This window comes from Natronorubrum sediminis (assembly GCF_900108095.1).
Taxonomy (GTDB): domain Archaea; phylum Halobacteriota; class Halobacteria; order Halobacteriales; family Natrialbaceae; genus Natronorubrum; species Natronorubrum sediminis.
In genome coordinates this window covers 336,115-393,785 of the sequence record NZ_FNWL01000002.1, presented here as the reverse complement: position 1 = coordinate 393,785, position 57,671 = coordinate 336,115, and the positions used below count along the sequence as shown (strand labels likewise).

47 protein-coding genes and 3 tRNA genes (2 of these 50 only partly in view) are annotated in these 57,671 nt (G+C 58.2%); 17 read left to right on the top strand and 33 right to left on the bottom strand.

Features of this window, described 5'->3' with window-relative positions:
• Nucleotides 1–206, top strand: partial view of an AAA family ATPase gene (locus BLW62_RS09225; protein WP_090506789.1) — the 3' portion only. It extends 1,732 nt beyond the left edge of the window; the window shows 206 of its 1,938 coding nt (coding positions 1,733–1,938); the start codon falls outside the window, past its left edge; the stop codon is at nucleotides 204–206.
• A gap of 663 nt (nucleotides 207–869) precedes the next feature.
• Here BLW62_RS09225 and BLW62_RS18985 read toward each other — a convergent pair.
• Nucleotides 870–1,226 carry a recombinase family protein gene (locus BLW62_RS18985; RefSeq protein ID WP_245726699.1) on the bottom strand — a complete coding sequence of 119 codons (357 nt, stop codon included), beginning with the start codon at nucleotides 1,224–1,226 and terminating at the stop codon, nucleotides 870–872.
• 704 nt (nucleotides 1,227–1,930) lie between these two features.
• Nucleotides 1,931–4,180, bottom strand: a complete 2,250-nt coding sequence (locus BLW62_RS09210) for a DNA cytosine methyltransferase (RefSeq protein WP_175459724.1) — start codon at nucleotides 4,178–4,180, stop codon at nucleotides 1,931–1,933.
• A gap of 171 nt (nucleotides 4,181–4,351) precedes the next feature.
• Here BLW62_RS09210 and BLW62_RS09205 point away from each other — a divergent pair, with 171 nt between their 5' ends.
• Nucleotides 4,352–5,125 carry an HhH-GPD family protein gene (locus BLW62_RS09205; protein WP_090506787.1) on the top strand — a complete coding sequence of 258 codons (774 nt, stop codon included), beginning with the start codon at nucleotides 4,352–4,354 and terminating at the stop codon, nucleotides 5,123–5,125.
• A gap of 14 nt (nucleotides 5,126–5,139) precedes the next feature.
• Here the strand turns inward: BLW62_RS09205 and BLW62_RS09200 are convergent, their stop codons facing one another.
• From BLW62_RS09200 to BLW62_RS09170, 7 genes are all read right to left on the bottom strand, one after another.
• Nucleotides 5,140–5,997 carry a phospholipase D-like domain-containing protein gene (locus tag BLW62_RS09200; protein ID WP_090506786.1) on the bottom strand — a complete coding sequence of 286 codons (858 nt, stop codon included), beginning with the start codon at nucleotides 5,995–5,997 and terminating at the stop codon, nucleotides 5,140–5,142.
• 9 nt (nucleotides 5,998–6,006) lie between these two features.
• Nucleotides 6,007–7,824 (bottom strand): DUF1998 domain-containing protein, encoded by a 1,818-nt coding sequence (locus BLW62_RS09195; protein ID WP_090506785.1) that lies wholly within the window; start codon nucleotides 7,822–7,824, stop codon nucleotides 6,007–6,009.
• Nucleotides 7,821–11,426: a helicase-related protein gene (locus tag BLW62_RS09190; protein WP_090506784.1), complete on the bottom strand. Its 3,606-nt coding sequence runs from the start codon at nucleotides 11,424–11,426 to the stop codon at nucleotides 7,821–7,823. The genes BLW62_RS09195 and BLW62_RS09190 overlap by 4 nt, the downstream gene beginning before the upstream one ends.
• A 52-nt stretch (nucleotides 11,427–11,478) precedes the next feature.
• Nucleotides 11,479–15,465: a hypothetical protein gene (locus tag BLW62_RS09185; protein ID WP_090506783.1), complete on the bottom strand. Its 3,987-nt coding sequence runs from the start codon at nucleotides 15,463–15,465 to the stop codon at nucleotides 11,479–11,481.
• A gap of 161 nt (nucleotides 15,466–15,626) precedes the next feature.
• A complete protein-coding gene (locus BLW62_RS09180) occupies nucleotides 15,627–15,992 on the bottom strand; it encodes a hypothetical protein (protein WP_090506782.1) in 366 nt (121 codons plus the stop codon).
• A gap of 786 nt (nucleotides 15,993–16,778) precedes the next feature.
• Nucleotides 16,779–16,853 (bottom strand) — tRNA-Val (locus BLW62_RS09175).
• Nucleotides 16,854–16,952: 99 nt separating this feature from the next.
• The gene (locus tag BLW62_RS09170) at nucleotides 16,953–17,486 is read right to left on the bottom strand and encodes a cob(I)yrinic acid a,c-diamide adenosyltransferase (protein ID WP_090506781.1); all 534 of its coding nucleotides are present in this window, start codon (nucleotides 17,484–17,486) and stop codon (nucleotides 16,953–16,955) included.
• Nucleotides 17,487–17,644: 158 nt separating this feature from the next.
• Between BLW62_RS09170 and BLW62_RS18675 the strand changes: the two genes are divergently transcribed.
• On the top strand, nucleotides 17,645–17,821 hold the full coding sequence (locus BLW62_RS18675; protein ID WP_175459723.1) for a DUF7838 family putative zinc beta-ribbon protein: 177 nt from the start codon (nucleotides 17,645–17,647) through the stop codon (nucleotides 17,819–17,821).
• Nucleotides 17,822–17,930: 109 nt separating this feature from the next.
• Nucleotides 17,931–19,730, top strand: a complete 1,800-nt coding sequence (locus BLW62_RS09165; protein WP_090506780.1) for an NAD(+)/NADH kinase — start codon at nucleotides 17,931–17,933, stop codon at nucleotides 19,728–19,730.
• 71 nt (nucleotides 19,731–19,801) lie between these two features.
• Here the strand turns inward: BLW62_RS09165 and gcvPB are convergent, their stop codons facing one another.
• The 8 genes from gcvPB to BLW62_RS09125 form a co-directional block, all read right to left on the bottom strand.
• Entirely contained in the window at nucleotides 19,802–21,355 is a 1,554-nt protein-coding gene (gcvPB, locus tag BLW62_RS09160; RefSeq protein WP_090506779.1) for an aminomethyl-transferring glycine dehydrogenase subunit GcvPB, read from the bottom strand.
• The gene (gcvPA, locus tag BLW62_RS09155) at nucleotides 21,352–22,689 is read right to left on the bottom strand and encodes an aminomethyl-transferring glycine dehydrogenase subunit GcvPA (RefSeq protein WP_090506778.1); all 1,338 of its coding nucleotides are present in this window, start codon (nucleotides 22,687–22,689) and stop codon (nucleotides 21,352–21,354) included. Before gcvPA ends, gcvPB begins: the two co-directional genes overlap by 4 nt.
• Before the next feature lie 276 nt (nucleotides 22,690–22,965).
• Complete coding sequence (locus tag BLW62_RS09150; protein ID WP_090506777.1) at nucleotides 22,966–24,294, bottom strand: AI-2E family transporter; 1,329 nt, start codon at nucleotides 24,292–24,294, stop codon at nucleotides 22,966–22,968.
• A 60-nt stretch (nucleotides 24,295–24,354) separates the two neighbouring features.
• A complete protein-coding gene (locus tag BLW62_RS09145; protein ID WP_090506776.1) occupies nucleotides 24,355–26,820 on the bottom strand; it encodes a heavy metal translocating P-type ATPase in 2,466 nt (821 codons plus the stop codon).
• Between the two features lie 45 nt (nucleotides 26,821–26,865).
• Nucleotides 26,866–27,675 carry a sulfite exporter TauE/SafE family protein gene (locus BLW62_RS09140; protein WP_090506775.1) on the bottom strand — a complete coding sequence of 270 codons (810 nt, stop codon included), beginning with the start codon at nucleotides 27,673–27,675 and terminating at the stop codon, nucleotides 26,866–26,868.
• A 168-nt stretch (nucleotides 27,676–27,843) separates the two neighbouring features.
• Nucleotides 27,844–27,978: a transporter gene (locus BLW62_RS09135; RefSeq protein WP_090506774.1), complete on the bottom strand. Its 135-nt coding sequence runs from the start codon at nucleotides 27,976–27,978 to the stop codon at nucleotides 27,844–27,846.
• A 430-nt stretch (nucleotides 27,979–28,408) separates the two neighbouring features.
• Nucleotides 28,409–28,493, bottom strand: a tRNA-Ser gene (locus BLW62_RS09130).
• Between the two features lie 128 nt (nucleotides 28,494–28,621).
• A complete protein-coding gene (locus BLW62_RS09125) occupies nucleotides 28,622–28,819 on the bottom strand; it encodes a DUF5800 family protein (RefSeq protein ID WP_090506773.1) in 198 nt (65 codons plus the stop codon).
• Between the two features lie 126 nt (nucleotides 28,820–28,945).
• On the opposite strand from BLW62_RS09125, the gene BLW62_RS09120 reads away from it, so the two are divergent.
• The 9 genes from BLW62_RS09120 (at nucleotide 28,946) to BLW62_RS09080 (ending at nucleotide 38,615) form a co-directional block, all read left to right on the top strand.
• The gene (locus tag BLW62_RS09120; protein WP_076582246.1) at nucleotides 28,946–29,806 is read left to right on the top strand and encodes a polymer-forming cytoskeletal protein; all 861 of its coding nucleotides are present in this window, start codon (nucleotides 28,946–28,948) and stop codon (nucleotides 29,804–29,806) included.
• 219 nt (nucleotides 29,807–30,025) lie between these two features.
• Nucleotides 30,026–30,895, top strand: coding sequence for an electron transfer flavoprotein subunit beta/FixA family protein (locus BLW62_RS09115; RefSeq protein ID WP_090506772.1), 870 nt, complete (start codon nucleotides 30,026–30,028; stop codon nucleotides 30,893–30,895).
• A gap of 2 nt (nucleotides 30,896–30,897) precedes the next feature.
• Nucleotides 30,898–32,469, top strand: a complete 1,572-nt coding sequence (locus tag BLW62_RS09110; protein WP_090506771.1) for an electron transfer flavoprotein subunit alpha/FixB family protein — start codon at nucleotides 30,898–30,900, stop codon at nucleotides 32,467–32,469.
• Nucleotides 32,469–34,172: an FAD-dependent monooxygenase gene (locus BLW62_RS09105; protein ID WP_090506770.1), complete on the top strand. Its 1,704-nt coding sequence runs from the start codon at nucleotides 32,469–32,471 to the stop codon at nucleotides 34,170–34,172. The genes BLW62_RS09110 and BLW62_RS09105 overlap by 1 nt, the downstream gene beginning before the upstream one ends.
• A 2-nt stretch (nucleotides 34,173–34,174) precedes the next feature.
• Nucleotides 34,175–34,555, top strand: a complete 381-nt coding sequence (locus BLW62_RS09100) for a DUF8055 family protein (protein ID WP_090506769.1) — start codon at nucleotides 34,175–34,177, stop codon at nucleotides 34,553–34,555.
• Between the two features lie 265 nt (nucleotides 34,556–34,820).
• Nucleotides 34,821–35,900, top strand: a complete 1,080-nt coding sequence (locus tag BLW62_RS09095) for an ABC transporter substrate-binding protein (protein ID WP_090506768.1) — start codon at nucleotides 34,821–34,823, stop codon at nucleotides 35,898–35,900.
• A gap of 26 nt (nucleotides 35,901–35,926) precedes the next feature.
• Nucleotides 35,927–37,006: an ABC transporter ATP-binding protein gene (locus BLW62_RS09090; RefSeq protein ID WP_090506767.1), complete on the top strand. Its 1,080-nt coding sequence runs from the start codon at nucleotides 35,927–35,929 to the stop codon at nucleotides 37,004–37,006.
• Nucleotides 37,003–37,848 (top strand): ABC transporter permease, encoded by an 846-nt coding sequence (locus tag BLW62_RS09085; protein ID WP_090506766.1) that lies wholly within the window; start codon nucleotides 37,003–37,005, stop codon nucleotides 37,846–37,848. The genes BLW62_RS09090 and BLW62_RS09085 overlap by 4 nt, the downstream gene beginning before the upstream one ends.
• Nucleotides 37,845–38,615, top strand: coding sequence for an ABC transporter permease (locus BLW62_RS09080; RefSeq protein WP_090506765.1), 771 nt, complete (start codon nucleotides 37,845–37,847; stop codon nucleotides 38,613–38,615). The genes BLW62_RS09085 and BLW62_RS09080 overlap by 4 nt, the downstream gene beginning before the upstream one ends.
• Before the next feature lie 77 nt (nucleotides 38,616–38,692).
• Here the strand turns inward: BLW62_RS09080 and phoU are convergent, their stop codons facing one another.
• Nucleotides 38,693–39,364, bottom strand: a complete 672-nt coding sequence (phoU, locus tag BLW62_RS09075; protein ID WP_090506764.1) for a phosphate signaling complex protein PhoU — start codon at nucleotides 39,362–39,364, stop codon at nucleotides 38,693–38,695.
• A gap of 141 nt (nucleotides 39,365–39,505) precedes the next feature.
• Complete coding sequence (gene hmgB / locus BLW62_RS09070; protein WP_090506763.1) at nucleotides 39,506–40,843, bottom strand: hydroxymethylglutaryl-CoA synthase; 1,338 nt, start codon at nucleotides 40,841–40,843, stop codon at nucleotides 39,506–39,508.
• Nucleotides 40,844–41,230: 387 nt separating this feature from the next.
• Between hmgB and BLW62_RS09060 the strand changes: the two genes are divergently transcribed.
• Complete coding sequence (locus BLW62_RS09060; protein WP_090506761.1) at nucleotides 41,231–41,986, top strand: hypothetical protein; 756 nt, start codon at nucleotides 41,231–41,233, stop codon at nucleotides 41,984–41,986.
• A gap of 168 nt (nucleotides 41,987–42,154) precedes the next feature.
• Here the strand turns inward: BLW62_RS09060 and BLW62_RS09055 are convergent, their stop codons facing one another.
• The gene (locus BLW62_RS09055; RefSeq protein WP_090506760.1) at nucleotides 42,155–43,576 is read right to left on the bottom strand and encodes an ATP-binding protein; all 1,422 of its coding nucleotides are present in this window, start codon (nucleotides 43,574–43,576) and stop codon (nucleotides 42,155–42,157) included.
• A 96-nt stretch (nucleotides 43,577–43,672) separates the two neighbouring features.
• Between BLW62_RS09055 and BLW62_RS09050 the strand changes: the two genes are divergently transcribed.
• Complete coding sequence (locus tag BLW62_RS09050; protein WP_090506759.1) at nucleotides 43,673–44,104, top strand: hypothetical protein; 432 nt, start codon at nucleotides 43,673–43,675, stop codon at nucleotides 44,102–44,104.
• 133 nt (nucleotides 44,105–44,237) lie between these two features.
• On the opposite strand, the gene BLW62_RS09045 is transcribed toward BLW62_RS09050, so the two are convergent.
• From BLW62_RS09045 to BLW62_RS09005, 8 genes are all read right to left on the bottom strand, one after another.
• Complete coding sequence (locus tag BLW62_RS09045) at nucleotides 44,238–44,819, bottom strand: DUF7110 family protein (RefSeq protein WP_076582226.1); 582 nt, start codon at nucleotides 44,817–44,819, stop codon at nucleotides 44,238–44,240.
• Between the two features lie 122 nt (nucleotides 44,820–44,941).
• Nucleotides 44,942–45,286, bottom strand: a complete 345-nt coding sequence (locus tag BLW62_RS09040; protein ID WP_076582224.1) for a glutaredoxin family protein — start codon at nucleotides 45,284–45,286, stop codon at nucleotides 44,942–44,944.
• Nucleotides 45,287–45,402: 116 nt separating this feature from the next.
• Complete coding sequence (locus tag BLW62_RS09035; RefSeq protein WP_090506758.1) at nucleotides 45,403–45,870, bottom strand: DUF6691 family protein; 468 nt, start codon at nucleotides 45,868–45,870, stop codon at nucleotides 45,403–45,405.
• On the bottom strand, nucleotides 45,870–46,424 hold the full coding sequence (locus tag BLW62_RS09030) for a YeeE/YedE family protein (protein WP_090506757.1): 555 nt from the start codon (nucleotides 46,422–46,424) through the stop codon (nucleotides 45,870–45,872). Before BLW62_RS09030 ends, BLW62_RS09035 begins: the two co-directional genes overlap by 1 nt.
• A 92-nt stretch (nucleotides 46,425–46,516) precedes the next feature.
• The gene (locus tag BLW62_RS09025; RefSeq protein ID WP_090506756.1) at nucleotides 46,517–47,314 is read right to left on the bottom strand and encodes a M14 family metallopeptidase; all 798 of its coding nucleotides are present in this window, start codon (nucleotides 47,312–47,314) and stop codon (nucleotides 46,517–46,519) included.
• Nucleotides 47,315–47,450: 136 nt separating this feature from the next.
• On the bottom strand, nucleotides 47,451–47,942 hold the full coding sequence (locus tag BLW62_RS09020; protein WP_090506755.1) for a DUF309 domain-containing protein: 492 nt from the start codon (nucleotides 47,940–47,942) through the stop codon (nucleotides 47,451–47,453).
• Between the two features lie 668 nt (nucleotides 47,943–48,610).
• Nucleotides 48,611–49,930, bottom strand: coding sequence for a type IV pilin N-terminal domain-containing protein (locus tag BLW62_RS18670; protein ID WP_090506754.1), 1,320 nt, complete (start codon nucleotides 49,928–49,930; stop codon nucleotides 48,611–48,613).
• Nucleotides 49,931–50,199: 269 nt separating this feature from the next.
• Nucleotides 50,200–50,274: transfer RNA gene (locus BLW62_RS09005), tRNA-Glu, on the bottom strand.
• A 224-nt stretch (nucleotides 50,275–50,498) separates the two neighbouring features.
• On the opposite strand from BLW62_RS09005, the gene BLW62_RS09000 reads away from it, so the two are divergent.
• Nucleotides 50,499–51,236, top strand: a complete 738-nt coding sequence (locus BLW62_RS09000; RefSeq protein WP_090506753.1) for a fumarylacetoacetate hydrolase family protein — start codon at nucleotides 50,499–50,501, stop codon at nucleotides 51,234–51,236.
• Nucleotides 51,237–51,310: 74 nt separating this feature from the next.
• The gene (locus BLW62_RS08995; RefSeq protein ID WP_090506752.1) at nucleotides 51,311–52,027 is read left to right on the top strand and encodes an MBL fold metallo-hydrolase; all 717 of its coding nucleotides are present in this window, start codon (nucleotides 51,311–51,313) and stop codon (nucleotides 52,025–52,027) included.
• A 46-nt stretch (nucleotides 52,028–52,073) separates the two neighbouring features.
• Here BLW62_RS08995 and BLW62_RS08990 read toward each other — a convergent pair whose 3' ends face one another.
• The 5 genes from BLW62_RS08990 to BLW62_RS08970 all read right to left on the bottom strand — a co-directional run.
• Nucleotides 52,074–53,165: a DNA topoisomerase IV subunit A gene (locus BLW62_RS08990; protein ID WP_090506751.1), complete on the bottom strand. Its 1,092-nt coding sequence runs from the start codon at nucleotides 53,163–53,165 to the stop codon at nucleotides 52,074–52,076.
• On the bottom strand, nucleotides 53,162–55,633 hold the full coding sequence (locus BLW62_RS08985; RefSeq protein WP_090506750.1) for a DNA topoisomerase VI subunit B: 2,472 nt from the start codon (nucleotides 55,631–55,633) through the stop codon (nucleotides 53,162–53,164). Before BLW62_RS08985 ends, BLW62_RS08990 begins: the two co-directional genes overlap by 4 nt.
• 98 nt (nucleotides 55,634–55,731) lie before the next feature.
• The gene (locus BLW62_RS08980; RefSeq protein ID WP_090506749.1) at nucleotides 55,732–56,739 is read right to left on the bottom strand and encodes an ion channel; all 1,008 of its coding nucleotides are present in this window, start codon (nucleotides 56,737–56,739) and stop codon (nucleotides 55,732–55,734) included.
• 194 nt (nucleotides 56,740–56,933) lie between these two features.
• The gene (locus tag BLW62_RS08975; protein WP_449289554.1) at nucleotides 56,934–57,299 is read right to left on the bottom strand and encodes a DUF7344 domain-containing protein; all 366 of its coding nucleotides are present in this window, start codon (nucleotides 57,297–57,299) and stop codon (nucleotides 56,934–56,936) included.
• Nucleotides 57,300–57,387: 88 nt separating this feature from the next.
• Nucleotides 57,388–57,671, bottom strand: partial view of a helix-turn-helix domain-containing protein gene (locus tag BLW62_RS08970; protein WP_090507553.1) — the 3' end only. The gene runs 373 nt beyond the window's last position; 284 of the gene's 657 nt are visible here — the last part of the coding sequence; its start codon lies beyond the right edge, outside the window — the gene reads right to left on this strand; the stop codon is at nucleotides 57,388–57,390.

The window sequence follows — 57,671 nt, the reverse complement described above, 5'->3', positions numbered from 1 at the left end:
CTCCTGACAATTTGCCGGATCATGGTCGGGATAATGCGGTGCAGGAATGGTGTGAAGAACAGGGGTATGCGCCTGTTCAAAAGACCACTCTTGCTCAGAGGCTTGCTGATAAAGCAGGGAGTGGTGAAGACATCGTGAACCCAGCTCGATGTGAGATATTGGTCGAAATTGATCGGCAGGCAAGAGAGTACTTCGACATAGAGTAGGGAGGGTTTTGCTGGCTTGGTCAAATCGGTTGTTGAGGGGTTTTACCGAGGTATAGTCGTGTCTGTGCGTGTTGATTCGTGAGTTGCCTTCTGGGTTAACTTGTGAGTTAACCTGTGAGTTAACATTTAAGTTAACAAGTTAACTACGCCGGAACAATCGACATGACCCACCCCTCGTACCGAGTGAGATACCCGTGCTCCGGGGTTGACAGTCTCGCCTGCCTCGGTGGTGTGCACACCACACCTGCCTGCCGGGCGCCGCTGCCGCCTGCAGTTACGGTGTGGTACTATTTTGTAGGAACGACGGTCAGCGCTTCCTCGACCCGCTCGTCGTCTGCGGTCGCATCGAGATACCACGATCGCCGTTCCTCGTCCTGATGGATGCGGCTGAGGGTTTGGTGCATCGTGTTGACCCTTCGCGCTCCCGCGCGGTAGCTGCTCCCGGTCTCGATCGCTTCGAACGCGTTCCGGACTTCAGGTATCCGTCTTCGCCTTCGCTGGGGGAGAGGTTCGGTCGAAGGTATCCCTCTTCATTTCGTGTGAATTCGATCGGTTCCTCGCCAAGCCACTTCCCTTCCGACCGGGCACGCCGAACACCGGACTCTACTCGCAAAATCAGTTGTCGTCGTTCTTCCTCTGCGACTGCAACTGAGATGTCGGCGATTAGTTTCCCGCTCCCACCGGGACGGACTTCATCGACCCATCCGTCTGCGATTGGACGATCGTCTCTGACTCCTCTGCCACCTCGAAAAACTGTTGGTAGGTGCTTCCAAGTCGCGCTAACCGGCTAATTTCCCACACTGCGACGACGTCGTAAGCGCCGGCGTGCATCGAATTGATGAGGTCCTCGAATTGCTCGCGCCCAGGATCAGCGCCTGACTGTGCAAAGTCTACGTACCAATCGATGCTGTCGGAGTTGATGTCCTCACGATTGCCCCAGTCACGGATGTCGTCCCGCTGGTGTCGGACTGTCTGCCCTTCGGTGCTTGACCGGACGTATGCAGCGACAGTCTCACTCATTGAGGACGTCCTCCATTATTCCATGCTCTGATCGAAGGTGTCGTTTCAGCAGATCAGTGGGTTCGTCTTCAACACTGATTGATTGGATTTAGGTTAGTATCCCGGGCTCGCCCGTATCGTCTGTCATGGCGAGTTCGATCGTTACGGTCGGGTCGTCTCCAGTGTCTCTCATACAGGGTAGCCTAACAATCATACTCTTATAAGACAGGAAAATCGTGTACAGGCTGTACACGGTCACCTGGCTGCGTACAGGGGTTGAGTGATGTCGAGTGGCCGGCTCACTTTGGGGACAAAGGACGGTGGCAGTCACCGGTAGAGTGGGCGGTGTGTGGAACTCAACTTAGGGTGACGTCCTCGATTGGGGGATTCTTGGACAGGACTACTGGCGCTGGGTATCAGTCGCTATCTCTTGAACCAGCTTGGTATCCTCCAGCTGGTCTACTTCGTCTAGAATGACGACGTACGGTGTGTCGCCGCTGTTTCTGTGGCGTTCAAGGAGGACATCTTTTGGGGTGGACTGCCGGTGCACATCGACGGTATTGTCGATACCGTCTAATAGTCGATACAGAGTTTTGAAGCGCGAGTGGTCCTCCCAGCAGTTCACGTACTGGTAGTTCAGTCCAGACCTCCTCACGGAAGCATTCGACGAGGAACTGCGCAATGCAGTCTTCCTAGCACCGTACGGGCCGTGGAGAAGGCAGCAGCTAGTCGTCGGTACTGGCCTGTTGTGGGGAGCGACAGGAGAACACAGCTGGCGGTTCCGAATTGAGTTGCTGCTGAAGGACATCAGCAATTCGCCACCCCATCAATGGTGGCACTGCATTCCCAATTTGACGGAACCAGTGAGTGAATGGTCCCAAGAAGACGTAATCATCGGGGAAGGATTGGAGACGTGCCGCTTCACGGGGAGTTATTCCTCTATTCCGTCGATTATCTGGTTCTCCGGTTACATTTGGAGCGTACTCATAGTAATCCGGAAGGACGAAATTGTTCGCGTCTTTGGCGAGATGCGCGACAACTGTCGGTGCTGGCTCAGTCCACTCCAGCATTCGGTATTTATCCTTGAATCGAGGGTCCTCCTCAGTCCCAACGTCATACTCGATCAACTCGGCGTATTTTCCATCTTTCCTATATTTCACGTCCCAACCGGTGTCTCCCGGTTCTAATGCTTCGTCGAACAGCGTCTGGTCTTTTTCCATCGGGTGTTCCCGCGCTTGATGATTATAACATAACTCGGTCCCCGTACTCAGCTCGTGTTCTTCAACATACTCACTCCGGGTACCACGGACGCTGTCGGGAACCACTCGTCCACCCTCTCCTCGACGGAGTTTCGGCAAGCCGGACAACGCCTGTTTCAGAGTGACTTCGTCGGTCGGCCCCACTTCTGAAATCTGCTCGAACAGGGCCTCAATGATAGAATCGTCATTTTCTCCCACAAGGTCATCCCGCACCCCGAAAATGAAGATGCGTTCCCGGTGTTGGGGGATTCCATAATCAGCACAGTCAAGAAGTCTGTAATGGCAGGTGTAGCCGTGCCCATCAGCACCGATGGAGTTGAGCGCGTCAATCACGAGATCGGCAACACGAACTCCAGTGTCTCCAATCTCGTTTGCCATACCCTCTACGTTCTCCATCACCAGTGCCTTGGGGCGTAATCGCTCAACAGCAGTCACGTACTCTTCGTAGAGCTCGGTCCGATCATCCTCCAAGATGTTATACTCGCTATCATCCGCCAATCTCGCTCGATACCCTGCCTGTGAAAGTGACTGGCAAGGTGGTCCACCGGCGATGACATCAGGTTCCCGGTCAATTCGTTCAAGGAGTCCTTCCTCAAGCTCTGTTCGAATATCTCCACACACGATTTTTTCGTGGGGGATCTCAGGATGATTGAGACGGTAGGTGTCTGTAGCATGCCTGTCGTTATCGATAGCTAACTCAACGGTCCAATCGTTACGTACAAATCCAAGTGATAGACCTCCAGCACCGGAGAAGAGATCCACTACGATGGGGCCCGAATTCTCTTGTTTCTGCCTCCGTAGACGGTGGGTGAGAAGGAATTTTTGAATTTCGCAGTCGTCGCCACATGAGTCAATTCCCCCTTTGACTGCATGTCCTGCGACTGCTCGATGTAACTGCGGAATCTGACGTCGAGCAAGTTCTTCTTCAAGTCTTTCCCTGCGTTCAGTATCGTCTCTCAACTCATCTGGTGATAGAAGCCCTAGTGAGCACAGGAGCCCGTCAACGAATGGATCGCTTGGCCAAACGGGTTTATCGAACGCGACAAGCATCAACCACCATGCATCCGATTTTGATATCCCGGGGAACTCGGCGAGCAGATCGGCGAAACTCGAATACCGCAATCCGCCAAGTCCACGAAGAGTTACACCGTCGGTATGGTCGTCGTCAGCTACTACGTCAACAAGCTTCTGCAGGCGTGTGATACGAGTATCACTAATACTTGGTCGATTTGTTGCCTTAAGAAGTGCAGCCTCTAGTTCGTCCTCGTCTAATTCGGCGATCTTATCCCAGACTCCGATTTGATCCCGTAAGTTAGCAATTATCCGTCGATATTCACGGTTAAAATACCGCCGCGACGGCGGCTGATCGTCTGGTGCAATAGCAACAGCTGCGACGGTATCTAACGGATCATCACTCCCCGTGAGCGAATCTTCGCAGGTACAGATTGCTTCTGAGGTACTCTCGGTGAGCGACTCATAGCGACAGGGAAATTGCTGATCGGATTTTCGCTTCCGACATTGGGTTTCCGGGGTCGCCGTTGGACAACCGGCTGGATGGTGCCAGTTGTGGTGGTACTGTTCAGCAGTAAGCACATCAATGAGAAAATCCACATGGCGGAGGATGAACTCCTGGTGTAACGAGAACTCAGTATCTGATGAATCCAGCAGACATGAAGGGATTTCCGGCGTATCTATATCCTCCCACGAATCGGCCATTACCTGGGTATTATCACTCAACATTAAAAAGACCAGGATTTCTGAGGAGGGCCAGAACGATAACTAGTGTAATAACCCCTGTCTCGGGGTTTCTCCTGCCATCGTAACTGAAGACGGTACCCCAATTACACAAGTGCTTATGGGATGAGGGACTAGATGGGGCAATAATTGATGGAACTTGACTTCCCATACGGAAAAACCGAAATAACCGTAGAAGAGTACGAGGGCCAGATTGACGCAGAGGAAATTGCTGACCACCTTGCAGAGGGAACTACCGGTGATCCTGCACCCCGTGTTGAATCATTTATTTACACTATGCCCCAGTTCCTCGACTGGCTTGACAGCTCTGGGCGAGATTATCCATGGCGGCATACAACCGACCCTTGGCGTGTCTACGCGACAGAAATTCTTCTCCAACGCACACGTGCAGATGCCGTTGCAAACATCTATGAGGGGTTCTTCGATCGCTTCCCGTCTCCAAATGCACTTATGAAATCAAACGACGAAATGATTTATACGCAAATCAAGTCTCTCGGATTTGGAAACCAGCGAACTCGGAGTCTGAAGGAGGCAGCAGAACTCTGTGTAACTCAATATGATGGAACGGTTCCAGCCGATCTTGATGCATTACAACAACCATGGCGAGTCGGGCCATATTCCGCACGAGCCTGCCTGCTATTTGCGTTTAATCAACCCATCTCACTTGTTGACTCGAATATTGCCCGGATTATTGAGCGGGTTTTCGGGTATCAAATGCCGAACCAGCCGCACAAGAAGGACTCCGTCTATGAACTTGTAGATACACTCATCCCGGACACTCCAGAGCTGGCTCGCTCGATCACTTTCGCATTTCTTGACCTTGGAGCACTCATCTGTACCGAACCTCATCCGAAGTGTAATGAGTGCCCGTTAAACTCGTGCTGTCTCTTTACTGAGCCACTGTAAAACTCTACCCAGATTCAGGGCTGAGTTGGCCCCTCCGAATACTTTTGAGTGTTCGCAGAACAGCGAACTATCTCAAAGAAGTCGGTTAGCTCGTCAACAACTGGCCCACGGACGATCAATCCAATCTCGATTGCCTCCTTGAGACTATAATTCGTAAGATTCGCACTTCCCACATATGCGATCTCGGTGTCTGCTATCAATGTCTTGGCGTGCAGACGACCGTGGGGTGAATCGTACTGATAGACGTGGAAATTAGATGTGTCTCCATTGCTGCGGACTGTTTCACGAATCCGTTCCACGTGGTCTGCGTTTTCACGGTTATCTGTTACGTCTCTGGTTAAGAGCGTGATGTCAACACCACGGTCAGTCGCGGATGCGAGGTGATCAACGAAGACATCCACACCAAACCGGGTGAAGAAGGGAGTGACAAGTAGTAACTCCCGTTCGGCATTCCGGACCAATCGAATGAGACGCGCCATTAGCTCTGCTGATTTCCCATCGAACCCACTCGGTACAGCGATGCTTAATTCAACATCGTGCACCTCATTATTTGCGAGTAACTCGGCTTCGGATGGCGTCATGTACTCATCAAATATGTTAAGGAATTGGATGAATTCGATCGTTGCATTTCGATTTACCCTGACCCGGTTAGTCGCCTGAGATGTGAAATCAACAAGGCCAAACTCAGATGCGAGATCATGAAGATGATTTGCAGCCTCTCGGTGGATGCCGAATTCATCCGCCGTCTGCGAAGGGTCAACAGTCCCTTCACCGGACGCAGCAGTATGGAGGAGGTGCGTACAGAAGGCTACTGGATCGATCTCATGTGCTCGAACAGACTGTACGAATTGGGCCGGTGTTGCAAGCGTCATTTTCCCGAGTTAGGTGCTTTTTCCGCCAAGTCCACCAGTTAGTTTCCAGAACCCGTCGGACACATCAGATGCGATCCGATCACCGTAGAGAGCGATCCGGGAGAGGTTTTTATTGAAGTGCTGACAGCCAATTTCAGACATGTGGAGGCAGGCGTGACAAGCACCACCCCGAATATCGGCGCACGTGGAGTCGTACATACAACCTTCTCCTTGCGTCAGTGTGCTAAGCAACCAGTCGTCGAGGTTCCTATCAATCAAGGTGAAGAGACCGCCTGCCGTATAGTTCTGCGTATTATTTGCGTAGATTGCTGTAGCGAGACCTTCCGTGAACAGGTATTCCGCGAATGAGGTTTCGTCAATCCCGGAATGGACAGCAGCTCGCTGGATGAGCAGGTGGGAGATAGTATGCAGTAAGCGATGCACAGCGAGGGTGATTTCGTTATACTGACTGTCGTCATTAACATCGGTTGAGTACGGTTCTATGGCTTCCATTTCTCCGTACAGTGTCGCCCGTGCCTCCGAAAGGTCCATATTTTGCGTGTCTTCGATGGGATATCCACTCTCAGCGAGCCAGTGGCCAACTTGGCGAGGATCCAGTTGGACGATTGCGGCTTCTGTCTTCGACCGAGTTGTATAAATCGGCGTGCGCCAGTCTCCATCTTCAACTTGTACTGGCGGAAACGTCCGCACAGCAGGTGTTGAACCGCCTTCTTCTTCGTCGTCATAGGTGCGATGATAGCCGTATACTGCTTTAAGCAGCGGGAACTCGGAGGTGACTCCAATATCAATGATCCCCATCTGATCCATGAGCTGGGTTTCTCGGGGAGTTGCAGTTTCCCGGGCGCTTTCCTGTTCCATAATCTCCCTCAGCTGGATGTACCGCCGCATGTTGTCAGACGGCTCAACATCGCCGACTTTCGCCTGAACCATCTCACGAACCAGCTCAGGGTCTTGATCACCACCGATCTGTCCAAGGGCCTGCTTGGTATGTTTAATTACCTCAGGGTCGTCGGTATCGATCTCGTCGAAGTCGATATTCGACATTCCGTCCTTCTGCACCATCTCCTTCAGGCTCGTCTCGGGGTGATCGAACTCGCCAAGGTAGGCACCAATGACAATCGGGTCAATCTCTTCTTCGGTCCGGATATTACTCTGATAGATGTTCCGATCACCGAGGTCAACCCGAGTGACGTCGTGGATATTCATTGCCTTTGACGACGAATGAACCGTTACGTCCATCCGTTCACCACATTCACAGAACGTCTGGAAATTATCGCTGATGATCGCTCCTTGGCAGGCACCGCACCGCCACTTGAAATCCTGATACCGGTCTGCACGGTCATCTAGCTTCACGTACGAGTAACCGTGCTCGTCACATCCCGGAACAAAGATGGAGCTAAGATCTGAACAGGAGGGGCAAACACCAACGTGGTGGATCTGTGTGAGAGCCCCATCACACCCCTGCTGTTGACAACTCAATCCACTCTGCTCAAGCCCTTTGATACGTTCATCACTGTAATCGTGGACTTTTCCGCAGTCCATACATTCGAAGACGCGCGGGAAAATTGTCGCGTACACGTTCGATGGATCGATGATTGCCCACCGATCGGATGCTGGCGGCGATAAGGCACCCTCAACACCGCCACTCCAGTTGTCAAGTTTGGCATGAACATGGTTGATCATCTCCCGTTCACTGGCGATTTCCATCTGGTCGCCAGTCATCTTCGCCGCCTTCTCAATGAGATTATGTTTTGGATTGGAGAAGGTCGCTCCTGGCGGGAAGTTGTACATCACTTGCATCTTCCCGCGACGCATATTGTCTGTCATCGAATATCCACCCCTACGGCCTCGAACGCGTCTTCATGTTTGTAACTCGGTTTGATGTCGATTGGGTCGTCTACGTCACGGAGGCTCAACATTACTCGTCCAGCGAGACATCCCTCAATGTCCTCTTCAGTCCCGCTCTGGATGTTATTGAACGAAACCTGAACGAGTTCCTCGATCCGGTCTGCGAACGGGCACTGACCAGTCTCCCAGTCTTCTCCGTAGATCTCGATGAGGTCCTCGATGATTTGGTCTTGATCGATTACACCGGCCTGTTCGGCCTTCCGGGCCATTCGCGGGTGGGCTTTGTTTTTGAAATATCCGAGGTGCTCGCTCAACTCGTCGAAGTACCGAATATACAGTAGCGACATGAAGATGCCTGGGAAGGTCCGCTCGACACTGAATTTCGCCCACCGGTTAATCGCTACTGGTTCAACGAGCCGGTCGAGGTATTCGTGATACTTGTGGAAGTAATGGTAGTGCGACCGGTCACGCTCCCCCAGCGGGTCGAAGACGTCCAGCACGATTCCTGGATGTTTGCGACCAACGCGAGAGGACGCCTGAATGTACTCCGACATCCGTGGTGGCGCATTGAAGAACACCATGTAACCGAGGGCGTCAATGTCCACACCATGACTGATTGAACTGGTTGCAGTAATCAGACCCTCAATATCCTCGTACGTCGTACCACCTTCCTCACCGACCTGCTCAAACCGGTTGAGCATGTCGGCCATCGCATCTGGGTCGGTATTCCCCTGCATATCGAATTTCTGCACGGGATTATATTCATCATCAGTCAGATTGTCGTTCACCTGAGTTTCAGCGGACTTGTAGACACGACCTCCCTCAAATTTGGAGATGACGTAGGTTACCAGCGTGTAGTAGTGGTTCAGGAGGTTTTCGAACGTTTCTGGGTCTGACAACTCTTCAAAGTCGAACTCCTGAAGAGATTTCTCGGGGTCGGCAAGCCAGTCTTGAATCCGGCGCTGGTGCATTTCCAGCAATCGGATGATACTGTTAATCTGGCTGCGGTTCCAAGGAACGACACCGACGTAGTGCCGCTGGACCTTGTCTTCATCAGTAGTTGTGTAGGCGGATTCTCGATAGTCCGGCCCGGGTGCGGGAAACCGGATCGTTTCTTTCCCGCCGTACAGATGCTTGACCTGATTATTTGATTCCTCGATCGTTGCTGTCGCTGCTATCTTCTTGGGTTCGTAGTAGTCGGTTTCCTGCTTTTCAGCAGCCCATTCGAGGTGTTTTTCGAAGGCAGCGTAGTAGTGGCTCTCGAAGGTTCCGAGATCTTCGTTGACGAGGTGGAGTTCGTCTTGCAGACAGAGTGTTGGAACGGGGTCATGAACGTCAACTTGCTCTAAATCACCGAACTCCGTCTCGAAGTCCTGCTTGTCCCGGCCGCAGAACCGCGACATCATGCACTCATCGCCTTGGTGCGTATACCCGTGTTCCGGGCACCGATGAGTGATATAGCCAGCAAGCGTTCGGAAACGGTAATTGTACCCGAGAGCTGCAAGTTTGTCTTGGGTTCCAACAACGATCGTTGGAACAGCACGATAGAGATCAATGTCCGTCACATGGACGTGTAGCTTTTCCCGACGACAGGATGCTGACGAACAGTGATGTTCGACCCGATCAGTCGTTGTACTGAATACGAGATCGACGTCACTTCCGCAGAGCGGGCATTTTTCGACTGCGCGGTAGTCTTCACGACTTACCTGTTCAAGGTCGTGCCCGTCTTCTTGGTTCCATCGCTTCTTGAACTCTCGCAGTTTTTCGCGGTTCTCCTCCAACGTTCTCTCGTTCTGCGGATAACTCGGGTACCAGCCGTTGAACTCGGACTTCAGCAAGTTACCGAGACTGTTCTCCGTGTTCCCGGTGAAGAATCCGGCACTGAGAGGCTCACCGCCATATCCCTCCTCTTTCCGGACCTCATCTGCGTGAACCAAGATTTCGACGACTCGCTGGAACTGTTGTAACGACAGTAGCCGGAGTGGGAACCGCATCATCGCGGACAGGCCGAACTCTTTCCCGCGCCGCCTGTCGAATAGTGCCGTGAAGGCAAGCAGTGCAAGGTAGGCCTCAGTTTTCCCTCCACCAGTCGGGAAGTACAGGAGGTCTGCCTTGTCACGATCGTGGGCCTTCGGATCGAAGTCCCGCTCTTCGTGGACGATGTCCGGCAACAGGGATACAATAAAGACAACCTGGAATGGCCGCCATCCCGGATATTCAAGTTCCACATTCTCATCCCATGGATCGCCTTTCCGAACCTTACGGAGGAACACGCGGTTCACCTGTTTGAAGAGTTCCCGCGCCATTTGGTCCTCTTCAAGAAGCGAAACACCGCGGTCAAATCGCTCAATCTCCCGTTCAAACCGCTCTATATCAGACTTGATTGTCTCCACAGTCTGGTTCGACGAAGGGTTTGTGGCAGTCGCTTTCGCTTCATCAAGACGGTCCTGCCAGTCGTCCTTTTTGTACTGTTTCAATTTCTGGCGAACTGCCCGCAGGACCGGAAGCGGGTCTGTAGCGAGAGTGTCAAACCGTGGTGCTGCTTCACCGGAGTACTGTCGGTGACCGAAGTACGCCTGCTTGTGGACAGGGACAGTTTCTGATTTGATGCCCGTCTGATCCGCTGTCCAGACAGCAGTGCAGTTGTGGCCTTGGCCAGGAACGGAGGAATCATATCGGAATCCTTCAGGGACGTCTTCGAAACTCATTGATTGGAACTCCGTCCCGTCTTCTCCTCGTAACTCTAGCTGGGTTTCATATGTTGCCAGGTCGAGGTCTCCGAAGTCTGGTTCTTCGTCGCTTTTGTTAGTTACGTCAACGCGGACAACAGCAGAACCTGGCTTATCAGCTGTTGCTGTCGTCTCATCAAGCCCTTCAAGAAGACGAACAGTCACCCCCATTTTCGGGGTTGGAGCATACTCCGGATCTCCGCCGACAGGTACATCAGAGAGCTTCTCAAGGTAGTTATCGTCGGCAAGGTCATCATTGCTCGACACGAAGTTCTTCACGGATCCGCCATCGCTGTCTAACAGGTCCGGTGCAGACTCGATGTGCTCCTTGGTAGCCGCTCGGATCTTCCTGTTCAACTCTCGCTCAGCTTTATCAGATGCCTCGCTGAGAATGCCGGTGTGCTCTGCATTGGCATCGAACGAGACGGTTGTACCCACACCGAAGTCAGCGTCGTCATCACCGGGTTCCCGAAGAACGTACTTCCGGTATACTGTCGGTGTGTCTTCGCCTAACTGATCAACCTCTGCCGGTGTCGGGATGACCCGATAGTACAGAGAGAATGATAACCGGATGCTTAGGGTGATTGTGTCACCGCCATCAGCGGTCGTCACGCGGCCAATCAGACCGAGAGTTGATGGCGACCTCCGTGACTGGATTTCTTTATCGATCTTCGTGTCTTCTTCCTCAGGAGCGAGAGCTCCAGAGAAAAAGTTCGTTCGCGGCGTCAATCCAGGCGGGGTACGCTCACCGTCGTCAATATGCGCCCCGCGGATTTGGTCAACAGTATCCCCGACGAGTTCAGAGGCGAATGCTTCGATATCGTCTCGGGATGCCCCGTCGATGTCTGCCATTCGTTAACTCGACATAGGACGATACCAGGTAATATAACCATAGGTCTCGACATTATCCTTTGTCACGTTTACTGCATCGAGTGACGATTTCCCGACTGACTCCCGGTTCATCAAATAAGTCGCCACTACATGCTTGGTCAACAAGCCATTCCCAAAAAACACTCCCACGCTGACGGTGCGTTGCACGGATTGTTTTGATACGAGTGAAGACCTGATCCCAGTTTTCCGCCATCCGTTCAGAACCGTACTCGCTTGCGATTACTTGAACACCATCCGAATGCCGTGGACCGATACGAAGCCCGCTCCGGAATACGAGATCAGACGGAGAATCAGCTTCTAAAACTCCACGTGCCCAGTCTCTCACCGCGTCGGCATTCACGGACACGTCCTGTTCAATCTCGCTTGCGAACCCGCTTACACCATCGCTCGGCTCATCAGTCGGCGAATGTTCCTCAAGCCCGCAAAGGACGGCATCATACCACAACTGAACAGCGTCCATGAACGCAGCGTCAGTATCAACCGCAGCATCATCCTCCCAGTCTTCACGGAGGAACTCCTCCCAGAGGTCGGCCTGAACGTCGTCGTTAATGAGGACGATTTCATCACCAGCGCTGATCCGCGACAGAGAGCGAAGGGAGTACTCTCCCGCTGTAACGAGGTGTTCCTCTGATCGAACAATCACGGGATGTGCATCCGAGAGCGTCACTGGTGAGGTCTCTTCGAACTCAAGACGGTAGCGATAAATCGCACCTGACAAGCCTGTTCCTCCTGAATTATTGTTTTCACGTGACTGGGATGCAACTGAAAGGTATGTCTTGTAGAGACTGTCGGTCAGAGTTCGTTCGGTGGTCTCCTCTAGAGTGCTTCCATGAGTGGTCACGTCTATCTGCGGGAGGTCAGCACCGGTTTGTGGCGGGAGATAAGGCCGACGTTTCTGGTCAACACCGTGTACACGTGAATTCAGCGTGTCGTCGTCATGCCCGAGTACAATGGTTTTCGGGATAGCAGGATGGTGGTAGTAAATCGAGGTTTGTGGCGGAAATGCGTCGAACGTCACCAGCATATCAACACGCCCGGGTTCCACCTCTCGCACAGTTTCTTCATCAAGTAACAAGAGGTCATCCTCCAGAACCCAATCACTAGCCCGCTCCCGGAGGAAAATGTCAAGCATTTCTTTGTACGTTTTCTTCGTACATAGCACTCCAACGGATTTCTCCCGAGACGCTGCCTCATCAAGTACATCCAATAACTGCTCACCCAAGGGGTTCCTCTCATCGAGTCTGTCAAAGAGCGTATCAACGGTTGTAAGAGCCATATCAAGTACCTCCGCGTCGATAACAGCCTCATCAATCAGCTTTTCAATTTCGTTGCGCCGACTGTGTAGCCTTCGAGGAACCCACCGGTTGCCTTGGTCGAGCTGATTCTGCACCCAATGGTCGTGAAGATCAACCGGGACTGGGAGGCTACTGAGCGTATATCGGAGTCGTCTGACTGCACCTGCAGCGGTTCTGTCCCCGATCTTCTCGCTGAACTCATCCAGACGGCCAAGTAACTCCCCGATTTCAGAATTGCTCTCAACCGAATATACGTGGATCGGGGATGGCCCTTCAGTCAACGATTCTGATGCAGATTCCCGAGGGGACATCTGGCTGCCTTTACTGGCGTCTTCATCAGTCTGTAGCAACACAGAGTGTGGGAGGTCGGTTGGTGGACCAACGTGTTGCCGCCTATCTGCACCGTATTGTTCTGCGAACACCCCATGTACCTCAATATGAACGGGCTGTTCAGAATGGGATTCAGTCAGTGACGACAGATCTTGGTCATCAATCTGGGTAAGATGGCGTAGGGAAGCGGAATCAGCAATCCCGCGAGTTTCATCTGTGGCTCCCTCGTCTGCCCTTCCACGCTCGGGTGTATACGGTTGAGGCGTGCCGTCAACGATTGTCCCTCTCCACGTCTGTATTTGTGCAGCGTCTACGGCATCGATTCCCGATAACCAGTTGTAGAGGACGACATCTGCTGATGCATCAGTCAGGGATTCAATGTCCCGGACCAGTGTGAGATACGGAGGATGCTCCTGAACGGTTGTTCCGGACGTCTCGACGTGAATGCCCCCGTCTGTAACACGTGCTGTAGGGATGAGATCGAGGATTGGAGTGACCTCTGCGCACGAATTCTCTGAATGAACAATCCCGTATTGAGAGAGAGCTTCCCGAATGTCCTTTTTCGTCCCCCAGCCACCAGTCGCCGGTGTATGTAGGGCAACTCGAATACTCGGGCGTATGACTTGGGCAATAGCAGTGCCAAGTATGGTCAACTCGACCCATCCTGAATCATGGGATGGCGCGAGGAACTGAACCGATGGATCTACGCCTTCAATATCTACTTCGTCTTCTAGTATATTTTGTAGCGCATCTAGGACTTCATCACCTGCTGAATCGCTTTGCGACGCGGCTAACGCGATTTTCGCGGTTTTGTTGACTAAGGCGATCTCGGCAGGTCCCAACTGGGGAGTACTCCACGTAACAGGACCGGACTGCTTTACAAGAGAGTAGTCTTGAGAGAATTCCTCCAACCCAGATACCTCTCCAGGAACGAGATCAGGGTCAGACTGTCGGAATTGGCGGCGCAGGGATGAAACTACTTCCTTCGCTTTAGAGTCTATCCGGCTATCGGTGGATCCGTACAACTCGAATAGTTTCGGTGGCGGTGGATACACCTCAAGTGATTGCAGTATCTTGCCAACGTCCTCTATTTCCCGAGCGGTGTCCACTCGTTCAAGATCGCGTATGAGGGGCTCGATTGCAGGAAGAGTGTCACTTGGATAGGCTTCCCCAGCAGAAGCAATTGCTTCGCAAATCGGGGTACGGTACTGACTTGGACAATCACGTACAACCGAAACCAGCCGGTCGATGGAGTCTACAATTAACTCGGGCCACGAACTTGCCGCAACTCGGAGTACCGGTACCCACAGCTTCGGCTCTTCTGACAGCTCCTCCCGAATTATCTTCTCAGGGTATATATCTCGAACCTCAGCAAGATCACTAGGCTGAATTGCCGAAAACACCGCGGCTAATAACTCACCTGCATCTTGGTTGTTTCCCTGACCAGTTCGTACTTCCTCGATGAAAGATGGAACAAATTCGTTCCATTGGTTCGGATAGATACCGGCGTCGAGTGCTGCCTGAATGAGTTCTCCCAACTTTCGCTGTGAATTAGAATCTTCAACCCCGATGTATGTCCGGCAGAGAAACTCAATTATCCGACCGGAATAGAAATTCAAAGGGGTGTACTTTTCGTCCAGCTCGTCGGTGAGTTCCTCCACGATTTCTGTATTAATGCAATCGCTTGACTTCGCTGCCAGCAGCCGAAGTGATCTCCAAGGATGGTCATGAAGAATTTCTGTAACCAATTGGTGGGAAACAGATTCAGGATGTTCAACTGCCGTATTGAGGCTCCGTGTCGCATATCCTTTGAAGTACCCACCAACCGAGTACGGTTTACTACCGATCTCAACAACTCCGCCAAAGAGCTCGGTCACCTGTTTCAATTGACTGTAAGCGTCAGCGGATGGCGGAAGGCGTGATACGACACGATAAGCCTCCATGCGGTTGTTATAGGAGAGTTCTTCTAGAGATTCGAAATCAATTGACTCGGTCAGCGTAAAGTCGTCTTTCGGGAAGATCGCGGATAGGTGTGCAAGAACCAGTCCGGTGTCTACTCGGTCGTTATCGAGTAAGTAGACCAGTTGTGGGCAATCAACCGGGGGTGAGGCATCTTTGAGGATTTGTTTGATGCACTGGGTAGCGGTCAGAGCGTCATATCCGGTCGATTGTGCTTGGACAATCAGCACTGGGAGTTGGTCCGTTGCTGATGCTGGTGATGGGGTCTCGTCTTTCTTTAACCAGTCAAGCAACTCGCCGGGGTCATCACCGGCTGGAGACGTCTCTTCTATTGGTGGGTCGGTTTGAGCCCGACTGCTGGATGGTTCTCCGTCGAAGTCGGAGATTGAACGCTGGATCGTGTCCTTGTCCGTCACTGACTACCTTGGACTAGTAACCCTGCAAGCATAAACGATATGGGTAGATGAAATCAACTCTGGCGGGTTTGTCCTTCGAGAGAATTCTATCCTATAGACAACAAGGTGAGGACAAACAGACTCTGAACATAGGAGGAAATAGGAATGTGATAGACTTCTACTCAGGCTTCTTGATTATGTGACTGCATAAGTTCCCTTGCTATCTCAGCCTGTGTGTGGTCATCCTGCTCGTCTGCAGTCCGACTCTTAATGGTGTGGTCGAAAATGTATCCCCCGTAGTCGGCATCCCACGTGTAGGCCTGCAGTCCTACGCTTGCATCCTGGGACACGTCGTAAATCACCTCAAACTCCGTCTCTTCCGATCGGTTTCCGGTTTCCCATGTCTGCCAGATACGACACATGATGTTCCCACCGGTGTTGACAACTGCCCCACCGTTCCATCCGTCAGGAACTTCTACCGGAGACTCATCAAACGGCTCTTCATACCCTAATTCACGGAGAAACTCTTCTCGCCTCGTCTGTGACATGCCACGTTGTACTCAACCAGACCTAATGAATGCTGTCAAGACATAGTTGAACGCCTCAGACAGTCACTATACTTCCTTAATCTACGCTTTCATTAATTCCTGAGAGTGAATCTCAGGCTGATGCCGGGATCGAACCCTCACGTTCACTGTATCGATCCTTCGCTTTTGCTCACTTCGTTCTCTAGAACTATTCTGGCCTTGAACGAGTCGAGCGCCTCGCAGGAACGCAAGCACTACAGGCAATCCAAGTAGCGATATGGAAGAAGAATTGCGGACACCCCCCGTCTCCTGAGCCAAACTGCGGCCGAGTCGCGGGACCCGCAGATACGCGGTGACGCATCGGCAATCCAAGTCGGCGCGCGCGATCGTGTCAACGTCCATAGTTTTAACACGTAATCCACCGAATCGCAGGATGACTCTGACCCGAGCAACCCGACGTTGCGAAACGACTCGCAGAAAGCCGGTCAGCGCAAGCCCAACCCTACGACTGCTGGCGATTCTTCCGTACTCCGCACGCGTAAGAGGGTTAGCGGGCCGGGCGCGAATCTGCTACCTGGGATTCTGCTAAGATTTTTGTCTGTTGCTCAGTGTCACGAGGGTTGTTCCCACGGTATGTGGGTTTAAGTGCTCCTTCAACCTAATGCGCAGACGTGCTTGGGGTGCAGGACAGGATCGCTATGTTCGTTAACGGATTCAAAATCGGCCTTCGCCAACTGAGGGTGGAAAATATCGATTCAGTAGGCTTAGAGCGCGAATCTTGGTCCTTCAAGATCGCGTGCGAGAAAATGGGTTGGGGCAGATTTGAACTGCCGACTTCCTCCGTGTGAAGGAGGTATCATAACCGGACTAGATCACCAACCCGCAGCCGATTATATCGCTGGGTCGAACTTAAGACTTCCTTTCAGCGGCCAGCGAACGGCTCCACCCTCGAGCCCGCCACCTCTCCCCGCGAGTCCACGCTCAATACTCCGGCGACTCCTCGGGCGTCTCGTCTCGAGCGTTGACGACTCGCCCGAACGTGAACAGGCCGTCAGAGAGACGGTTCAGGTACTGGACGGCTTGCTCGTTGATTTCCTCTTCGCTCGCGAGTGCGACGGCGCGGCGTTCGGCGCGCCGACAGACCGTTCTGGCGTGGTGGAGCTTCGCTCCGTGTTCGCTGCCGGTCGGGAGGATGAACGAGGTGAGTGGCTCGAGTTCGTCGTCGTAAGCGTCGATCCAGTCTTCGACGGTTTCGATGTGTTCCGTGCGGATGGCCGGGTCGTCCTCGTCGGGATCCGGATTTGCGAAGTCGGCTTGAACGACGTGGAGGTGGTTCTGGACGGTTCGCAATTGGTCGTCGATGTCGTCGTAGCCGGTGGGCCGAATCGTTCCGATGAGCGCGTTGAGTTCGTCGACGGTACCGTAGGCTTCGATGCGCGCGCTGGTCTTCGAGACGCGAGTCATGTCACGGAGATCGGTTTGTCCGTCGTCCCCGCGGCCAGTGTAAATCGACATACGCGAGTCGACGGCTGGGGGCCACTTAACTGCTGTCGGGGTGGCAAATAGTCCACCACAGACGACCCTACTCGAGCAAGCCGCCACTCCCTACTGTCACTCCGAGGAGAGTGTGCGCAACCGGTACGTTAAACAGATGTCGTGCACAAGTCGCTCGTATGGCCATGGAACTCGATCACTACTGTCCGGACTGTGACGGAGAGCAGACCTTCTACCGTGCGGCGAGTACGAAAGTTCATCTCGGTGAGAAGGTCAAGTGGCACTGTCCGAACTGCGACTACGGCTTCGTGCAAATCGGCGACAACGGGACGGCCGTCGACTCGAGTGCGACGTAAGGTCCGATCGTCCACCCCTCCCCAGCCGACCCGTTTCTCACTCGAGTGGACGCCCCGACGACGGACGACAGTACAAACGTACTTCTGACCCCTGTTCGTGAAGAGAGGTATGCAAGGACGGAGACTCGCGACGACGGACGAGATCATCGCGATCGTGAGTCCCGACAGCGACGAACCCCTCGAGACGCTCACCGCGTGGACGGAGCGAAGCGGGATCGAACTGACGACAGTCGACGTCGGCGACGACATCGGAGACGTCTACGACGAGAGTCGGGCGACCCTCGGTGTGACCCTCGGCGGCGATGGCACCTTTCTCGAGGGCATCAAGACGTTCGCCCCGCGGAAGATTCCACAGTTAGGCGTCAACACGGGGACGCTCGCGTTTCTGGCTCGAGTCGAACCCGAAGACCTCGAGGACGCACTCGAGGAGGTCCTTCGGGGTCGAGCCGCAGTCGACAGCCGCCAGCAGGTTTACGTGAATGCGCCGGACGTCGAGGCGACGGGAATCAACGACGTGATGATCCAGCAGGTCCCGCCCGACGATCCGATCGATCGAAAAGTGACTCGTCTGGACGTCTACGCAGACGATGAGTACGTCGGCGAGTTCGAGGGAACCGGACTCGCCGTCTCGACGCCGACCGGATCGACTGGCATCTCGCTCTCTGCGAACGGCCCCGTTCACTATCCGGTGAACAACCACACGCTCCAACTCGTCCCCCTCCACACCCACAAACTGGGCGTCCGGCCGATCGTCGTCTCCCCCGAGACGGAGTTGCGAATCATCTCACAGGGGGGTGCGAACCTGCTCGTCGACGGCGGACGCGCACAGACGCTTCTCGAGGTCGGCGACGAGGTGGTCGTCACGGGGGCGGACACGCTCGCACACGTCGTCAGAACCAGCTACGACGATCACTTCTTCACCGCGATCACGAAGAAACTCGGCTGGGATGTCCGAGACGCGGACGTCCCCCGCGACAAAAAACGCGAGGCTCCAGCAGCGACGTCCCCGCCGATCGACGCTACTGACTCGAGTCGAACGTCGATCCGCGGTCGACACGACTCGGACGCCGGTGATGGCAGCCTCTCCGACGAGGCCGCCGGGACCGTCGAACGCGCGCTCACGGTCGCGACGGAAGCGGCCCGAGCTGCCGGCGAACCCCTGCGCGAACTTCACGGACAGGTCGAGTCGATCGATCACAAGACAGACAAATCGGATATCGCCACCGAAGCCGACCACCAGGCGGATCGGATCATCTCGACGGTCATCGACAACGAGTTTCCGGAGCACGGTCTCTTCTCGGAGGAGGGAACGCGCGACCGAAGCGGGGACTCGAACTACACCTGGGTCGTGGACCCACTCGACGGCACCGGAAACTTCGCGCACGGGAATCCAAACTACTCGATTTCGGTCGCACTGATCGACCACGATAGGCCAGTTCTGGGCGTCGTCTACGTCCCGGAGACCGACGAACTCTTTACCGGTATCGCTGGGCAGGGAGCCTGGCGAGACGGCGACCCGATCGAGACGACCGACCGCGACCGCCTCGACGAGAGCATGCTCATCTCGGGGTACGACCCCGACGGGAGCTTTCTTTCCCACTTTTACCAGGAATCGCGCGGCGTCCGGCGACTCGGCTCCGCGGCGCTCAACCTCTGTTATCTCGCGAGCGCCAGCGCGGACGCCGTCTGGGAGCACGATACCTATCCGTGGGATATCGCTGCGGGTCTCGTCATCGCTCGAGAGGCAGGCGCGACGATAACCGACCAGTCGGGCGAACGGTTCGAGTTCGACTTCGACACCGAAGCCAGGGCGGCACTGCTCGGCTCGAACGGTTCGTTACACCCCGCGTTGCTCGAGCACCTCGGCGACGGATTGCAGTCGTCTTCACGGTCACAATCGTCGCGATAGCGGAGACGCAAGAGCAAACGCACCGTTCGCTCGAGACGCGACCGTTACTCACAAAAATCAGATGTCGACCGTTAGCGCTCGTCTGCGTCGTCGAGTGCGTGCCACGAGAGGCGCGGACTCCGCGCCGCGGCGGTCTGGTCGATCCGTCGGGCCGTGGTTCGGTCGGGAGCCGCCTCGATCGTCGCGTCGTCTTCGTCGACGACGGCGTTGAACGCGCCGGCAAGTCGATCCAGAGTGTCCTTGCTCTCAATTTCCGTCGGCTCGGTCATCAGCGCCTCGGGAACGATCTCGGGCCATTTCGTCGTCGGCGGGTGGACGCCGTAGTCGAGCATTCGCTTCGCGACGTCCGCTGCATCTTGCTCGCCAGCGCTGGCGACGAACTCGTGGTGGAACGGCTCGTACGGCACGTCGTATTCGATCTGGCTCGCGAGGTAGTTCGCGTTCAGTACGGCCTTCGCACTCGCGTCCGCAAGTCCGTCGTCGCCGAGGCGCGCGATGTACGCGAAGGCTTTGACGAGCACGAGCCAGTTGCCCTGATACCCGTGAACGTGCCCGATCGTGTGGTCGGGGTCGAACAGTTCGTACGTCGATTCGTCGCTCTCGCCGTCGTCGTCAGCCTCGTTCACTCGAGGCGCGGGCAGGAACGGGGCCAACTCCTCGACGACGCCGACCGGGCCGGCACCGGGACCGCCGCCGCCGTGGGGCGTCGCGAACGTCTTGTGGACGTTGTAGTGCATCACGTCGAAGCCCATGTCGCCCGGCCGAGCGCGACCGAGCAGGGCGTTCAGGTTCGCGCCGTCGTAGTAGAGCAACCCGCCCACGTCGTGGACCATCGCCGCGATCTCCTCGATGTCGCGCTCGAAGAGGCCGAGCGTGTTCGGATTCGTCAACATGAGCGCCGCCGTGTTCTCCGAAAGGGCTGCCTCGAGCGCATCCAGATCGACCCGGCCGTCTTCGTCGCTCGGCAGGGAGACCACGTCATAGCCCCCGAGTGCTGCGGTCGCGAAGTTCGTTCCGTGTGCGCTCTCGGGAACGATGACCTCGTCGCGGTGGCCCTCGCCGTTGTGCTCGTGGTAGGCCGCGGCGACGCGGATGCCGACGAACTCGCCGGCGGCACCGGCCGGCGGCTGGAGCGTGACGGCGTCCATGCCACCGATCCGACCGAGGTAGTCCTGTAGCCGATAGAGGACCTCGAGCGTACCCTGAATCGACCGCTCCGACCGGTCGGGGTGGACGGCACCCGAGGGCAGCGCGGCCACGTCCTCAGTGAACTTGGGGTTGTACTTCATCGTACACGAGCCAAGCGGATAGGGGCCGCTGTCGATGCCGTAGATCATCTGTGAAAGGCGCGTGTAGTGGCGAGCGAGTTCCGGCTCGGAGAGTTCGGGCAACTCGAGTGAGTCACGCGTCAGGTCGTCGGGGAGCGGCGAGTCCGCACGTGCACTCGCGCCGTCGTCGCCGTCGCCGTCGCCCGCGTTCGCGTCCGAACTCGCGTCGCCGATGTCGACTCGAGTCAGATCCTTTTCGGAGAGCAACGGCTCGTACTGACCGTCTTCGACGTAACGGGCCTGATCGTATCGTACCTGTTGTGCTTGCGCGACAGGGTCGTCTGGGTGGTCGCTCATCGTGCCACCTCCTCGAGTGCCGCGGCGAACGAGTCGAGTTGCTCGTCGCCGACGCCTGCGACGCAGATTTGTATTTCGTGGTCGCCGACGACGTGGACGGCGAAGCCTCGGTCTTCGAGGTCGGCCGCGAGGACGGTCGCGGGCTGGTCGGTCCGCGCGACGAACTCGCGGATGTGGTGGCGGTCGTGAACCGGCGCGTCGACGCCGGGAATCTCGTCGATTCGGTTCGCGAGATCCGTCGCTCGAGTGACGCCGCGGTTGGCGAGGTCGACCATGCCGTTGGGGCCGAGCGAGGCCGCGTGCATCGCCGTGCGGAGTGCGACCCACGCCTGATTCGTGCAGATGTTACTCGTCGCTCGCTCGCGGCGGATATGCTGTTCGCGCGTCTGGAGGGTGAGCGTGAACGCCCGACGGTCGGTCGCGTCCTCGCTGACGCCGACCAGGCGGCCGGGAACCTGCCGGAGGTACTCCTCGCGACACGCGAAGAGCCCGAGTCCCATGCCGTAACTCGTCGGCAAGCCGAGGACGCTCGCGTCGCCGATGACGACGTCGGCACCGACGTCGGCGGGCCGCTGCAGGACGGAGAGGGCGACGGGATCGGAGCCGAGGACGAACAGCGCGTCGGCCTCGCCCGCGAGCGAGCCGATGGACTCGAGGCGTTCCTCGATCGTTCCGCGGATCGTCGGGTTCTCCGCGTACACCATGACGACCTCGTCGTCGACCTGTTCGTCGAGAGCGCCGACGTCGACCGTTCCGTCGGCCGTGGCGTACTCCTCGACTGCGAGGTCGGTGCCGGCGACGTAGTTCTCGAGCGTCGATCGCCGGCCCTCGAGCAACTGATCGGGAACGAGCACGCGATGGCCGCTGGTAGAGCGGACGCGCTCGGCGAGCGTCGCGGCTTCCCCGAGTGCCGTCGCGGCGTCGTACATCGAGCAGTTGGCGATTTCGAGGCCGGTCAACTCGACGAGTAGCGACTGGAACTCGAAGAGCGCCTGCAGAAAGCCCTGGGAGACCTCGGGTTGATACTGCGTGTAGGAGGTCAGAAATTCCGAGCGATCCGCGAGGTGGTCGACGAGCGACGGGACGTAGTAGCCGTAGTGCCCGCGGCCGAGCAGTTCCGTCAGGTCGTCGTTTCGTCCCAGTATCGAACGGACGAGTTGTCTCGTCTCCTGTTCCGATCGAGACGCGATGTCGAACTCGCCGTCGAACTGGACGGCCTCCGGAATATCGAAGAGTTCAGCTTCTGAGTCGACTCCGACGGCCTCGAGCATTGCAGACTGTTCCGTGTCCGTATGGGGAGCGTACGGACTCCCCGTTGCGTGTGATCCATCCATTGTTAGTCGTGGCCCCGGTCGACCGTCTGGCGTGAGTGTCGGTCAGCAAACCCCTCACTTCTCCCACATGAGTGTGGATGGTCGACTCGAGACATGATATCTGGCTCTTACGCGCACGGGGTAATGAACGCACCTCTTCGATGAGACTGGAAGTGTGTAGAAACCAACGACAGTCCGGTGTAGTAGCTGTCACTGTGCTATCAGACCCGATCGCATTCGGTCTCGCTCACTAGTTCTCGAGACTCGCCCCGACTCTCAACTCAAGCCCGTTCTCGGCTATCGGTCGTCGTCGCGAGGTTCGTCCTCGGTCGTGTCGGTCGCGTCGGTCGTGTCAGTCGTGTCGGTCCCGTCTGTGTCGTCGTCGCTCTCGCTCGCACCGTCGCTTTCGTCACCATCATCACCATCGTCCCGTTGTCTCTCCGATGATGCCTGTGAACCGGTCGATTCCACTCGAGTATCGGCGTCGGAATCGGTCGCTGTCGCGTCGTCGAGTAGCGTTCTGACACCCGTCTGTGTGGACGTGTCGACGGCCGGGTCCACGGCTGGCTGGTCTCCACCGGGCCCGATCGGCGGTTTCAAATCGGCGGTTTGCTCTCGAGCGAACACGTCGAGCGTGACTTTCGCGCCGCCGAGGATCACGGGGCCGACGAACAGTCCGACCGCGCCGAAGATGATGATTCCTCCAAAGATACCGACGACGATGATCGCGGAGTTGAACGCGCTCGTTCGGCCGATGAGTGCCGGCCGAAGGTAGGTATCCGAGGCGCTAACGATCGAGCCGTAGATGACGAGCGCACCGGCACCGACGAAATCGCCGACCACGAGGAGGTAGAGTGCGACCGGCACCCAGACACCGAACGCGCCGACGAGTGGCAAGAGCGCGAAAACGAACGTCGCGACCGTCAGTAAGACGATGGCCGGGAGGCCCAACACGGCCAATCCGATGCCGAGTGCGACGGCCTGAATCGCGGCGACCAGAACGTTTCCGACCACCGACGCCCACATGAGCCGATCCAGTTCCGTCAGCAGTTCCTCCTGAATCTCAGTCTCGATGGGGGCGACCTGTTGTATCCACGCGACGAGTCGGTCTCCATCGCGTAGCAGTGCGAAGAGCACGAACAGCGTGACCGTCAACCCGATGAGCAATGCCGGTAGGCCACTGACGAGTTCGATCCCGCTCGTCGCGAGCCCCTGTGCGGCCGTGCTGATCGGTTCCTGGTAGGTTCCGTAGAGATCGCCCAGGTCGATGACGTACCCCGTCGCCTCGAGTCGCTGTTCGATGTCCGCCATCCCGAGTGACCCCTCCTGGACGGCCGCAAGTAGCTCGAGTGCTTCCCGAAGTGCAATCGCGAGGACGTACATCACCGGCAAGAGAATAGCGAGAATCGCGACGACGACGAGGACGAGCGCGGCCGTCATCGAGCGCACGTACTGCTCGAGCCGTCGCTGGGCCGGCATGAGAACGTACGCGAGCACGACGGCGAGGAGAATGTACTGGAGATAGGGGAGGACAATCAACGCCGCGAGGGCGGTACTGAAGAGCGTGAGCAGACTCAATCCGGGGCGTTCGGAGAACCACCGGGACGGCGTGGATCGATCGGACATAGCCCACCCTACGAGGTCACGACAAATTACTGCAGTGACTGGTCTGCCCCGATGAGTGGGTTACTCCTCGAGCAACGCTCTCGAGGAGTTCGTCACGACGAGGAGGCTGCTCAGCCCCATCGCGATCGCCGCGAACAGGGGGTTGAGCAGGCCGGTGACGGCGAGTGGAATCGCGATGCCGTTGTAACAGAAGGCCCAGCCGATGTTCCCCTTCACGCGACGGTCGGTCGCCTGCGCCAGTTCGAAGACCGTATCGACGGACGAGAGCGCGTCGTCGACGAGGGCGACGTCTGCCGCGTCAGCAGCCATCGCCGTTCCGCCGCCGAGGGCGATACCGAGGTCAGCCGCAGCGAGCGCGGGTGCGTCGTTCGTCCCGTCGCCGACCATCACCGTGTCGCCCGTCGCGGAGAGTCGATCGACGGTTTCGGCTTTCCCCTCCGGCGGGACGCCCGCGAACACCTGGTCGACGGCGGCGTGCTCGCGGAACCGACTCGCCGCCTGCGCGTCGTCGCCGGTGAGGACGACTACGTCGGCATCGGCGTCGGAAATCGCTGTGAGCGTCTCCTCCCAGCCCTCGCGGAGGTCGTCACCGACCACGACGACCCCCTCTGCCCGACCATCGCGACCGACGGCGACCGGGACGCGTCCGGTTTCACGGCCTGCCGCGACCCGGTCGGAGATTTCGTCAGGAACCGTCCAGCCCCGGTCGCGGAACAGATCCGGATGGCCGACGACGACCTCCTCGCCGTCGACGACCCCCGAAACGCCCGTTCGGTGACTCTCGAAGGACTCGACGCGCTCGAGGCTCGCGTCCGCCGAATCAGTCTCTTCCTGAGCTGGCTCACTCGTCGCGTCGGACCCGACCGCGCCGCCGTCCGGAACCGCGCGTTCGGCGGCAATCGCCGCGCCGATCGGGTGAGACGATTGGGCCTCGAGCGTCGCCGCCTGCTCGAGTAACTCGTCGTCGCAGTCCGTCTCGACGACGGTCATATCCCCGGTCGTGAGCGTTCCGGTCTTGTCGAAGACGACCGTCTCCGCGCTACGCAGGCGTTCGAACACGCTGTCGTCGAAGACGACGATCGAGCGCTCGAGGGCGTCGCGAATCCCGGCGGCGACGGCCAGTGGGGTTGCGAGGCCGAGTGCACAGGGACAGGAGACGATCAAGACGGTGAGGCCGACGAGCAACGCGTCCGCCAGACCAGCGCCCGTCAGGAGGTAGACGCTCGTCACGACCACGGAGAGGACCAACACCAGCGGAACGAAGATGGTGGCCAGTTTGTCGGCGAGTTTCTGGATGCCGTGGGTGCCACTCTGGAGGTCCCAGACGAGTTCGCTGATCCGATCGAGCGTGCTCGTCGCGTCCTCGCCGACCTCGATCGTCAGCGTGCCGTTCGAGACCGTCGACCCGCCGACGACGTCGTCTCCGTCGGCTTTCGTGACGGGCAACGATTCGCCAGTTACGACGGCTTCGTCGACTGCCGCTTCGCCGTCGACGACCGTTCCATCGATGGGAACGCGTTCGCCGGATCGGACGACGACCCGGTCGCCCGCCTCGAGGTCCTCGAGGGCCACGTCTTCGGTCTCCCCGTGCTCGCCAAGGCGTCGAGCCTCGTCGACCTGGACGGCCGTCAGATCGGAGAGTCGCTCGGTCGCCTTGCGCTTAATTTCGGACTCGTAGTAGCTCCCGACGGAGACGATGACAATGATCGCGACCGTCACGTCGTAGTAGATGTGGGGGCCGCTGACGGCGATCGAGAGCGTGCTGTAGAGCCACGCGCTGCCCGCTGCTATCGCGACGAGCAAGTCCATATTTGGCGAGCGCGTCTTCACTGCGACGTACGCGCCCTGCAGAATCGGCTTGCCGGTGATGACCAGGATGATCGTCGTCAGCGTACCGATCATCAGATAGAACGGCGTCGCGAGGTCGCTCGCGAGCGTCTCGGTGAAGAACTCGGTCGTCCGCTCGTCGTAGAACAGTCCGCCGAAGTACGTCGGGTAGATGATGACGATGTACTGCATCATCACCATCATCCCCATCATCACGCCGACTGCGATCCGTCCCATCTCCCAGTTGTTCGCGCGACGGCGGCTGATCGAGTCCTCGCGATCGTAGGCGCTGTATCCAAGTCGGCTAATCTCCGTTTTCAGGTCCTCGACCGACACCTGCTCCGGATTGTGATCGATTCGCGCCGTATCGGTGACGTAACTCGAGCTGGCGTTGCTCACGCCATCCGTCGCCGTCGCGACAGACTCGATGAACGCCTCACAGGTCGCACAGTACATCCCATCGACCTCGAGGAACGTCGTCTCGTGATCCGGCGGAACGGACCGGTCCTCGTCGTTTTCGGTGCGAGCCTCGCGAACGTCGTCGGCGTCGACCGTCTCGATGTCGCCGAGCGTTTCGTAGACGTCACGGCAACCCGTACAACAGAATGCGTTGCCCTCCGCGGTGACGCCGCTCTCTTCGACGGGAAGCTCACACAGCGTACAGCCGGTTCGATCTGCGGTGTCGGGTGCGGGTGTCATGTGATCGTCAGTGAGTGGTCATCGATGGTAATCTGAGCGCGTTCGTCAGTGGTGGTCGTGGCTTCCGGTCTCGAGGCCGTCGTAGAACGGCAACTCCGGGTGTGGGACGTGGATTCCCAGGCTCATCAACCCGTGTGCGAGCAGGATATACCCGAGGACGACGAACGCGACCCCGAGGAGCCGGTGGACTCGTTGTCGGTGAACGACGCTGACCGAGTCGATAATGGTTCCGTACGCGAAGACGGCCGGCACCGTTCCGATTCCGAGTGCAGCGAGTGCGAGCGCTCCGCTCGTGGGCGAGCCGGTCGCGAACGCGTAGAGAAACGCCGGGTAGAGAATCGGACAGGGCAACAGCCCGTGAAGCGCGCCGAGACCGACGATTCCGGGACCGTTCGCGAGTCGGTCGACGTATTTTGTCAGCCAGCCAGTGAGTCGCTCGAGGCCGGGGAGTCGAATCCCGCCGGTCGTCCGTCCGCGCACGTAGTACAGCCCCGTGACGATGACGAACGCGCCGATGACGAGTCCGACGCCGCCGCGAGTCGCCTCGACGACCGGCGTCAACTCCGCCGTCGTGACGAACAAGAGGCCACCGAGCGCGCCGAACGCGGCCCCCAGAAGCGTGTAGCTCGCCGTCCGGCCGAGGTTGAACAGCGCGTGCTGGCGAACTTCGTACGTTGTCAGGTGACTCGAGCGGTTCGTTTGCGGGTCGTTCGCGCTCGCATCACTCTCCGGGCTCATCCGACCGGCGTAGACCGTCACGAGCGGGCCACACATCCCGATACAGTGTGCACCCGCGAGTATGCCGATCAGCAAGAACAACACGACGTCGACTCCCAGGAGCGTGAGCGGGTCCATAGCTGAGTAGCGATGCGGTTTCGTACGTCGACCTAGCCACCAGACAGTGTAGTGCGTTTCGCTCGAGTGGCGACGTTCGACGATCGTACCCGTACTGTCTGGGCAAAAATGAGCGGCGAACAGATCGATTGACGTCGGACGGGTCGATGTCGACCGCGACGACGATACTTAGACGCCAGCGATGAGTCGGAGCGCGAGGCCAACGAGGATCAAAATCGGCCCCAACGTGATTCCGATCGGTGGTATCGGCACGATCACGAGCACGATTCCGGCGAGGATGACGAGGGTAGAGAGTCGAACCACGTCCGGGGACGACACTATCGGACGGGAAAAGCGCGGTGATACGGCCTAATCGCCTCGAGCGGCAGAGAGGGCCGGTCAAATTCCAGCCAGCGGAGCCCTCTCACGGACTCGAGCACACGCTCCGCGGTGCTCATCAGTTTGTTGCTGGAAAAGCGCCGAGAGGGAGATTTGAACGACACCGAGACGGTCCGGGTCGCTCACTCCGTTCGCTTCCCGGGCTGCGACTCGTCTACTTCAAACTCCCCGTTCGCGTTTCCACGACGCAGTGGCTCGCTACGCTCGCCATGTTGCGTCGTGAAAAGCGCCGAGAGGGAGATTTGAACCACGGTCGCAGCGAAGCAGTTCCCTGATTCAAATCTCCAGTTAGTCGTCTTTCGCTCACGGATGCGAGCACCGCTACGCGGAGCTCGCGGTTTTGTTCGCGAAAGAACGCCGAGAGGGAGATTTGAACTCCCGAGTCCGTGAGGACAGTAGATTTCGAATCTACCGCCTTGGCCGGGCTAGGCTATCTCGGCTCACTCGTACGTACCCGCGAGACGTTTTTACCCGTTTCGATTTTTCTCCCCGAATGTGAGTCGGTCTCGTCCTCGAGTCACCCACTGCTACCGAGCGCTCGAGAGCGAACACAAAATCACCGCTGAGTCTACGCGAGAATGTCGCCGACGCGACGCGGCTCGCCCTGCAAGTTCGGCTGTTCGGCGACGATTTTCAACACTTCGTGGTCCGTCACGTCGTAGTAGGCTTTCTCGGTTGCCTCTTCGATGAGGGCTCGCTCGAGACGGAATTCCGTGCCTTCGTAGACGACGTCGACGCCATCCTCGTCGAACGCGAGTGTAGTCATACTCGAGTGTACGGGCCAGGAGTCATAAAAGGGAGACGACTCACCCGCAGCTGCGTCCGACGTGCGTCTGACGGCTGACGGACGACGCGCGAGGTTTATTAGGGGATGCCTCCTTTGGGCCGAAGTGTGGCCTTCAGCAGGGATCCCCTCGACGAACTGGTCGTTCCCGACGGGACGGAAGTCAAGGAAGTCGACCTCGTAACCGACGGCGACGTCCTCGTTGGCTCCCGGACCACGATCGAGTTCGGCGTGCGCGGCCGAAACGTCCTCGCCGGCGAGAGCGTCGAGTTTGGCGGTGCGATCGAAGCCGGCGGCGACTGCCGACTCGACATGTGGTGTGACGTCGCCGAGAACGTCCTCGTCGGCCAAGACGCCTACATCGGCGAACGCGTCCATATCAGCGGCGAGATGAAAGTTGCCGGCGACTTAGACATCGGCGACGACGTCGAAATCGAGGAAGGATTCGAGGCGAACGGCTGGATCGTCATCCGAAACCCCATGCCGACGATCGTATTATTGTTCGTCTACCTCAAGCACCTCCTCCTCGTCGGCGAAGAAGACACCGCTCAGCGACTCGTCTCCGAACTCGTCGACGAAGAGGGGGACGCCCAACCCGAAGTCGAACCGCTCGTGATCCCCCGGAACGCGACCGTCAGCGACGACGCCTGGCGAGTCTCCACTCCCGCGACGATCGGCGAGGAGTGTCGTCTCCACGGCAACATCCGCGCCGAAACGATCGACGTGGGAGCCGGGACCACGATTTTCGGTAGCCTCCGGGCTCGAGGCGACGTCACCGTCGGTGGTGACACGCGCATTCACGGCGATCTGACGACTCGGAATGGTGACGTTACCGTCGAAGACGACGGGCGAATTCTCGGCGACGTCTCGTGTGTAGACTTGGAACTCGGCCCTGACGCCGAAGTCGACGGGACAATCCGCGCTGACGGCGAGATATCGATGGGAACGGCCGAGCGCGACGTCGAATAGCGACGGGCGGAACCCGTCGCCGTCTTTTGATTTCTGGCCGTTCTTCGAAATCCCGCCCGTGTTTCGTCCACGTTTTCCACGACAGTCACTCGAGCGTGGATGATCGAACATCGATACTCGAATTTTCGGTGATTTTCACCCCTATTCTTAATACTGATAATTGCGATAGGTGATACCAGGTATGGGAGTGAAAGACACACATTGTAGACGGAGGAGACGATGCGATCGATCGTTCTGACCAAAGGCGTGCCGGACTTCTCGGAGGGCGCCGTGTCGTTCGACGAAGACGGGCACTTAGAGCGCGGCAAGACGCCGACGGTGATGAATCCGAACGACGAGGTGGCCGTCCAGGCCGCACTCCAGACGAAAGTCCGTCACGGCGGGCACGTCAGCGGAATGAGCATGGGTCCGCCGGGGTACAGCGACGTTCTGAAAGGTGCGATGGAAACGGTGTACACCGACGACAGCTACCTGCTCTCCGATCGAGAACTCGCCGCGTCCGACACGTGGGCGACGGCGATCACGCTCAGCGCGGGTCTCGAGACGTACCAAGAGGAGATCGAGGATATCGATCTCGTCTTTGCCGGGTTCAAGACAGCCGACGGCGAAACCGGCCAGACCGGACCGCAGACGGCGTGGGCGATGGACTGGCCGATCGTGACCCACGTTCTCGCGCTCGATATCGACCCGGACGAACGTCGACTACGCGCGAAGCGGCTCGTCGAAGGTGACGTCGACGAAATCGAAACCGTCGAAGCACCGCTTCCGTGCTTCGTGGTCACCGATCCGGAGTTCGAACCCAGCTACAGAACCGCGTCACATCGACTGACCCACAAGCAACTCAGAGCGGAGACCACCGATCGCGCGGCCGACCACGACGAGCACCTGACGACGTGGGACCACGAAGACTTACACCTCGATTCGGAGTACATCGGCCTCGACGGCTCGCCGACCATCGTCTCGTCGGTCGATCCGATTCCGAAGGCCCCCTCCGAGCGCGACGCGACGATGATCGACCCCGACGACGGAGACGAGTTACGCACAGTGCTCGAGGAGTTCCAACCCTACGCAGCGGAGGCAGGTGAGTGACTATGACTGCAATCGACCCCGACGAACACACCGTCGACGAACTGACCGAGCAACTCGAGACGATCGAGGAATCGTCGGAACTCCAGGCGATTCTCGAAGCCGAACAGGCGGGTCAAAACCGGGACACGGCCCGGGAAGCGATCCACGCCAGACTCGAGGCGACTGGCGAGATCGGCTCGGACGAAACCGACGGCGTCGAAGCCGGAACTGAGACCGAAGGTGAGTACGAGGAGACGAAAGAAGACGTCGGCGAAGAGGCCGACGGCGAGGAAGTCGACGAGGTGGCGGAGACGGAAGACGAGGAGCTGGCAGCGTCGGAAGACGAAGACGAGTCCGAACCGGCCGAGCAAACGCGAGATAAGAAACACGTTCGCGCGCTTTCGAACGGCCACTACGAGGACATGTGGGTCTTCTGTGAGACCCAACGAGGCGAGTTACTCGAGGTCTCGCGGGAGATGCTCGGTAAGGCAAGGGGGCTGATGGACCAGTTTGCAGACGACTACGGTGACGAGGAACGGGTCGTCGCGTTCTTGATGGGCGACGACTGCGAGGATCTCGCCGAGGAATGCATCGCTTACGGCGCGGACGTCGCAGTGTATCACGACGACGACCGTCTCGAGCGATTCCTCCACAAGCCATACACCGAAATTTCGGCCCACATGGCCCGCGGTGAGGGAACCGTCGAGAGTACGGACTGGCGGGAGTACGACAAGCCGCGGTACATCCTGTTCCCGGCGACGAACAACGGCCGAGACCTCTCGGCGAAGGTGCAGGCCGAACTCGATTCAGGGCTCGCCTCCGACTGTTCGGACCTCTTCATCGAAGAAGAGGTGGTCTCGAACCCCGTCAAGACCGGCGAACCCGGCGTCAAGAAGACCTTCGAGAAGGTCTTGCACATGAAGCGCCCGGACTTCTCGGGCTTCGAGTACTCGACGATTCTCTGTCTCGACAACCCGAACCGGGAATTCCATCCTCAGGGTGCATCGATTATTCCGGGGAGCTTCGATCCCATCGAACCAGATCACGAGCGAGACGGGCTCGTCGTCGAACACGACATGGAACTCGAGGATGAGTGGTTCCGCGTCGAGATCACCGAACACGATCAACTCGAGGCCGGCGTCGACCTCACGGGCCACGAGGTGGTCGTCTGTCTCGGGCGCGGAATTGCGGACGACCCAACCGAGGGAATGGAACTCGGCCTCGAGCTCGTCGACGCCTTCGGAGACGCCGAACTCGGCATTACGCGGGGGATCGTCACCTCGTCCTACCAGTTCGAGGGCCACGTCGAGCAGTACTCGAAAGAAGAGCGCCAGATCGGTGAAACCGGGCAGGTCGTCGCCCCCGAGTTGTACGTTGCAGCCGGCGTCTCCGGTGCCGTCCAGCACAAAGTCGGCATGGACGAATCTGACACGATCGTCGCGATCAACACGGATACGGACGCCCGAATACGGGACTTTTCGGATTACTTCCTCGAGGGCGACCTCTTCGAGGTGCTCCCACGACTCACGGAAGCGGTCAAATCGGGCGATATCGAACTCGAGGCGGTTGCCGACGGTAGCGGAGGTGACGACTGATGAGTGTACAAACAGACTCGACGACAGCGGCGGAGAGCGAGTACGAACACTACGAAGCAATCGTGGTCGGCTGTGGACCTGGCGGTGCTGCGGCCGCGGCTCGATTGGCCGACCACGGCGTCGAAACGCTCGTCCTCGAGCGGGGCACGGAGGCGGGATCGAAGAACGTCTCCGGCGGACTCGTCTACGCCGAGGAGTCGGCCGCCTACACGGCTGACGACCTCTTCGACGGCTTTCGCGAGGCGGCGAGCGAGCGCCCGGTTACGGAGTACACGATCCATAACATCGCGGGCAATCGCGTCAAGAGCTACGACCTCACGGACCTCCACGAGCACGACACCGACTGGTGTGACGCCGTGCTCCGCCGAGAGATGGATTCGTGGCTCGAAGCCCGCGTCCACGAGAAGACCAGCGAGACGGGCGGCGGCGTGCTCACCGACGTTCGAGTAAACGGTCTCCTCAGGGAGAACGGCGAGATCGTCGGCGTCACCTGCGACGAACTCGAGCCGATCACGGCGGACGTGATCGTCGCCGCCGATGGAGTCAACTCCGAACTCGCCCGCGATGCGGGATTGATGAACTGGGACGAACCGGACGAGTGGTTCCAGGGCGTCAAAGCCGTCGTCGAGATGGACCCCGACACCATCGACGACCGGTTCGGTATCGACGCCGACGAAGGCGCAGCCCACCTGTTTTCGGGCGACCTCTTCGAGGACGTTCGCGGCGGCGGCTTCCTCTACACGAACGAGGACTCGCTGTCGATCGGCACCGTCTTCCACCTCGATAGCCTCGTCGAGGAACAGGCCGAACCCCACGAACTGCTCGACGCGTTGCTCACCCACCCGCTGTTAGCCCAGTGGCTGGGCGACGCGTATCACGAACGCGAGTACGCCGCGAAACTCGTTCCCGACTCGAAGAAAGTGGCTCACCGGGAGCCCTACCGCGATCGACTCGTGCTCGTCGGCGACGCCGCCGGTCAGATGCAAGCCCAGGGGCCGATCATCAAGGGGATGAACCACGCGATCACCGCGGGCGCGCTCGCAGCCGACGCGTTCGTCGTCACGCGGGGTAACTCCCACCCCGAAGCCGCGGGCCGTCGCTACACGCAGATGCTCGAGAAGTCGGGAACAATGGACAAACTCCGCCCTCGTCGCTACGAACTCAGCCGAAGCGTCGGCGAACGCGATGCGGTGGCGAATGCCGTCGACCGAGTGCTCGAGTCGCCCGTCGGCTCGCTCGCCGTGGGCAACCCGATCGCGAAGCGCCTGATGAAACGAGCCTACAACTCACCGTTCCTCGTGTCGATGTTGCCCGACACGAACACCGGCTACGTGACGCTGCCGACGGTCATCGCCGAAGAACACGGGCGAACGATCCGTTGGGACAGCGACGTCGAACCGCCGACGCTCGAGGAACGAATCGGCGACCTCACCTACGATACGGACGTGGGCAATCCCCACATCGAACTGCTCGACGAGTCCGCAGCGGCGAGCGGTGCTGCAGTGAGCGCCTGTCCAGTCAGTGCACAAGATTTCGGTGCCGGGTGTTATCGCGCCGAGACGGTTCAGACGAACGGCACTGCAGAGACACTGATCAGCCTCGATACCCAACCGTGTATCGAGTGTGGAACCTGCGCCGTCGTCGCAGATACCGACTGGGAACACCCCCGCGGCGGCAAGGGCGTCGAGTACCGAGAGGGGTAGCCGTGTCTCGATACGGCCCTCGAATCGCCGCGCTCGAGCGTCAGGCCCTCCGGGACCGACGTGCACTCACGGAAATCGACAGCGAGGACGACCCGGCCGTCGTCGATCCATCGCCGTATCTGCGCGAGGGTGCCGGTCGAGCGATTTTGCTCTACGTCGACGCCCGAACTGGGGAACAATTCGTCCACCTCTCACCCGCCGAATTCGAGGCACTCGAGCGAGCGTTGAATCACTGGCTCGAGTGCTACGCTCGGTGTCACGGCGTCGAATTGGATGCGACATTTTCCGTGCGGGAGGCGGCCGAGTTACTCTTAGACACCCGGAATATCGACGACGTCGCGCAGTTGCTGACTGGCGTCCCGCCTCGAGTCTCGCACTCGTAGCCAGTTCGGGTGAGAGAGTCAGTGTCGAGTTGTTGGATTTTATTCCACGAGGTTGAATTATTGTAAAAATACTCGCTGTAGCGAGTCGTATCATATTTGGTCACTTCTGCCGGTAAAAGGTTGAAGATCAGAAAATATCGAGATATTACTGCTGGTCAGCCAGGGGTAACTAGCGTTACTATTGTTCAATCACGTAGTGTATATCCTTCCTCTGTTTGTATTATATCTCGAAAGATTAATTATGTCAGGGTAACTCGGCCTGAGTATGCGTGACGTTAGTACGGGAGAGAACCCCACACGCGGAATGTCGCGACGATCGTACCTCCAACTCGGTGCTGGGGCGTCTGCGGTGGCGTTAGCTGGGTGTCTTGGGAGTGGAGAGACGCTGACCTATCTCAATCGTGGCGGTGCGATACAGGACGCCGAAATAGAGGTACTCCAAGAGTGGGAAGACGAGAACGATATCCAGATCGAGTTCGACGAACAGCCGGACGACACCGATATGATGGAGCAGATGTCGACGGACCCCGGGGGATACGATATCGTGACGCTCTCTCCCTACGGATACGCGCTGGATTCCGTCCAGTACGCCGACGAGGATCTGTTGCTCGACATCGACTACGACGAAGTCCCGAATTACACGGAAAACATCCAAGAAGAGTGGCAAGATCAGGAGTTCTTCGGCGACAAAGGACTGTTCTATCACGTCTCCGCCCAGGGAATCGGATACAACACGGACGAAGTCGACGAAATTACCTCCTGGGACGACATCAAAGACCCTGACCTAGAAGGCGAAGTGACGCTGTTTAGCAGCGGTCCAACGCGATTCGGGAACTCGTGTGCGGCGCTGGGTATCGACGTCGCTGACGCGCTCGAGGACGACGACCTCTACGACGAGGTCATGGACGAAATCGAGGAGATGGACCAGTACGTCTACCAGTACTGGGATTCGGGCCAGGACTTCATGGGCGACCTCAGCGAAGAGGAGGCCTACGTTGCCGACGCCTGGGGTGGTCGCGTCGAAACGCTCGCAGAGGATGGCGACCCAGTCGACTACGTCATTCCCGAAGAGGGCTGTATCAGCTGGTCCGTCGCCTTCTCGATTCTCGAGGAGAGTGACATGCACGAAGAGGCCTACGACCTGCTCAACTGGATCTACGAGGAAGAGACGGCCCTCGAGATGGTCGAACATCACTACTACCCAATCCCTCTCGAGGGCGACCACGACGAACTCGAGGGCCGCTTCGAGTCCCTCGACGCGGACGACGTGTTGACCTTCGACTGGGAGCTCGTCGTCGAAAACATCGAGCGGATCGAACAGGATTTCGCCAACATCACCGGATAACCCCCGACAGAGACACTTTCACAATAATGCTCGAAGTAAGCGAATTGACGAAGACCTACGGGTCACTCCTCGCCGTCGACGACCTCTCGTTCAAACTGGAGCAAGGCGAGTTCGCGACCTTGCTCGGACCGAGTGGCTGTGGGAAGAGTACGACACTCCACGCCATCGCTGGCCTTCGCGACGCGACGGACGGGACGGTCTACCTTCGCGGTGAGGACGTAACGAACGTGCCGACGAACGAACGGAACATCGGATTCGTGTTCCAACACTCCGCGTTGTTCCCGCACATGACGGCCCACGAGAACATCACCTATGGGCTGAAGATGCAGGAATTCGAGGGTCGCGATCACGACGAACAGGCCGAGCGATTCCTCGAGATGGTCGAACTCGACGGCCACGGCGATCACAAGCCGACCGAACTCTCCGGCGGACAGCAGCGTCGCCTCTCGCTCGCCCGTGCACTCGCGTACGAACCCGACATTCTGTTGCTTGACGAACCGCTGACCGGGCTCGACCGCGTCCTGCGCGAGACGATGCGAAACGAGATTAAGAAGATCCAACAGGAAGTCGACGTCACGACGTTACACGTCACGCACGATCAGGCTGAAGCCCTCTCGATGTCCGACCGCGTAATCGTGATGAACGAAGGGAAAAAAGAGCAAGAAGGGACGCCCAAGGAACTCTACCGAGATCCAGAGACCGAGTTCGTCGCGGAGTTCGTCGGCAAGTCAACGAAGTTCACCGGAGCGCCGACGCAATCGGCACGCGGCGACGGCGACGGCCAGGTGATGGCGTCGAACGCGACTCCCGTCAACGTCGGCGACCTGCAGGTTCACGTCGATACATCGGCCGACTTCGAGGACGGACAGCGCTCGCTGTACGTACGTCCGGAGGAGATTACCGTCCGCGAATCACCGACGGAAAAAGTGGCAAACAGTTTCTCGGCGACGATCTCCCACATCGAGTACCTCGGCCACCGAAACGAGATCGAAGCAACGCTCGAGGACGGCACCGCCGTCACTGCCTACGGTGACGCCTCGGTCGACCTCGAGGACGGCGACGAGATCGGCATCGAATTCGATCCGGCGGACGTGATCGTGCTATGAGGACGATCAGGCTCGATTCGGTCTCGCTCCCACCAGCGCTGCGCAAACGCGTGTCGGCACGGACACTCGTCGGACTCGGATTGGTGTGGCTCACCGTCTTCTTCATCGTCCCCGTCTTGTATCTCCTCGTCGAGAGTCTCAACTTCGGCGACGGCGGACTCTTTACGTACTACGAAACGGCGTTGAGCGGCGTTTACGGCGAAACATTGGTACGGACGTTCCTGTACGCATTCCTCACGACGGCCATCTGTCTGGTCCTTGGCTACCTGAGCGCGTACTACATCGCGTTCAAGTCGAAACGAGCGATCCTGTTGCTCTCGTTAGTCCTCTTGCCGCTCTGGATCGCGATCATCATCCGGTTCTTCGGGGTTCGGTTGTTCTTCATCTCCTCGGGGCCGGTCCAGCAGGTGTTCGGCACTGACTTCGGATTTCTCTTCTCTCGGAACGGCGTCATACTCGGACTCGTCTGTGCGTTATTGCCCTTCGCGGTCTTACCAATCTACAACTCGCTCCGATCGATCGACGACGAACTGATAAACGCCTCTCACACGCTCGGGGCGAGCCAACTCCAAACGCTTCGAACGGTGATTTTGCCGCTGAGTTATCCCGGAATCATCGCGGCGACGCTGTTCGTGTTCATCCTCGCCGCCGGATCGTACCTGGCACCGTCGTTCCTCGGTAGTTCAGAGAACCTCATGATGGCCAACCGAATCGCCGACGCACAGGGCTACAGCGTGGCACTCGCCTCCGCCATGTCCGTCGTGTTTACGGGTGGCCTGTTGATCCTCGTCGGCTTGTTCAACCACTTCGCAAACGTCTCGGAGGTGCTCGGCGACCTATGAACGAACGACTCGAGCGACTCGGACTACTGCCGGTGCTCGGACTCGTCTACGTCCTCCTGTTGTTACCGGTCGTCATCGTCGTGTTGACCTCGTTTACCGTCAGCGAGCAACCGACGATTCCCTACGACGGCGTGACCCTCGAGTGGTACGTCGAACTCCTCTACAATTCGCGAATCTACGATAGCATCATCTCGAGCGTTATCGTCGGCGTCGCCGCATCGCTACTGGCTGGTGCGATCGGGACGGCGACGGCGTTTGGCTTCGTCAGAAGCGAAATACCCTACAAGGAGACGCTCGCAACGGTGATGTTGCTCCCGATCATGATCTCGCCGGTTATCATCGGCCTCGCACTGTTGCGATTCGGCGGCACGGTCGGAATGTCCAGTGGCTACCCCGTCATCATCTTGACGCACACCGTCCTGACGTTCCCGTTCGTCTTCTTGATCGTCCGTTCTCGGTTGCTCACCTTCGATACGCAACTCGAGGACGCCTCCCGGACGCTCGGGGCGAACAACATCGAGACGGTGTGTAACGTCACGTTGCCCCTACTGGCACCGGCGGTCGCTGCCGGTATGCTGCTGGCGTTCGTGATCTCGTTCGGCGAGTTCACGGCGACGCAGTTCCTGACGGGCGCTGGCTCACAGACCGTACCGATCTACATCTACAACCAGATCGGGACCGGTCTCAGCCCGGAGATCAGCGCGCTGGCGACGGTGCTGGTCGTCGTTATGATCGCCGCTGGCTACCTCGGCGATCGACTCACTTGAACACACCCCGTCTTCAACGGAAGCGAATTCGGCACAAGCCCGGATTAGAACGTCAGTTGGGTTAGCAAATCAGCAAATCAGTAAATCAGCTCGTCGTCGTTTTCGACCATGTACACCGTCCGGGCAGCGATATTGACGGCGTGGTCGCCCACGCGCTCGAGATCCCGAATCGTCAACAGGAGCCGTGAGACGTCCTGTAAGAGCGCTTCGATCTCTTTAGGGGAGTCGAGTTCGCGTTCGATCAGGTCGCGAACGACGATTTCGCTGGCTCGCTCGGCGAAGTGATCGAGGTCGTCGTCTCGGTCGGCGAGTTCGCGACAGGAGTCGGTATCCTCCACGTCGTAAGCAACCATCGCGTTCTCGATCATCTCGAGCGTCAACTCGCCCATCTCCTGGACGTCGACGTCGGGAAAGAGATTCTCCTGTGCCTCGAGCGTATACTCGCCGAGGTTGACCGCGAGATCGGCGATTCGCTCGAGATCGGTGATGATCTTGAAGGAAGCGGCGATAAAACGCAGATCGCTCGCGACGGGTTGTTGAAGCGCCAGCAGGTCGATACACTGCTGTTCTAACTCCAGATACATGCGATTGATCTCGCCGTCACCTTCCATCACTTCTCGAGCGAGTGCTTCGTCTTTCTGCTCGAGGGCATCGAGCCCCATCCGAAGACGCTCCATGACAATCTCACTCATGTAGAGAATATCCTCTCGGAGTTCCGTGAGTTGTTCTTGATACGATTGTCGAGCCATGACTCACGCACCTTTCCGGGCGAAGAAATACCTTGCGCTCACGTCACCGTTTTTCGACAGGTCTAGAAGGGCGTCGGTAGGGATTGAACCGATTCGACTGGAACAACTGACGTTGCAAAACCGATGGCGAACGAATCGAGTCTACTCGACGTAACGATACTTTCGTTCACCCATCCGACCCCACCCATCGAAGACGAACTCCGAATCGGGTGCAGTGAACTCCTCGACGTCGACGTCCATGTCGTGATTGTGGACGTCGTGGACCTCCTCGTAGTCCGCCCAGGAGAGGTCGTAGCGGTCCTCGAGTTGGTTGTCGATGTTCAGCGCTTCGATCTCTCCTTCCCAGCCGTCCTGGACGATCTCGGAGTGGATTTCGGCCTGGGCACCACTACCGTAGGATCCGACGAGGAGTTGCTTCCCCGTCATGTCACGCCCCGCTTCGAGTGCGTGTTTGAGTGCGCTGATTCGGGCGATGTGGACGGAGCCGGTGTACCAGTTGCCGACCTCTCGAGAGAGCGTGAGCGTCGGATCGATCGTCTCCGCGTACCACTCCTGGTAGGCATCTGTGTCCTTGAGTGCGTCCATGTACTCCCGAAGCGCGTCGTGAAACTCCTCGTCGGTGTCGAACGCCTCGGAACGGGGTTGGCGGCCGATTTCGTCGGCCAAATCGTCTTCGAACGAGGTGTCGCGCGTAATGTGTCGGTACCCGAGCAAGCCGGCTTTGCGGACCATGCCGGGGAACGGCGTGTGGAACGGAATAAACGCGAGATCGTCGGGGTGGACGTCGCCTGCAACCTGTTCGTAGTCCTGTAACGCTTCGCGCATACGAGCGAGGTAGACCTGTACCGAGCGTTTGCCGTCGACGGAGGGAAACTGCTGATTCGGCTTGAGGAAGTCCGTTTCGTCCGCAGAGCCGTAGCCCTGTTCGGTCGAGAGCGTGACGAAATCCGGATCCTCGCTGATGAGCATCGCGACGGCACCCGCACCCTGCGTCGCCTCACCGGCGTCACCGCGTGCGTACAGCGCCGTATCGGTCGCGATGACCAGTGCCGAGCGACCTCGATTCCGGCCCGCGCGGATCCAGTTGTACGCGTCGTCGAGACTCTGCGTCCCGGCGATACAGGCGAACTTTCGCTCTCCTTTGTTCGCGTGGTGGAAGTCGCCCTCGAACACCTGCTCGAGGCAACCAGCGACGTACGTCGAAACCGGCTTCGAGTTGTCGAACGCGCTCTCGGTCGCGACGTCAATTCGGCCGATATCGTCGGGATCGAGGCCTTTGCGTTCCATCAGTCGGTGGGCGGCGTTCGCACCCATCGTAACGATATCTTCGTAACTGTCGGGGAACGAACTGGCGTTGAGGCCGAGCCCTTTGGTGTACTTCTCGGGATCTTCGTCCTTTTCGGGGGCGAACGTCCCGGGTAAGTCGAGTTTGAGATTCCCGGTCCAGATTTCGACGGCGTCGATACCGACTGCAGTCATATCTCTTTCATACTGGTCCGTCCATATGATATTGTCGTTCGCTATTTCGTCAATTGACGAGTCAGTTTGCCACGATGGTATCGCATACCCTCCACCGTGTCCGACCGAGTAGCGACTCGAGCACGCACTCGAGATGTGGACGGACACCAGCATGGAACGGAAACAGGACCAAGAACGAAACGGGTCGGTGTCACGTCGAGACAAAACGGGTGGTACCGAATCGACACGAAACGAACGCAACGACTCGATTGGCCCTCAGCGTATCCACAATCGGATGGTTTTTACTCGATCGAACGATCAGCGGTGTGGTCACGACGTGCATTCTCGAACGACGACGCGAAAAGGCAGCGACTTACTATGTATTGGTTCGGGCTACCACTATCGCGAATGAGGCCTGCCGAAAAACAGTTCACGGCCCATCTGGCCGACGGCGAATCGGTGCAGGATCTCACGTCCGGGAGCGTGCTCGAGACGCCATTACGCGGTGAGGCCGCAGTTGGCGTGACCGACCGCCGAATACTCTGCGTCTCGAACGCGGGCGAGTACATCGCCGTTCCCTTCGAGTACATCTGTTCGATTCACAGCAATCGACGGACGAGGACTCGCTATCGCAGCGATGGCGAACGCTCGCATCGAACACCGCTGTGGGGTGGGTTGGCCGTCTTGAGCGCCGCCAGCATCGGTCTCGCACTTGCGTTTGCACTCGATGTGAGCCAAATACTGGCGACGGTCGCCCTCGCCGCTGGAACGATCGCGATCGCAGCAGGCGTTCAACACGTCCGCGGCCGATCACGCGTCAACCGATCGTACGAATCAATCCTGGTCGGAGCGGGAATCCTCGCGTTGGCCGTGCTCGCGGGTGTCGCCATCTTCGTAACGAGCGTCTTCATCCCACTATACGCACTCGTTACGGTAGGGGGGCTGGCACTCGCGGCCTACGCCGCTCGCTATTCCGACCAGCTCGAACCACCTCGACTCGAGCGACGTCACGAGACGTTCCTCACCATCAATACGGTCGACGGTGAGACCGTCCGCATCGTGGTCGACGCCAACGCTGATTTGGCCCGAACACTCGCCACGAGCGTCTATCGACCCGAGCGAGGACCGACCGTCGGTCAATCGATTCCAACACCTTCCGACTAATCGACCGCGAGCTACTTTTCCAAAACGTTCCCATGCGACCGTACGTGTCCGTGGCTCGTAGGGAGTCAACTCGAGGGAGGGCGGACCCGTATGTCGCACATACTCGAATACCTTCTGTAATCGCCGTCGAAAACCGCTTCACCATCTCGTCGCTCGAGTGAGACCAGATCAGACCAATACGAGCACACTCGAGATGAGGAGTCCATAACAGAGGAGTACCGTGAGGAGTGCACCCAGCCGATACAGGTACCGTTCGTATCGACGTGGTCGGCTGGCGTAGTGTCGACTGACGAGGGCGGTTTTGAGCCGTCTGATCGAGCGAGCGTACCGGGCCTCGAGTATCGAAATAGCAGACAGGTGATACCAGACGAGTAAGTCGTAGAGGTAGACAACCATCGCACCGAGTTCCCACAGCGGCTCTGCGGTGTTCTCCGGTGGGTTGTGCCGGTCGAGTCGTCGCTCGAGTGACGGTTTTTGATCGGGGACGGAGAGCGACGACGCAGAAGTAGCCGATTCGTCGTAGCGGATTTCGGTCCGCTCCACGGTGTTGGCCCCAAAACCACCACTCACGTCCGTTTTCGACGCAGACGCTCCCGGTCTGTTTGCTCGACGCGAGGTGGATAACGCCGACTGACTCGAAGACTTGGACGATGCCGACTGACTCGATGATTGGGACGACGTCGACTGGCCAGAAGACCCGGACGACGAATCTGCGGAGTCACCGGAGGCCGCCATCGAATCGGGGTCGTTGACATCGTTCGGTTGGTCAGTCCGACGCGTTCGATCGAGATCCTCGAGTGACGGCGTCGAACCGACATCGTCGGTTCGCCGGAGCCGAAACTGAACGCGGTCGACCGATTCCGCCCAGTCAGTCTGCACGAGTGCTTCACCGTCGTCTAACGTCTGTACCGTCTCGGCGGACTCGGTGCCGATAATTCGGGAGACGACGGTCGTGTCGTTCTCCCAGGTCAGGCGATGCCAGACGAACCAGTTGCACTGAGTGATGAAGTCCTTGTCGACCGCAGCGGGTCGCTGGGAGAGCGCACAGATGCCAAGGCCCCGCTTCCGGCCGCGCTTTGCCACTCGGATCAACAAGGACTTCAGATCGCTTCCACCGGTCCCGCCCTGTTGTGGGATAAACTCGTGGGCTTCCTCGAGCAAGAGTAAGAACGGAATTCGGTACTCGTGTTCGGCGATGAACAGGGCCTCGACTGTCGCCTCGAGAACTGCCGCCGTTTCCTCCTCGTCGTGGTACGTCGAAACGTCGAGTACGATCGGAACGTGCTCCTCGAGTGCGTACGACGTCAGTTTGTCTGCGCTCTCGCTGTCGATCTGGAGGTCACAGCGATCGGCGCCGCCGACGTGCATGAGGTTCTCGTAAGTCTCTTGCAAATCGACGTACTCCCCGTCGGTATCGACGAGCAACAACGGGAGATTCCGATCGAGTAACTCTTCGACGACGACGCTCGCCGTGTTCGACTTGCCGCTGCCCGACTTGCCAGTGATGAAGCCCCGTCCTGTGAGGATTTCCTCGGCTGGAAACGCGAAGTCGTCGGTCGACACTGCCAGTTGTTCGACGGAATCGGGCATTCGCTCGAGCCTTCGAATTCGTGCTATAAATACTTCATGTCAATATTGCTGTTCGATACCTCAACGTTTTTCTCGGATGGGTGTACTTGAAGGGACATGAACTGGAAGCGGACACTCGAGAGAATCAATAATCGCGTGTTCGGGGCAATTGCCGGCGTCACGATACTCTTGACGGCAGCGATGGTCGGCGCCGTCGCACTGCTGTCCGGTGATGTGACGGCCAGTAGTGATAGACTGCAGTACTATGTGCTCCTCACAGCTATCGCGTTCGTGACAATCCTGTGGAGACTCGACGAAGACGACGCCGACGGGGTAACCGTCCTGATTGCGACGACGGGAATCGCCCTCGGCAGTGGAATCTTGGTAGCCCTTTCCATCGAGGGACTGCGCTATGGCCTGTCGAATCCCGATCAGATCGTCAGTTCACAGTTGATCGTGTACTTGCTCGCGTGTGGCCTCGTCTGTACTGGGCTCGGAATGTGGTGTTTCCGACACTGGCGCGAGTTCACCGTCTACGACTCGGCGTAACGGTCGGAGCACTCGCTCTCGAGACGAAAACGATCGACTCGTGAAGGATCTCTGGTCGCGAAACCGAATCGGCTGAGAACGGACACTCTTTCTCGAATTCACTCGACTCGCTACCGAACTCCACTCCACTCGGCTAGTCGCTGATGAACTTGTTGTCTCGCCAGTTAACGCCGTTTTGGCCAGAGGAGTGTTCTCGAGGCCCTTCGACCACTTCGATGTCTGCCGGACGCGCTTCGCCTTCGACGATCCGCGTCGCCTCGAGGTCGCCGCTGTGTTCTGAAATCGCGGTCAGCGTCCCTTTCTCCGCTGCCTCCGCAATTTCACAGAGCACGAGGAACATCTGGTACTGCAACAAGGAGTTCTGGAGAACCGTCTCGCGGTCGCCTTTGAACGCGGCGAACTCGACGAGTTCGGATTCGATCTCCTCTTCTTCCTCCTCGTCCCAGCGGAACGAGTTCCGGCGCTCCTCCGGATCCTCTTCGTACACCCGGTTTTCGGTGACACTCGCTTTGAGTTGTGCAGTTGGCGTGTACTTGCTAACGGATTCATCCTCGGCGACAGCTTTGAGAATGAGAGTATTATTTCGCCGCGTTATCTCCACGTCGGCGACTCCATCTGGGTATGTAGCTTCGTCGATGTGTTCGCGTAGGTCTTCGAGGGGCAATTCGAGCGTTGAATGCAGCCGATATACGTGTCTGGATTCCTCTGTTGACATGAGTGGATGGTCTGCGGCGATAGTCGCTGAGTTCCTAGTACGAGCGCGTGACTTATATGACCTGCTATTGAATACGCCTCGAATCAATCCGGATACATGTACTATCGGATTGCGTGTGTTACTTACGCTGTTTCGAGTGTCTCGTCCAACTCTCCGCGCTCCTCGAGTTCTTCGAGAACGTCGGATCCACCAACGAATTCGCCGTCGACGAACGTCTGGGGAATCGTCTCCCAGCCACTGTGTCGGTTGAGTGCGGCGCGGTACTCGTCGAGTGAGTCGAGGACATCGACCGTTTCGAACTCCTCGCGGTGTTGGGAGATGAGCCCGAGCGCTTTGCGCGAGTAGCCACACTGTGGCATGAGTTCGGTCCCCTTCATGAAGAGGACGACGTCGTTGTCGGCGAGGAGGTCGTCTACCTGTTCGTCGACTTCGTCCTGATCGAGGCCCTGGTTCGGTGGGAACTCCATGTCTGAGATATGTCGACGAAGGGGGATAGACCTTGCGTCATCACATCCGAACTGGTCACCGAGATATCGGGCCTCGAGACTCTCTCGATGATTCGAGCGTGAAAATTCGCCCACTCTCACTCCGCTGTGGGTGTCGATGCGTCTGTCCTGGCACTCGTCGAGCGCCAGTAGCCTTGAATGTACGCACCGACGAACATGCCCGCGATTCCATAGAGGATGAAGATGTTACCCACGCCGAGACTGGCGTAGGCTGCCCCGGGACAGATTCCGGAGAGTCCCCAGCCGACACCGAAGATTCCGCCGCCGAGAACGACGTTCGTATCTAGCGTCTTTAGTCGGCGTTCGTAAACGGTGCTGGTCAACGGAGCCTCACTCCGGAAGAGCTTCACGCCGAAGAACGTGAGTCCCGTTACGACAGCCGCACCGAACATGACGAACAGCAGTCCGAAGTCCTCGAACGTGAGGAAGTTCAGGACGACCTCCGGCTGTGCCATGTGACTGAATCCAAGCCCGAAGCCGAAAATGAGCCCGCCAGCAAACACCAGCGGAAGGAACAACGGATGTTGCTCGTGGTCGGCGCTCATTACGGGCTCACCCCCACGGCCTGCACCAACTGTGCCGTTCCAATCGCAATCAGGAGAAACGTCGCGACGCCGACAAACGACGCACTCGAGGCAGAGCCGACGCCACAGACGCCGTGGCCCGACGTACAGCCCTTCCCGACGCGCGTGCCGATCCCGATCAGAATGCCACCGAGGAACAGCCGCCACGGCTGGACGTCAGTCAACCAGATCGTAATCCCGCCGATGTCACGAAGTTCACCAGTCGTTGCACCTGGTTGCAAGCCACTCGAAACCAGACCTGACTGGAACGTCAATGCGTAGACGGCCGCACCGGCGACGATTCCGAGTGTGAACACGACGCGCCAGTCACGCGACGCGCGATATTGTTGAAATTGGGAGAGGTTCGAGCCGTAGGAGAGCGTCGACTCCAGGAACGTACTCGCTCCTGCAGCGATCCCCGTTCCGAGGTAAATGACGGCAACCCCGAGTCCGACTAACAGCCCCCCGAGCGCGTAGTGGCTGATCCCGTTCGGGAACAGCTCCGCAAGCAACCCGATAGTGAGTGTTGCACTCATTATGCTCCGGAAAGGGAGGCCAGCGTATCAAACCTACCGACCCGGGGAAACTTGTGTCCATCTCGGACGCCGACGCACGACTCGCCGCCGCGTTACTCGGCAGTCGACTGAGACGACACGGTCTCGAGTTTCTCTGCTGCGTATCCGAACACGTTCCGATAGCCGTTCGAGGACATGAGAATCGGATAGAACGCCTCCTCTGCAACCTGTCGGTTACCGTCGGCAGCGGCGAATGGATCGCCCGGCTTCACTTCCGTGAAGTTGTCGACGAAGACTTCGTAGGTCTCGGCTCGCTCCTTCCGAATAACGTCCGTCAGTCGATAGATTGGGAGTTCTCGATGGATCGTATCGCCCGGGAGCGCACCGACGGCAGTGAGGAACGCTCGCATCAGTCGGTCTGCGTTCTGAGCCGCCGTTTCGGATCCCTGAAGACCACACTCGACTTCGATCGTATCGATTTCGGAGAAGAGCCGCCCCTCCGCAAAGTTGCTCGTCTCGACCATCGCTGCGACCGGCAACTGCGGCACGAGTTCACGCGCTCGGTCGGTCACCTCGTTGACGATCGCGAACGGTTCGGCGTGACTCTGCGTCGAGTGCATCGAAAAGGTCAGACAGCCATCGAGTTCTTCGACCAGCCGAGCAGCGAGGCGACCCTCGTGGGTTGCCGCGTCTGTATCCCCCGGAAACGCTCGATTCAGGTCTTCATCGACGAATCGGACCTGTCGCTCGAGTGCCTTTTCGTTCGCCACGATGAGTTTGATCGGCTGCGAAACGGTCGGACGCTCCTCGAGCAATCGCTTGACGGCCCGAACACCACATGGCTCGTCTCCGTGAACACCTGCAACGACAGCAATCTCAGGCGTTCCCGACCCGAGCTGTGCAACGTTCATTACCGACTAGTTGGACTCAGCGCCAAAAGGCGATTCGGTCTCGTACCCGGACGAGACTATCTCACGGACCACGGAGGTTGTAAATTGCCCCCACTATCTGCGTTCCGACGACCGATGCGTGTCTAAATCGACTGCCTCACTCTTCGAGTTCCTGCACGTACTCGAAATCGATCGCTCGAGCGGTCGGTTCGTCGCCGTCGAGACGGATCTGCCAGTCGTCGATTCGCTCGGGTTCTTCGAGTGCGTTCGTAATCGCCGTTCGAACGTCGAGTACGTCGACGCCGTAGAAATCGCGCGGAGTATGCTGGAGATACTGCAACGCCGTTCGAAAGAGTGAGCGCATGCCGTCGTCGTTTTGAAAGTCGACGTGCTTGTACGCGCCAGCGGCAACTTGAACCATTCCGTGGCAAAACGCGCTTTCGGTCGTTCCGCGGCCGTAATTGTACCACTCGAGTTCGAAGCAATCGTGACTCTCGTGGTACGCGCCGGCGTTGAACAGTCGAACGCCGTGGACAGTCGCCTGGCGAAGCGTCGCGTGCTCCCAGCGTCCCTCGGCGGTGTCCCAACCAGTTGGAACGGTATTCCCGGACGGTGGAGCCACCGAGGGATCGCTGGTGTGGTCGTCCATAACGGACGGTACTCGAGGGGTGAAGGTAATTCCATCGCCGGACCAGAGATGGCAATGATCGACTGCTCGAGCGTCCAGACGTATCGGTAGCCCAACTGACAGCCCGTGACCTTATCACTATTCGGTGCCCCATCCCAACCAATGAAACATCCCCGCTGGCGATGCCAACGCTGCGGTGAACGCGTCTACGAACACATCGAAGGCGGATACCAGTGTCACAACTGCGAGCGATGGCTCGAGGTATCTGAACTCGAGGAGTGACGGGCCTAATTTTTCAGGCCTAACGGTACAAACGGACTCACTCAAACGAGCAGGGTTGGAGACGAAATGAGTGACCGTCGACGGAGTATACCTGAAACTTCCCGCAGATTGCTCAATGTCGAAACTGCGAACTCAAGGAGACAAATAAACCGACGCAATTTCAGTCGCTGTAAGCGATATCCCGTACGAGCGTTCACGACGCCTCACCGAACTGGTCTTCGACCGCGCCGAGACGTACCACTTCCGTTGTCTCAACGAGTCCAATCGAAACAACGTGTTTGCTGCCTCTGAGATTGAGGATGTACTCGAGAAGTCAACGACAACCAAAACGACGTTTCAGTAGCCAGGAATCGGTCACAAAATCGTAATACTTCCGCTTAGAATATCGTACTATCTAACCGGATTGATTAGCAAACGTCGACGACACCGTCGTTTTCGTCGATCGTCGCTGTACACTCCGTTTCACCGACGGTCGCTGTGACTTCTGCAGGATAATCGTCAACATGACCGTCGACATCGAGTTCAATTACAACTGTTTCATCAGTCTCCGTTACTGACTCAGTTTCCGTATTACCGTCTTTATTAACATCTACAGCGAACTCAATATCGATATCGGCGGGCTCACTTTCGATATCGTGCTCAAATTCCACTACACTAGGTGGATCGTTGGGCTCCGGATTATGGTCTTCAGTGGCCTCTGCTGTCACGCTGTCGAACTTTGGTACCGGAACCGTATCAACGTGAATTGGGTTACCTGGTTGGTGATTGTCCTCAGTACTAACAACTGACGAATACGTTCGTTCGTTATTTTCCTCCGCTGGTTCCCACTCGAATGTCACCGACTCGGATTCACCTGCGCCGAGTTCAAGATCGTGGTGGGTGTCAACGGTTTCATCGCTATTACCCCCTTCGTTGGTGATTTCAAACTCAATATCTTGCACGTCGGTTTCTCCACCTGTATTTTCAATTTCGGCTTCAATTTCTGTCGGTTCACCTTCGAAGGTTTCGTCTGGTGTCTCTACGTCGGTGATAACGAACTCACCAAACGCGATATTCGAGGTTTCAGAGTCGTCTTCACTCTGGATCTGGACAGTTTGGTCGTCTGCCTGGCCGATTGGAGCTTCCCATTCTATGTCTAGGTATCCAGTCTGCCCTTCGTCAAGAATAACGGTCTCAGTTTCTGATTTTTCGTCGACGACTTCAAGCACAACATCTTGTTCCCCTGGTGCATTGCCGTTGTTCTCGACTTGTCCGGTGGCTTCTATTGTGTACTGGCCATTTTGAAAACTCGTCTCTGTACTGAGACTAGTCAAGAACTCCGGCGCATTCCCTTCGATATCAATCTCGTCGACAACTTCCGACTGTCCACCATCGTGAATGACAGAAACGGAGTCAGCTACTGGTAGATCGCTTTCAGAACACGTCATAGTAACAGTGTCTCCTGTTTCGACGTTCATCGGGCCGTCCCAGTCACAAACGTCTTCATTACCTGCGACTAGGTCAAGTTCTCCCTCGCCTGACGCCACACCAACCTGTAGCAGCGTATTATCGCCGTCGTGCTCTTCTTGGTAAACGACTTCCATTTCCGAATTCGCTTCAGCCGGTGTCCCCTGCAAGACGACGGCCCCAACCATCGCCATTAGCGTCACTGTAATACCGATCATAAGCACCGTCCCGATAACCGGCGAAAGAGCCCGCTCGTCCGTAGAAAGGCGAAACCGTCCCATAGTTTTCCTATCCAATGAATCACACTATTAAAAATACATTGGCCAGTGGCTGTATTGAGTTCGGACGTGGTTGAGATATTGATCATCGATAGCAATTAGTAGTACTAACTAGGCAGGGTGGAAGGACACGGATTAGACGGTGAGAAAACCGCGTATTACATACTGAATTGACACTATTGCCTGGAACTCGAGTGCTGTCACTCCAGAATCAGAGCCCGGGCACAACAAACGCGGCAGACGTGACTCAAAACGGTTGAACGTCGGAAGAATGCTCCGTCAGGGATTTGAACCCTGGTCATCGGCTCGAAAGGCCGAAATGATTGGCCGGACTACACCAACGGAGCGTTCACATCGTTCACGCGCCGTGCTTCGACGGACGGTGTCCATCTCGCCAACGGTGCGCGACTTGATCTGCAATCAGTGATTGCCGAGGCCTAGTAAAAAGCGTTCCGTTCCAACTCCGTCGTGACATACAGTACCGCACCACAGTTTTTCTGGCATCTTCTGATGTCCAACCGACACCACCGCCATCTCAACGCTTTTGACCCATCGCCACAACCCTTCGCTCATGAAATACGTCCGATTCCGTGATCCGGCCGGCGCAATCCGCCGCGGCGAGTACGACGACGGCACCGTTCACTTCGCAGACGAGAGTTACGGCCTCGAGGACGAGGCAATTGACATCCTCCCACCGAGTGAGCCCTCGAAGGTCGTCTGTATCGGTCGGAACTACGCGGACCACGCAGACGAAATGGGCTCCGACGTTCCCGATCGGCCGTTGTTGTTCTTGAAGCCACCGAACACACTGGCGAGTTACGGTGACACCGTCACCGTCCCCGCCGGAAAGGAGCGAATCGATCACGAAGCCGAACTCGGCGTCGTCATCGGCGAGCAATGTCGCCACGTTTCCGAAGCGGACGCGATGGACGTCGTCGAGGGCTTCACCTGCGTCAACGACGTCTCGAACCGGGACGATCAACGCCAGGAGCAAAACTGGGTCCGCGGGAAAGCGTTCGACGGCGCTGCACCGATCGGCCCGGTGTTGGCCACGCCCGAGGAAGTTCCCGCGGACGCGGCAGTCCGTTCGCGAATCAACGGCGAACTCAAACAGGACGGCTCGCGCGCACAGCTGATCTTCTCCATTCCGGAACTCATCGCAGAGATTACGACGTACATGACCCTCGAGCCCGGAGACGTCATCGCGACCGGAACGCCGGAAGGCGTCGGCCCACTCGAGGACGGCGATACCGTCGAAATCGAAGTCGAAGGCGTCGGGACGCTCGAGCACAGCGTTCGCGTCCCCTGAGCCCGCGATCGAAGCACGCTAAGTGAGCACCCCGTTTCGAACCTTTTTCGACCTGCTCCCTCGAAACCCCACGTATGACCGTTGAATTCGGTGCAGTGACCGTCGACTGGTACGGTCTCGCCACGATCCGGCTGGAGGGTCGGACGGGGACCGTGATCTACATCGATCCCGGACCCGAGGCGTATGGAACGCTCGAGGGCCACGAACCGAACGATGGCGACCTCGTCCTCGTCAGTCACGACCATCACTACGATTCCGACTCGATCCGACGGGTAGCCCACGAAAACGCGATCGTCGTCGTCCACGAATCTATCGACGCGACGGAACTCGATCGGGAGGTCGAACAGCCAGAGGAGTTACCGTACGAAGTCGAACGCGTCCGCGCGGACGAATCGTTCATCCTCGGGCCGCTCGATTTGTTCACGACGCCGGCGTACAACGATCCTGACGGGCCCCACGTCGACGAACACGGCGACCCGTATCACCCCGAGGGACGAGGGTGTGGCTTCGCGGTCACCATCGACGGTGTCACCGCGTTCTGGCCGGGTGACACCGACGCCCTCGAGAGCCACGAGACGCTTGACGTCGACCTCTTCATGCCACCCGTTGGGGGGACGTTCACGATGGATCGCCACGAGGCTGCAGCACTCGCAGAAACACTCGAGCCGGATCTCGTTCTCCCGGTGCACTACGACACGTTCGAGGCGATCGAGATCGACGCGGACGCGTTCGTCGTCGACGTCGCGAATCGTGGTGTCCCGGTCGTGCTCGACGATCCAGAGAATTGCTGAGTCTCGAGAAGAGCGAAAGCGTCGGAGAAAGTGGCCGAAACCGTCCTTAGATGACGCCCATCTCGTCGAGTCGCTCGGGAAGGTACGTCTCCGTCACGAAGTCGAGGCCGCGAGCAGCGAGCGACTGCTGTTCGGACTTCTTCCCAATTTCGAGTTGGAGTTCGATCTGTTCTTCCCAGTAGTCGGTCTGGAATCGTGGGTCCTCGAGTTCGCTCTCGAGGGCGTTGATGTCGGAGTCACTGAGCGGGTCGGTCGGGAGTTCGTACTCGACGATGTCGGCGGGTTGGATGCCGATGTACTCGGCTTCAGGGGTTGCGAGGTATTCTGAGAGGTGAGCCGATTTGATCGACCCGTAGGCGACTGAGCCGTAGATTCGATACGACCACGGGTCACCGTCGGCGAAGACGGTGACTGGAATGCCGAGTTCGTCGTGGAGTCGCTTGATGATCCGACGAGTTGCACGGGCGGGCTGTCCCTTGAGGTGGACGATGAGGGCGTTATACTCGTCGTCGAAGCCGTTTTCGACGAGTCGGTCGCGCATACCACCCGTCTCGACCGCCAGGATGAAATCGGCCTCAGAATTCAGGAATTCGATCGTGTCCGGGTTGTTCGGGATCTGATACCCACCTTCGCCAACGTCTTTCTGGCAGTGAATCTCGCGTTCGCCGCGGCGAGTTTGCTCGCGAAGGTGAAGCGGACCCATGATCGTCGCGCCGGATTCCTCCGGGCGCATGTGAAAGTCCTCACGAGTGACGCCGGAGACGATCTCTAAGTCCTCGATCAGCCCGTTGGACTCGTCTTGATCGTTGAACTGGGCTTCCTTGTTGTCCCAGCTTTCAGAGAGATAGTACAACTCACGCAGGGTGGAAGACCGATCTTGCTCGAGTTGGTTCGCGAGGAACTCGATGGTGTAGACGGCCTTGAGCAGCTTTCGGGCCCCGCGGACGGAGTTTGCCGACCGTGTCGATTCGCGGTCGCCGTACACCCAGACGTCCTCCGCTTCGCTGTACTCGATGTTGTTCTTCGTCCGCGTCGGGACGGACATGTGGGGGATCTCGCCCAGTTCGAACTGGTCGTAAAACTGTGCTGCGAGGTCGATCAACTGCTCTCGTGCTTGCTCGTCGGAATCTGCGCTCATTGGTCACTCACCGTCAGTTTCTCCGCTTCGACACCCTTTACGTCGAGGTCGAACGCTGCGTCGTCGGCCACTTCGTACTCGAGTGTCGCTTCCTCTCCGCTCGAGACATCCGGTTCCCACTTGAGGAACCATTCACCGTCCATTTCGACGACGTTGGCGTCGTCGGGAATGGTCGTCGGCTCTGCGGTCACGATTTCGGTGACCTCGAGCGATTCGCTCGTATTCGAGTTGTTCTCGATGGTGACCGAGACGGTGTTACTGGTTCCGTTTTCGCTCACCGAGCGCTCGACGAGGACGTTGTTCATGATTCGGGCGATGGCGTCGTCGATATCGGGTTCGTTGCGGCCGGTTACCTCGGCGACCTTCGTCGCCATCTCGGGCAGAATCTTGCCGAGGACGTTCTGCTTCTTCCGGCGTTGTTCCATCGAGCGGCGTTTGTTGAGGTAACTCTTGAGTTCGCGTGCGGCTTCGCGAATCGCCAACTCGATCTCGTCTTCCATCTCGGGAACATTCGCGACGGCGTCTTTCGACTCGCTCGTGAACGGAACGTTCGTCGAGGCGACGTGGACCATGATGACGGCCGGACCGTTTGGCAGGCCGGAGCCGCCGGGATGGTCGAGTCCGTAATTTCGCCACCCGATAGCTTTGACGACGTCGGTCGTCGCACAGGCACCGCGTTGATAAACCAGCGGGACGCGGTTCGCAAACCGCATGACGTCCACGCTTCCTTCGGCCTCGAGGTCGCCGCCGTAGGCGATCCCAGCTTCGACGATGAACGGGTCACCGCCGTGAACTTCGGCGTCTCGAGTCGCAGAGGAGTAGAAGTCGGCGTCGAACTCCTTCTCAAGGCCGGCAGAGATGAGATCCTCCGTGATCGGAGCGAGACAGCGAGTGGGCGGAGCCATGATGTCGGTCGCGCGCATGCCCTCCACGAGGTCGCTGGTCGCATCGCGGTCGCCGTTGAATTCGCGGACGAGCGGCGGGTCGTCCGGAACGGTGACCATGAGATCCCAGATAGCCTCGGTCACGTTCTCGCGTGCAGTGTCGCCGAAGGTGACATCGTCGTACTCTTCGGTGAGTTCCGCAGCACGATCGACGTGGTCGCGAAGGTCGCGTCGGGAAAGGCGGTGTCGGACGTTCTCGCGGTCTGCGTGTTCGTCCTCGAACTTCGCGGCGAGGCGTTCGCCGAAGGCGTGAATCACTTCGTCGTCTTTTCGCGTACTCGTCGCGTCGTCGGTGAGTTCGTACAGGTCCGCGACGAGTCGCGACTGAGCGTCGTCGTCCTCGATATCTTCACCGTCAGAGTCGTCCTCGCGGGCGTCGATCAGTGCGTTCCAGACGACCTCGAGGGCGTTCTCGCGAACGGTGTCACCGAACGTCGTTCCGTGTTCGTCCGCGACGGTATCGGCGGCCGTCTCGACGACCTCGTGCAGTTCGTGGTGGGCGATTCGGTCGGTATCACCGACGCCGGTTGCGATCTGTTCGGCGAACGCGGCCGTCGCGTCGGCACCTTTGTTCGCCGTCGCCTCGGTGATCGCCGCTTCGATATCGATCGATTCGTGGCCGGCAGGCGGACGCCAGCGCATTTCTCGGCCGTAGTGTCGGTCCCGGAACTCGTCGATGACCGACTCGGCGGTCTTCTTGCCGACGCGGGTGAACTCTTCTTGGAGGAAGCCGGAAGCCGTCTGCGAGTCGGTCGCCGACAGCATCTTCATCACGGTACCGAGTTCAACCCCGTGGGGGTGCGGGCGAATCTCCTCTGTTTCCTCGGGGAGTTGGTCCGTCGCCCGCTCGAACTTGAAGTGTTCCTGTGGCTCGCGCAGTTCGAGACGCGCGTGGGGGTTCACAACGGCGGTGTGCTTGATGTAGTCGTGGAGCTGGCTGCGGGCGCGCATGTTCCCCTCCATCTCGAGTTCGATCCGGGTGCCGTGGGGGCGGTCCCAGGAGGTGGTCTCGTCGACGCTGATCTCGGGTTCGTTCGAGTCGGTGTCGACGATGAGTTCGAAGTACTGGGCGTCACTCGCCCCCTGTGGCCGACTCGTGATCTTCGCCGGTTTGCCACTGGTGAGTTGAGAGTAGAGCACGGCCGCAGAGATCCCGATCCCCTGTTGTCCCCGGGATTGTTCGCGAGCGTGGAAACGAGACCCGTAGAGGAGCTTCCCGAACACTTTGGGGAGCGATTCTTTCGTAATTCCGGGGCCGTTGTCTTCGACGATCAACCGATAGTAGTCGCCCGCTTCCTCGATTTCGACGTAGATATCCGGGAGAATACCCGCCTCTTCGGCGGCGTCCAAGGCGTTGTCGACGGCTTCTTTGACGGCCGTGACGAGGCCTCGAGCGCCGCTGTCGAAGCCGAGCATGTGCTTGTTCTTCTCGAAGAACTCGGCGATCGAGATCGCCTGCTGGCTCTCGGCCAGCTCCTCGGCGATCCCCTCCTCGTCCTCGAGTGTCGACTGAAACGACGTCATTGTCCCTCCATACTAACGGCGGGGCTAAAAGCTGTGTGTTACCGGAGTGAAAGTGAAGGGGGCAATAGCGGTCGGTGGGTGATGGAAGTGAACGAAGATCACGATTCTTCCTCGAGTGGCGGCCAGTACCACGCATCGGCGCGGACCACGCCGAGGAGCTTTCGACGGCGCATAGAGAGCTCATCGAGGGCCGACTCGAACTCGGCGTCGGTGGCGGTCGGAATCTCCTCTTCGTGAACGCGCTCGAGGGCAGGAGGTGGGGGCACCTCGTCAGCGGGGTCGATAAACGCCGTATCGAGCGTATCGAGGTAGCTATCGACGCTCGAGCGAGCGTTCTCGACTAACGTCGGATTGGGCTGTCGTTCCTCGCTCACACCGTGGCGAAAGATGGTCAGCGCCTCGTCGAAGATGGGGACGGCCATCGCAGAGGCTCGAGAGGGCCGTTCGCTGTGATAATAGTGGAGAATTGGGTACGCCTTGTGCTGGTCAGCGAGGACGGAGAGTTGGGCCGACAGCGACTCGAGTGGCAAGTCGAGTCCGGAAAATTCGTCCTCGTCGGTCCACCCGGCGCGAACGAAGGCTTCGCTTCGCTCGCCGAGGCCGGTGACGTCGCTCGCGAACGAGCGTTTTTCGGAGACGGCACCGAGCACGGTGAGGATGTAAGAGACGCCGAGCGTGACGAACGCCATCCCCGTCGCGGTCGTCAGCGAACTCGTGATTTCCCACTCGCCTGCCGTCGGGGTGTAATCGCCGTTCCCGTTCGTAAACATCGTGTACGCGACGTAGTAGAACCGTCCTGACCAGTCCGCTGGCTCGCCGGTGTGGGTGCTGATGAGTGCGGTTTCGTCACCGGCGAAGAGCAACGTCCATCCGAGCCACAGTAACGCGATCCACATCGCGAGTGTCAACGCGAGGATCAACGGGCCGGCGAGACTCAACCCCAGTGGGTGATCACTGCTCACCCGACGGAGACCACGCCAGGTCCACGTGGTCAACCGCGCTGAGAGAGGACCGGATCCACCGTCGACCCAGAGCGTCGTCCAGAGAATATCGACGACCACAGCGACGAGCACGACCACTCCCAGAGCCAGATACAGCCACTCCATCGTACAATCGTTACGACACTCATCCCCGTCAACGATACCCCGGGTACTGACACGTGTTTATCACCGAGCCCACAGAAATCGGTCTCGAGCAGGGATCTCGAGTCGTGGCGGCGAACGACCATCTGAGCACTATCGAATCCGACTATGTGGGACGACCCGCCGTGTGTCAGGAGCGGTGAGTGGAAGGGAACGGATTACGAGCTATCTGGCGGGGCGTCGAACGTCGACTCGGTCGCGTCGATGACGGCAGTTATCTTAGATTTGTGCTGTTCGAACGTGGCTGTCGGCTCGAGATGCCCGTCGGTGCACTCGTATTCGATGAGGTCGTGTGCGGCTAGTTTCGGGAGGTGGACGTGATGAAGTGACAGCGAAACGTAATCAGATTCAGTCATCGATGGTGGGTGGGTCGATTGCGTTCGCTCGTGTTCGACGAGTACTGCAGTGAGTTCGTCGACCGTCATCGGTCGAGATCGATTCGACAATTTCGCGAGAACGAGACGGCGGTGTCTACTTCGACACAATTCGAATATGGTGTCAACAGTAATCCGCGTTCCACCCATACGGTGAGGTGAATCTGTCGTCGATGTTGAGGGTGGTTGTTGAAAATACAACTCGTTTATAAGCGGTGTCGGAGTGTCGACGGGCCGGTTACTCGTTCGAAATGACGTCAGCGAGCGCCGTCTCGAGGAGTTGATCGAGACCACGCCGAATGCGAGACGCCACGGCTTGCTGTGAGATGCCGAGTTCGGCTCCGAGTTCCGCCATCGTCACGTCGCGAGGTGAGTTGAAGTATCCGCGGTCGTACGCGAGCACCAGCGTCTCTAGTTGTGTGTCCGTGAGTGTCCCTTTGATATCGGACTCGAGTGGCGTGAGCGCGTGTAGCTTCATCAGTCGAATCGGGACGTCGTACTCCCGACATCGGTTCTGGAAAT

Bases quoted from the DNA above. Each gene is read 5' to 3' on its own strand.
- BLW62_RS18985 (WP_245726699.1), bottom strand. From the start codon at position 1,226: ATGAGTGAGACTGTCGCTGCATACGTCCGGTCAAGCACCGAAGGGCAG.
- BLW62_RS09210 (WP_175459724.1), bottom strand. From the start codon at position 4,180: ATGGCCGATTCGTGGGAGGATATAGATACGCCGGAAATCCCTTCATGT.
- BLW62_RS09205 (WP_090506787.1), top strand. From the start codon at position 4,352: ATGGAACTTGACTTCCCATACGGAAAAACCGAAATAACCGTAGAAGAG.
- BLW62_RS09200 (WP_090506786.1), bottom strand. From the start codon at position 5,997: ATGACGCTTGCAACACCGGCCCAATTCGTACAGTCTGTTCGAGCACAT.
- BLW62_RS09195 (WP_090506785.1), bottom strand. From the start codon at position 7,824: ATGACAGACAATATGCGTCGCGGGAAGATGCAAGTGATGTACAACTTC.
- BLW62_RS09190 (WP_090506784.1), bottom strand. From the start codon at position 11,426: ATGGCAGACATCGACGGGGCATCCCGAGACGATATCGAAGCATTCGCC.
- BLW62_RS09180 (WP_090506782.1), bottom strand. From the start codon at position 15,992: ATGTCACAGACGAGGCGAGAAGAGTTTCTCCGTGAATTAGGGTATGAA.
- BLW62_RS09170 (WP_090506781.1), bottom strand. From the start codon at position 17,486: ATGTCGATTTACACTGGCCGCGGGGACGACGGACAAACCGATCTCCGT.
- BLW62_RS18675 (WP_175459723.1), top strand. From the start codon at position 17,645: ATGGCCATGGAACTCGATCACTACTGTCCGGACTGTGACGGAGAGCAG.
- BLW62_RS09165 (WP_090506780.1), top strand. From the start codon at position 17,931: ATGCAAGGACGGAGACTCGCGACGACGGACGAGATCATCGCGATCGTG.
- gcvPB (WP_090506779.1), bottom strand. From the start codon at position 21,355: ATGAGCGACCACCCAGACGACCCTGTCGCGCAAGCACAACAGGTACGA.
- gcvPA (WP_090506778.1), bottom strand. From the start codon at position 22,689: ATGGATGGATCACACGCAACGGGGAGTCCGTACGCTCCCCATACGGAC.
- BLW62_RS09150 (WP_090506777.1), bottom strand. From the start codon at position 24,294: ATGTCCGATCGATCCACGCCGTCCCGGTGGTTCTCCGAACGCCCCGGA.
- BLW62_RS09145 (WP_090506776.1), bottom strand. From the start codon at position 26,820: ATGACACCCGCACCCGACACCGCAGATCGAACCGGCTGTACGCTGTGT.
- BLW62_RS09140 (WP_090506775.1), bottom strand. From the start codon at position 27,675: ATGGACCCGCTCACGCTCCTGGGAGTCGACGTCGTGTTGTTCTTGCTG.
- BLW62_RS09125 (WP_090506773.1), bottom strand. From the start codon at position 28,819: ATGACTACACTCGCGTTCGACGAGGATGGCGTCGACGTCGTCTACGAA.
- BLW62_RS09115 (WP_090506772.1), top strand. From the start codon at position 30,026: ATGCGATCGATCGTTCTGACCAAAGGCGTGCCGGACTTCTCGGAGGGC.
- BLW62_RS09110 (WP_090506771.1), top strand. From the start codon at position 30,898: ATGACTGCAATCGACCCCGACGAACACACCGTCGACGAACTGACCGAG.
- BLW62_RS09105 (WP_090506770.1), top strand. From the start codon at position 32,469: ATGAGTGTACAAACAGACTCGACGACAGCGGCGGAGAGCGAGTACGAA.
- BLW62_RS09095 (WP_090506768.1), top strand. From the start codon at position 34,821: ATGCGTGACGTTAGTACGGGAGAGAACCCCACACGCGGAATGTCGCGA.
- BLW62_RS09090 (WP_090506767.1), top strand. From the start codon at position 35,927: ATGCTCGAAGTAAGCGAATTGACGAAGACCTACGGGTCACTCCTCGCC.
- BLW62_RS09085 (WP_090506766.1), top strand. From the start codon at position 37,003: ATGAGGACGATCAGGCTCGATTCGGTCTCGCTCCCACCAGCGCTGCGC.
- BLW62_RS09080 (WP_090506765.1), top strand. From the start codon at position 37,845: ATGAACGAACGACTCGAGCGACTCGGACTACTGCCGGTGCTCGGACTC.
- phoU (WP_090506764.1), bottom strand. From the start codon at position 39,364: ATGGCTCGACAATCGTATCAAGAACAACTCACGGAACTCCGAGAGGAT.
- hmgB (WP_090506763.1), bottom strand. From the start codon at position 40,843: ATGACTGCAGTCGGTATCGACGCCGTCGAAATCTGGACCGGGAATCTC.
- BLW62_RS09060 (WP_090506761.1), top strand. From the start codon at position 41,231: ATGAGGCCTGCCGAAAAACAGTTCACGGCCCATCTGGCCGACGGCGAA.
- BLW62_RS09055 (WP_090506760.1), bottom strand. From the start codon at position 43,576: ATGCCCGATTCCGTCGAACAACTGGCAGTGTCGACCGACGACTTCGCG.
- BLW62_RS09050 (WP_090506759.1), top strand. From the start codon at position 43,673: ATGAACTGGAAGCGGACACTCGAGAGAATCAATAATCGCGTGTTCGGG.
- BLW62_RS09045 (WP_076582226.1), bottom strand. From the start codon at position 44,819: ATGTCAACAGAGGAATCCAGACACGTATATCGGCTGCATTCAACGCTC.
- BLW62_RS09040 (WP_076582224.1), bottom strand. From the start codon at position 45,286: ATGGAGTTCCCACCGAACCAGGGCCTCGATCAGGACGAAGTCGACGAA.
- BLW62_RS09035 (WP_090506758.1), bottom strand. From the start codon at position 45,870: ATGAGCGCCGACCACGAGCAACATCCGTTGTTCCTTCCGCTGGTGTTT.
- BLW62_RS09030 (WP_090506757.1), bottom strand. From the start codon at position 46,424: ATGAGTGCAACACTCACTATCGGGTTGCTTGCGGAGCTGTTCCCGAAC.
- BLW62_RS09025 (WP_090506756.1), bottom strand. From the start codon at position 47,314: ATGAACGTTGCACAGCTCGGGTCGGGAACGCCTGAGATTGCTGTCGTT.
- BLW62_RS09020 (WP_090506755.1), bottom strand. From the start codon at position 47,942: ATGGACGACCACACCAGCGATCCCTCGGTGGCTCCACCGTCCGGGAAT.
- BLW62_RS18670 (WP_090506754.1), bottom strand. From the start codon at position 49,930: ATGGGACGGTTTCGCCTTTCTACGGACGAGCGGGCTCTTTCGCCGGTT.
- BLW62_RS09000 (WP_090506753.1), top strand. From the start codon at position 50,499: ATGAAATACGTCCGATTCCGTGATCCGGCCGGCGCAATCCGCCGCGGC.
- BLW62_RS08995 (WP_090506752.1), top strand. From the start codon at position 51,311: ATGACCGTTGAATTCGGTGCAGTGACCGTCGACTGGTACGGTCTCGCC.
- BLW62_RS08990 (WP_090506751.1), bottom strand. From the start codon at position 53,165: ATGAGCGCAGATTCCGACGAGCAAGCACGAGAGCAGTTGATCGACCTC.
- BLW62_RS08985 (WP_090506750.1), bottom strand. From the start codon at position 55,633: ATGACGTCGTTTCAGTCGACACTCGAGGACGAGGAGGGGATCGCCGAG.
- BLW62_RS08980 (WP_090506749.1), bottom strand. From the start codon at position 56,739: ATGGAGTGGCTGTATCTGGCTCTGGGAGTGGTCGTGCTCGTCGCTGTG.
- BLW62_RS08975 (WP_449289554.1), bottom strand. From the start codon at position 57,299: ATGGGTGGAACGCGGATTACTGTTGACACCATATTCGAATTGTGTCGA.